The sequence below is a fragment of the Paenibacillus tundrae genome (genome assembly GCF_036884255.1).
In the GTDB taxonomy this organism is placed as follows: domain Bacteria; phylum Bacillota; class Bacilli; order Paenibacillales; family Paenibacillaceae; genus Paenibacillus.
Window position 1 is genome coordinate 5,327,412 of record NZ_CP145605.1, and the last position, 57,671, is coordinate 5,385,082.

54 protein-coding genes and 1 other annotated feature (1 of these 55 only partly in view) are annotated in these 57,671 nt (G+C 41.8%); of the genes, 15 read left to right on the top strand and 39 right to left on the bottom strand.

From position 1 onward, the window contains the following. Nucleotides 1–150 carry the end of a DUF2515 family protein gene (locus V6W81_RS23880; protein ID WP_338540593.1) on the top strand. The gene continues 1,122 nt to the left of window position 1, outside the view, so the window shows 150 of its 1,272 coding nt (coding positions 1,123–1,272); its start codon lies off the left edge, out of view; the stop codon is at nucleotides 148–150. A 199-nt stretch (nucleotides 151–349) separates the two neighbouring features. Here V6W81_RS23880 and V6W81_RS23885 read toward each other — a convergent pair whose 3' ends face one another. The 11 genes from V6W81_RS23885 to V6W81_RS23935 all read right to left on the bottom strand — a co-directional run bounded on the left by V6W81_RS23885 (nucleotide 350) and on the right by V6W81_RS23935 (nucleotide 13,490). Beyond that, a complete protein-coding gene (locus V6W81_RS23885) occupies nucleotides 350–1,978 on the bottom strand; it encodes a putative polysaccharide biosynthesis protein (RefSeq protein WP_338540594.1) in 1,629 nt (542 codons plus the stop codon). 63 nt (nucleotides 1,979–2,041) lie between these two features. Beyond that, complete coding sequence (locus V6W81_RS23890; RefSeq protein ID WP_056702865.1) at nucleotides 2,042–2,482, bottom strand: DUF456 domain-containing protein; 441 nt, start codon at nucleotides 2,480–2,482, stop codon at nucleotides 2,042–2,044. A gap of 54 nt (nucleotides 2,483–2,536) precedes the next feature. Next, nucleotides 2,537–3,286, bottom strand: coding sequence for a Cof-type HAD-IIB family hydrolase (locus V6W81_RS23895; protein WP_338540595.1), 750 nt, complete (start codon nucleotides 3,284–3,286; stop codon nucleotides 2,537–2,539). 320 nt (nucleotides 3,287–3,606) lie between these two features. After that, on the bottom strand, nucleotides 3,607–4,479 hold the full coding sequence (locus V6W81_RS23900) for a metal ABC transporter permease (protein ID WP_145049625.1): 873 nt from the start codon (nucleotides 4,477–4,479) through the stop codon (nucleotides 3,607–3,609). Then, nucleotides 4,479–5,441 carry a metal ABC transporter permease gene (locus V6W81_RS23905; protein WP_338540596.1) on the bottom strand — a complete coding sequence of 321 codons (963 nt, stop codon included), beginning with the start codon at nucleotides 5,439–5,441 and terminating at the stop codon, nucleotides 4,479–4,481. The genes V6W81_RS23900 and V6W81_RS23905 overlap by 1 nt, the downstream gene beginning before the upstream one ends. Before the next feature lie 3 nt (nucleotides 5,442–5,444). After that, nucleotides 5,445–6,230: a metal ABC transporter ATP-binding protein gene (locus V6W81_RS23910; protein WP_338544061.1), complete on the bottom strand. Its 786-nt coding sequence runs from the start codon at nucleotides 6,228–6,230 to the stop codon at nucleotides 5,445–5,447. A gap of 72 nt (nucleotides 6,231–6,302) precedes the next feature. Continuing rightward, nucleotides 6,303–7,238 (bottom strand): metal ABC transporter solute-binding protein, Zn/Mn family, encoded by a 936-nt coding sequence (locus V6W81_RS23915; protein ID WP_430701378.1) that lies wholly within the window; start codon nucleotides 7,236–7,238, stop codon nucleotides 6,303–6,305. A 243-nt stretch (nucleotides 7,239–7,481) separates the two neighbouring features. Continuing rightward, nucleotides 7,482–9,449 (bottom strand): peptidoglycan D,D-transpeptidase FtsI family protein, encoded by a 1,968-nt coding sequence (locus V6W81_RS23920; protein ID WP_430700918.1) that lies wholly within the window; start codon nucleotides 9,447–9,449, stop codon nucleotides 7,482–7,484. A gap of 290 nt (nucleotides 9,450–9,739) precedes the next feature. Further along, the gene (locus tag V6W81_RS23925) at nucleotides 9,740–11,764 is read right to left on the bottom strand and encodes a peptidoglycan D,D-transpeptidase FtsI family protein (RefSeq protein WP_338540597.1); all 2,025 of its coding nucleotides are present in this window, start codon (nucleotides 11,762–11,764) and stop codon (nucleotides 9,740–9,742) included. 106 nt (nucleotides 11,765–11,870) lie between these two features. After that, nucleotides 11,871–13,016 carry a transglutaminase domain-containing protein gene (locus V6W81_RS23930; protein WP_338540598.1) on the bottom strand — a complete coding sequence of 382 codons (1,146 nt, stop codon included), beginning with the start codon at nucleotides 13,014–13,016 and terminating at the stop codon, nucleotides 11,871–11,873. Between the two features lie 18 nt (nucleotides 13,017–13,034). Then, nucleotides 13,035–13,490, bottom strand: a complete 456-nt coding sequence (locus V6W81_RS23935; protein ID WP_239293590.1) for an ATPase — start codon at nucleotides 13,488–13,490, stop codon at nucleotides 13,035–13,037. Between the two features lie 214 nt (nucleotides 13,491–13,704). Between V6W81_RS23935 and V6W81_RS23940 the strand changes: the two genes are divergently transcribed. Continuing rightward, the gene (locus V6W81_RS23940; protein WP_145049613.1) at nucleotides 13,705–14,886 is read left to right on the top strand and encodes an MFS transporter; all 1,182 of its coding nucleotides are present in this window, start codon (nucleotides 13,705–13,707) and stop codon (nucleotides 14,884–14,886) included. Nucleotides 14,887–15,054: 168 nt separating this feature from the next. Next, nucleotides 15,055–15,402, top strand: coding sequence for a toprim domain-containing protein (locus tag V6W81_RS23945; RefSeq protein ID WP_056702325.1), 348 nt, complete (start codon nucleotides 15,055–15,057; stop codon nucleotides 15,400–15,402). Between the two features lie 107 nt (nucleotides 15,403–15,509). Here the strand turns inward: V6W81_RS23945 and V6W81_RS23950 are convergent, their stop codons facing one another. Next, the gene (locus V6W81_RS23950) at nucleotides 15,510–16,124 is read right to left on the bottom strand and encodes an SCO family protein (RefSeq protein ID WP_338540599.1); all 615 of its coding nucleotides are present in this window, start codon (nucleotides 16,122–16,124) and stop codon (nucleotides 15,510–15,512) included. A gap of 678 nt (nucleotides 16,125–16,802) precedes the next feature. On the opposite strand from V6W81_RS23950, the gene V6W81_RS23955 reads away from it, so the two are divergent. Beyond that, a complete protein-coding gene (locus tag V6W81_RS23955) occupies nucleotides 16,803–17,783 on the top strand; it encodes a metal-dependent hydrolase (RefSeq protein ID WP_145049609.1) in 981 nt (326 codons plus the stop codon). Between the two features lie 108 nt (nucleotides 17,784–17,891). Here the strand turns inward: V6W81_RS23955 and V6W81_RS23960 are convergent, their stop codons facing one another. Next, nucleotides 17,892–18,113, bottom strand: coding sequence for an alpha/beta-type small acid-soluble spore protein (locus tag V6W81_RS23960; RefSeq protein WP_056702318.1), 222 nt, complete (start codon nucleotides 18,111–18,113; stop codon nucleotides 17,892–17,894). A 118-nt stretch (nucleotides 18,114–18,231) separates the two neighbouring features. Here V6W81_RS23960 and V6W81_RS23965 point away from each other — a divergent pair, with 118 nt between their 5' ends. After that, complete coding sequence (locus V6W81_RS23965) at nucleotides 18,232–18,429, top strand: hypothetical protein (protein WP_056702317.1); 198 nt, start codon at nucleotides 18,232–18,234, stop codon at nucleotides 18,427–18,429. Between the two features lie 119 nt (nucleotides 18,430–18,548). On the opposite strand, the gene trpS is transcribed toward V6W81_RS23965, so the two are convergent. Then, nucleotides 18,549–19,541: a tryptophan--tRNA ligase gene (gene trpS, locus V6W81_RS23970; protein WP_145053657.1), complete on the bottom strand. Its 993-nt coding sequence runs from the start codon at nucleotides 19,539–19,541 to the stop codon at nucleotides 18,549–18,551. Nucleotides 19,542–19,631: 90 nt separating this feature from the next. Then, nucleotides 19,632–19,909 (bottom strand) — a binding site (T-box leader). 291 nt (nucleotides 19,910–20,200) lie between these two features. Between trpS and V6W81_RS23975 the strand changes: the two genes are divergently transcribed. Both V6W81_RS23975 and V6W81_RS23980 read left to right on the top strand, forming a co-directional pair. Continuing rightward, nucleotides 20,201–21,175 (top strand): aldose 1-epimerase, encoded by a 975-nt coding sequence (locus V6W81_RS23975; RefSeq protein WP_145053655.1) that lies wholly within the window; start codon nucleotides 20,201–20,203, stop codon nucleotides 21,173–21,175. Nucleotides 21,176–21,390: 215 nt separating this feature from the next. Continuing rightward, a complete protein-coding gene (locus V6W81_RS23980; RefSeq protein WP_024634588.1) occupies nucleotides 21,391–21,624 on the top strand; it encodes an alpha/beta-type small acid-soluble spore protein in 234 nt (77 codons plus the stop codon). A gap of 76 nt (nucleotides 21,625–21,700) precedes the next feature. Here V6W81_RS23980 and V6W81_RS23985 read toward each other — a convergent pair whose 3' ends face one another. Next, nucleotides 21,701–22,114, bottom strand: a complete 414-nt coding sequence (locus V6W81_RS23985; RefSeq protein ID WP_145053653.1) for an O-methyltransferase — start codon at nucleotides 22,112–22,114, stop codon at nucleotides 21,701–21,703. Nucleotides 22,115–22,479: 365 nt separating this feature from the next. Further along, entirely contained in the window at nucleotides 22,480–24,279 is a 1,800-nt protein-coding gene (locus V6W81_RS23990) for a M3 family oligoendopeptidase (RefSeq protein WP_338540600.1), read from the bottom strand. A 178-nt stretch (nucleotides 24,280–24,457) separates the two neighbouring features. Here V6W81_RS23990 and V6W81_RS23995 point away from each other — a divergent pair, with 178 nt between their 5' ends. Further along, a complete protein-coding gene (locus V6W81_RS23995; RefSeq protein WP_145053649.1) occupies nucleotides 24,458–24,640 on the top strand; it encodes a YycC family protein in 183 nt (60 codons plus the stop codon). Then, nucleotides 24,637–24,870: a hypothetical protein gene (locus V6W81_RS24000; protein ID WP_056702306.1), complete on the top strand. Its 234-nt coding sequence runs from the start codon at nucleotides 24,637–24,639 to the stop codon at nucleotides 24,868–24,870. The genes V6W81_RS23995 and V6W81_RS24000 overlap by 4 nt, the downstream gene beginning before the upstream one ends. A gap of 23 nt (nucleotides 24,871–24,893) precedes the next feature. Here V6W81_RS24000 and V6W81_RS24005 read toward each other — a convergent pair whose 3' ends face one another. The 3 genes from V6W81_RS24005 to V6W81_RS24015 form a co-directional block, all read right to left on the bottom strand. Next, on the bottom strand, nucleotides 24,894–25,625 hold the full coding sequence (locus V6W81_RS24005; RefSeq protein WP_307217740.1) for a DUF2225 domain-containing protein: 732 nt from the start codon (nucleotides 25,623–25,625) through the stop codon (nucleotides 24,894–24,896). A 36-nt stretch (nucleotides 25,626–25,661) separates the two neighbouring features. Then, on the bottom strand, nucleotides 25,662–26,039 hold the full coding sequence (locus V6W81_RS24010; RefSeq protein WP_128103471.1) for a globin: 378 nt from the start codon (nucleotides 26,037–26,039) through the stop codon (nucleotides 25,662–25,664). Nucleotides 26,040–26,303: 264 nt separating this feature from the next. Continuing rightward, the gene (locus V6W81_RS24015) at nucleotides 26,304–26,468 is read right to left on the bottom strand and encodes a hypothetical protein (protein ID WP_338540601.1); all 165 of its coding nucleotides are present in this window, start codon (nucleotides 26,466–26,468) and stop codon (nucleotides 26,304–26,306) included. Nucleotides 26,469–26,623: 155 nt separating this feature from the next. Here V6W81_RS24015 and ylbJ point away from each other — a divergent pair, with 155 nt between their 5' ends. Both ylbJ and V6W81_RS24025 read left to right on the top strand, forming a co-directional pair. After that, on the top strand, nucleotides 26,624–27,898 hold the full coding sequence (gene ylbJ / locus V6W81_RS24020; RefSeq protein WP_338540602.1) for a sporulation integral membrane protein YlbJ: 1,275 nt from the start codon (nucleotides 26,624–26,626) through the stop codon (nucleotides 27,896–27,898). A 104-nt stretch (nucleotides 27,899–28,002) separates the two neighbouring features. Beyond that, nucleotides 28,003–28,806, top strand: a complete 804-nt coding sequence (locus tag V6W81_RS24025) for an NAD kinase (protein WP_056702297.1) — start codon at nucleotides 28,003–28,005, stop codon at nucleotides 28,804–28,806. 64 nt (nucleotides 28,807–28,870) lie between these two features. Here V6W81_RS24025 and V6W81_RS24030 read toward each other — a convergent pair whose 3' ends face one another. Together V6W81_RS24030 and lipA are read right to left on the bottom strand one after the other, a co-directional pair. Further along, nucleotides 28,871–29,317 carry a YutD family protein gene (locus V6W81_RS24030; protein ID WP_338540603.1) on the bottom strand — a complete coding sequence of 149 codons (447 nt, stop codon included), beginning with the start codon at nucleotides 29,315–29,317 and terminating at the stop codon, nucleotides 28,871–28,873. 10 nt (nucleotides 29,318–29,327) lie between these two features. Beyond that, entirely contained in the window at nucleotides 29,328–30,227 is a 900-nt protein-coding gene (gene lipA, locus V6W81_RS24035) for a lipoyl synthase (protein WP_056702296.1), read from the bottom strand. 215 nt (nucleotides 30,228–30,442) lie between these two features. Between lipA and V6W81_RS24040 the strand changes: the two genes are divergently transcribed. Beyond that, complete coding sequence (locus tag V6W81_RS24040) at nucleotides 30,443–31,519, top strand: M23 family metallopeptidase (protein WP_338540604.1); 1,077 nt, start codon at nucleotides 30,443–30,445, stop codon at nucleotides 31,517–31,519. Nucleotides 31,520–31,689: 170 nt separating this feature from the next. Here the strand turns inward: V6W81_RS24040 and yunB are convergent, their stop codons facing one another. The 3 genes from yunB to zwf form a co-directional block, all read right to left on the bottom strand. Continuing rightward, nucleotides 31,690–32,583, bottom strand: coding sequence for a sporulation protein YunB (yunB, locus tag V6W81_RS24045; protein WP_338540605.1), 894 nt, complete (start codon nucleotides 32,581–32,583; stop codon nucleotides 31,690–31,692). A gap of 244 nt (nucleotides 32,584–32,827) precedes the next feature. Next, nucleotides 32,828–33,721: a phosphogluconate dehydrogenase (NAD(+)-dependent, decarboxylating) gene (gnd, locus tag V6W81_RS24050; RefSeq protein ID WP_056702290.1), complete on the bottom strand. Its 894-nt coding sequence runs from the start codon at nucleotides 33,719–33,721 to the stop codon at nucleotides 32,828–32,830. 389 nt (nucleotides 33,722–34,110) lie between these two features. Then, a complete protein-coding gene (zwf, locus tag V6W81_RS24055; protein ID WP_338540606.1) occupies nucleotides 34,111–35,565 on the bottom strand; it encodes a glucose-6-phosphate dehydrogenase in 1,455 nt (484 codons plus the stop codon). Between the two features lie 414 nt (nucleotides 35,566–35,979). On the opposite strand from zwf, the gene V6W81_RS24060 reads away from it, so the two are divergent. Beyond that, the gene (locus V6W81_RS24060) at nucleotides 35,980–36,300 is read left to right on the top strand and encodes a winged helix-turn-helix transcriptional regulator (protein ID WP_056702287.1); all 321 of its coding nucleotides are present in this window, start codon (nucleotides 35,980–35,982) and stop codon (nucleotides 36,298–36,300) included. A 216-nt stretch (nucleotides 36,301–36,516) separates the two neighbouring features. On the opposite strand, the gene V6W81_RS24065 is transcribed toward V6W81_RS24060, so the two are convergent. The 6 genes from V6W81_RS24065 to V6W81_RS24090 all read right to left on the bottom strand — a co-directional run bounded on the left by V6W81_RS24065 (nucleotide 36,517) and on the right by V6W81_RS24090 (nucleotide 40,290). Continuing rightward, on the bottom strand, nucleotides 36,517–37,332 hold the full coding sequence (locus V6W81_RS24065) for a hypothetical protein (protein ID WP_338540607.1): 816 nt from the start codon (nucleotides 37,330–37,332) through the stop codon (nucleotides 36,517–36,519). A gap of 1 nt (nucleotide 37,333) precedes the next feature. Beyond that, nucleotides 37,334–37,633 carry a hypothetical protein gene (locus V6W81_RS24070; RefSeq protein ID WP_338540608.1) on the bottom strand — a complete coding sequence of 100 codons (300 nt, stop codon included), beginning with the start codon at nucleotides 37,631–37,633 and terminating at the stop codon, nucleotides 37,334–37,336. A gap of 49 nt (nucleotides 37,634–37,682) precedes the next feature. Further along, entirely contained in the window at nucleotides 37,683–37,964 is a 282-nt protein-coding gene (locus V6W81_RS24075; RefSeq protein ID WP_338540609.1) for a DUF7660 family protein, read from the bottom strand. 348 nt (nucleotides 37,965–38,312) lie between these two features. Beyond that, nucleotides 38,313–39,056: a DUF3600 domain-containing protein gene (locus V6W81_RS24080; protein ID WP_338540610.1), complete on the bottom strand. Its 744-nt coding sequence runs from the start codon at nucleotides 39,054–39,056 to the stop codon at nucleotides 38,313–38,315. Next, nucleotides 39,053–39,634: a sigma-70 family RNA polymerase sigma factor gene (locus tag V6W81_RS24085; protein ID WP_307217716.1), complete on the bottom strand. Its 582-nt coding sequence runs from the start codon at nucleotides 39,632–39,634 to the stop codon at nucleotides 39,053–39,055. The genes V6W81_RS24080 and V6W81_RS24085 overlap by 4 nt, the downstream gene beginning before the upstream one ends. 242 nt (nucleotides 39,635–39,876) lie before the next feature. Beyond that, nucleotides 39,877–40,290 carry a hypothetical protein gene (locus V6W81_RS24090; protein ID WP_338540611.1) on the bottom strand — a complete coding sequence of 138 codons (414 nt, stop codon included), beginning with the start codon at nucleotides 40,288–40,290 and terminating at the stop codon, nucleotides 39,877–39,879. A 760-nt stretch (nucleotides 40,291–41,050) separates the two neighbouring features. Between V6W81_RS24090 and V6W81_RS24095 the strand changes: the two genes are divergently transcribed. Beyond that, nucleotides 41,051–42,529 (top strand): Lsa family ABC-F type ribosomal protection protein, encoded by a 1,479-nt coding sequence (locus tag V6W81_RS24095; protein WP_338540613.1) that lies wholly within the window; start codon nucleotides 41,051–41,053, stop codon nucleotides 42,527–42,529. 249 nt (nucleotides 42,530–42,778) lie between these two features. Here the strand turns inward: V6W81_RS24095 and V6W81_RS24100 are convergent, their stop codons facing one another. From V6W81_RS24100 to V6W81_RS24140, 9 genes are all read right to left on the bottom strand, one after another. After that, on the bottom strand, nucleotides 42,779–44,629 hold the full coding sequence (locus V6W81_RS24100) for a hypothetical protein (protein ID WP_338540614.1): 1,851 nt from the start codon (nucleotides 44,627–44,629) through the stop codon (nucleotides 42,779–42,781). Nucleotides 44,630–44,861: 232 nt separating this feature from the next. After that, a complete protein-coding gene (locus tag V6W81_RS24105) occupies nucleotides 44,862–46,151 on the bottom strand; it encodes a cyclic GMP-AMP synthase DncV-like nucleotidyltransferase (protein ID WP_338540615.1) in 1,290 nt (429 codons plus the stop codon). A gap of 14 nt (nucleotides 46,152–46,165) precedes the next feature. Continuing rightward, on the bottom strand, nucleotides 46,166–47,239 hold the full coding sequence (locus tag V6W81_RS24110) for an SAVED domain-containing protein (RefSeq protein WP_338540616.1): 1,074 nt from the start codon (nucleotides 47,237–47,239) through the stop codon (nucleotides 46,166–46,168). A 464-nt stretch (nucleotides 47,240–47,703) separates the two neighbouring features. Then, nucleotides 47,704–49,683 (bottom strand): TniQ family protein, encoded by a 1,980-nt coding sequence (locus tag V6W81_RS24115; RefSeq protein WP_338540617.1) that lies wholly within the window; start codon nucleotides 49,681–49,683, stop codon nucleotides 47,704–47,706. Between the two features lie 61 nt (nucleotides 49,684–49,744). Continuing rightward, on the bottom strand, nucleotides 49,745–51,172 hold the full coding sequence (locus tag V6W81_RS24120; protein WP_338540618.1) for a TniQ family protein: 1,428 nt from the start codon (nucleotides 51,170–51,172) through the stop codon (nucleotides 49,745–49,747). Nucleotides 51,173–51,223: 51 nt separating this feature from the next. Continuing rightward, nucleotides 51,224–52,162, bottom strand: a complete 939-nt coding sequence (locus V6W81_RS24125) for a TniB family NTP-binding protein (RefSeq protein WP_338540619.1) — start codon at nucleotides 52,160–52,162, stop codon at nucleotides 51,224–51,226. Next, entirely contained in the window at nucleotides 52,159–54,234 is a 2,076-nt protein-coding gene (locus V6W81_RS24130; RefSeq protein ID WP_338540621.1) for a Mu transposase C-terminal domain-containing protein, read from the bottom strand. The genes V6W81_RS24125 and V6W81_RS24130 overlap by 4 nt, the downstream gene beginning before the upstream one ends. Beyond that, nucleotides 54,231–54,995: a hypothetical protein gene (locus V6W81_RS24135; RefSeq protein WP_338540622.1), complete on the bottom strand. Its 765-nt coding sequence runs from the start codon at nucleotides 54,993–54,995 to the stop codon at nucleotides 54,231–54,233. The genes V6W81_RS24130 and V6W81_RS24135 overlap by 4 nt, the downstream gene beginning before the upstream one ends. Before the next feature lie 204 nt (nucleotides 54,996–55,199). Next, nucleotides 55,200–56,015, bottom strand: coding sequence for a hypothetical protein (locus tag V6W81_RS24140; RefSeq protein ID WP_338540624.1), 816 nt, complete (start codon nucleotides 56,013–56,015; stop codon nucleotides 55,200–55,202). Between the two features lie 204 nt (nucleotides 56,016–56,219). On the opposite strand from V6W81_RS24140, the gene V6W81_RS24145 reads away from it, so the two are divergent. Beyond that, nucleotides 56,220–56,561 (top strand): hypothetical protein, encoded by a 342-nt coding sequence (locus tag V6W81_RS24145; RefSeq protein ID WP_338540625.1) that lies wholly within the window; start codon nucleotides 56,220–56,222, stop codon nucleotides 56,559–56,561. The last annotated feature ends 1,110 nt before the right edge of the window (nucleotides 56,562–57,671 follow it).

Here is a 57,671-nt window from a genome sequence, read left to right on the forward strand (position 1 = left end):
ATTACAAGACAGGACTGGCTCCAGAGTAGGGATTGCCTTGGCCATCTAACCGCACCACGTCGACCATGGCTATTCGAGATGAGTCACGAACACCGATATGGGTTGCTCAAAACTGCGGCAGCTCATGATGCCAAAACTTTATTACATTAAGTCTCATCACATCTTATTAAGAAACGACATAGCAAAGCAATCCGGATCCAGGCTTGCTTTCTCTTCCTTCGAGCATATCTGATACACATACCAAAAAGCCTGTCCACTGAATAAATACAGCGAACAGGCTTATATGCAATGCTTAGATATGGGTTAAAGGCATGCCCTTAAGTTAGGGCATATGACCAGTTACCATCGGTTACCCTTGTTGCTCTACTCCACGTTGCAGACGCATTAGTGGACGTAAAACCTTTTGCAGAATACGTGGGTAACTCCCCAACTCATCCTTACGCAGCACACGCAGTACAATCAGGAGCACGAGATAGATAACAACGACCAGTGCACCAACAACGAGACAGGTCATCAGGAACGATACACGGGATGGCAGGAATGAGCCAAAGACCATATTTCCTAACCAGTTTGTGCCGAAGCCAGCACCTGCAGCGAGCAATACAGTCAACAGGAACCCTTTCCAACGATCACCCATGATCGAGAAGGATACTATTTTTCTCAATACTCGGAGATTCAGATACGTAATCACTAAGAAACATAGCGCTGTTGCAATAATGATGCCATAAATGCCAAAGATCTGTGCAAGGATCAGACTCGCCACCAATTTGACGACTACCCCTATAGCTACACTGATCATCGTAATTCGTGGTTTACCTACGCCCAGCAAGATGGAGTTTGTTGTCATCATCGTAATCTGGAAAATGGTACCGAAAGTAAGCAACGCAATAATCGGTGTCCCATCCAATGAACTAAATAATAATCCGTTCACAGAATACGCCGCAGTACAGAGCGCAATAACAATAGGCATACCTGTGAGAATCGAAATACGCAACGCTAGCGTAATCTGATTCTTCAGATGGGTCTCATCCTTACGAGCGAATGCTGCCGAGATAACCGGCACCAAGGATTGACTCAAAGCGATGGCAAGAATCGGCGGTATACCCGCAATACTTTGCGCCTTCGCACCCAAGATCGCAAGTACGGCTGTCGCTTCTTCTAATCCATTACGACCACTTAGCAATGGAACGACAAGGGATGAGTCAATGAAGTTAATTGCAGGAACCGCCAGCGATGATAGAACAATCGGAATAGACAGCTTAAAGATATCTGCGTAAATGCCGCGCATCGGCAATTGCTGAGCTCGCTCCATTTCAAACTGGGCTTCACGATCTTTGCGACGTAGCTTCAAGGTGAAGTACAGCATAACAGCAAACGCACCAATACTTCCGAATACACCACCGAAGGAAGCACCCGCAGCGATTGTCTGATCATCATAATTCCATTGCAGCATAATGTAGGCCACGATAATGGCAGTTCCTACACGGGCAAATTGTTCTACAATCTGTGAGATACCACCAGCCGTCATGTTGCCTCGACCTTGGAAATAACCACGCATCATGGCAATCGCCGGGAAGAGCAGCAAGGCAGGTGCTAGAGCCCGAATGGCACTAACGGATTCCGGTACCTTCGAGATATGGGTCGCGTAGAACGGTGCGGCAAACCACAGCAGTGTAGACATTACAACACCAGCCACAGCAGCGAAAATCAGGGCTGCTCGGTAGATCTGCTGTGCTTCGCCAGCTCGTCCTAGTGCGTAGCGTTCGGATACCATTTTACTCAGCGTACTTGGTATACCTGCCGTAGCAACGGTTAACAGCATTAAATATACCGTATTGGAAATGGTAAACGATGCGTTACCGATATCGCCGAGGATATGCTCAAGCGGCACACGTTGCACAAGACCAAGCACCCTTGCAATGAGCGCTGCTGCCGCTAGAATGAGCGTCCCCTTAATAAATGTTTCCTTCTTAGACAAACCAATTCCCCTTCTTTCCTCCACACGGACGTGCGCCCAGATGACGCTCGCACTCGCTAATGCCTATGCGAATCGAACCACCCAGATAATAAAGAGCACAATCATGACGATTTGCAAAATAATTTTCATCACCGTACTTGTGAACAGTCCCACCACGGAACCAAAACCAACTTTAGTCGCTTTGGAAGGTGATGATCCTCCGATAAGCTCCCCAATAAAGGCACCGAGGAATGGGCCTAGTACAAGCCCGAACGCCGGGATGACAAATGGACCAATGATTACACCAATCGTACTTAACGTGGTGGATAGCTTGGAACCGCCGAATTTCTTAACGCCCCAGGCACTAACGACATAGTCAGCCACGAACAGCACAACGACGATCAAAATCTGAGTAATCCAGAACCATACACCAAACGGGTCAAAACTAAAGAACCATCCATAGACCAGAAATGCGAAGAATATCGCTACAGCACCCGGTAAGATTGGATAGACGGTTCCCGCCATGCCTACTGCAAACAGAAGTACAATTAAAATCCAACCAACGGTTGCGAGCAAAGGTTACTCCCCCTTTAAAATATGTTCACGGATGACTTCAACGATGCCATCTTCATTATTGCTCGCCACAATGAGATCTGCCGCTTCTTTCACTTGCTCCTGGGCATTTCCCATAGCTACGCCTAGACCTACAGCTTCAATAACCGCTAGATCGTTCAAGCTGTCGCCGACCGCGACTACCTCAGACATCTCAATGCCAAGCAACTTACACACTTCAGCTACACCGCTCGCTTTGGATATGCCTGCCGGGTTGATCTCAATATTAACAGGTGAAGAATTCGTCATTTGCAGACCGCCAAGTTCCTGTAGTTCCAGCATGATCTGGTGACGTACTTCGTCAACCTCAGTGGTATATCCGAACTTCAGCCATTCCAAGCCTTCGATATTGTCTGTCCAGCGATCACGGTTGAACAGCTCTTCCACGGAGTATGCCCAGTACCAGCTGTTATATTTCTCCCCGATCTGTTGCAGCTTGCGGATTAATGACGGATCCATCAGATGGCGGAAATGTAGATCATTCGGAGCTTTCCACACTTCACTACCATTCACAGTAATCATCGGCGTCTCTAGACCAAGCTGTACCGCATAAGGCATAGCATGGAATACCGCTCTTCCTGTAGATAGACATACATGTATGCCGCGGCGCATTGCAATTTTGATCCATTTGGCCGTTTCCTGTGTAATCTCATGATTATCATCTAGCAATGTTCCATCCATATCGAGTGCTAGCAATTTGTATTTCAGTTCACTCATGTTGTATTCCTCCTCAGTTGTCTCTCTTTATTCCCATCCAACATACTTTCACACAAAGATCGCCCGGTATCCGCACAAGCGGACGCCCCGGACGTCACAGCTAACGACATTTTACCACAGATCATCCATATGCAACAAAATAACCAATATGAATCAATGTAAACATCATGAAGCTATGAAGCTGTCTTCCTATAGAAGAAATACGATGAATGACAGGTGTTAAACCAGGTGTTCAGAGTCAGATCTCGTTTTCTCCGCAACAAAAAACGCCTGCATTTAGCAGACGTTTGAACTCTTTTTATCTAAAGTTATCTTCATCATTAACGTGTAGCAAATTTACGGCGAGCATAGCGGAAGATAATCCCGTGTTTCGGGGACAACAGCAGCGCGAGTACAAATAAAATACCGGCAACCGCCACCATGCACCCTGCAATGGAAGCATCCAACATATAAGCCATGATGTAGCCTCCAACCGAAGAAGCAGCTCCAACCAGCACGCTGTACAGGATCATTTTGCCAAGTCGATCGGTTAACAGATACGCTGTTGCCGCAGGTACAATCAACATACCTACAACGAGAATAGAGCCTACACTTTCAAACGAAGCCACAGACGTCATGGAGACAAGTCCCATGAGCAAGTAATGGAACAACACTACCGGAATACCGCAGGCTGCAGCCAGTGCTGGATCGAAGGCACATAGCTTGAACTGTTTATAGAACAGCCCAATAACCACCAGGATGACCAACAACGTAATTCCCAGCATCCATACTGCTCTTGGCCCAACATCCGTACCACCAATCATCAGTGTATCCCACTGCACATAAGCAATCTCACCAAATAGGACGCAGTCCAGATCCAAGTCAATATGCTGTGCATTCAGACTAATTAAGATGACCCCTACCGCAAATAGAGCCGTAAATACAATACCAATAGAGGCATCGGAGGATAGCCCCCCAGCCTGCAAGCTCTGAATCAGAAACACCGTCAATAGACCAAAGATCGTTGCACCAAGCAGCATCCATAACGAATCTCGGGAACCACTCCATAAGAAAGCTATGGCAATCCCGGGTAGTACAGCATGACTAATGGCATCACCCACTAAGGCCATCCGGCGCAAAATTAGAAAACAACCCAGAATTGCACAAGCTGACGAGACAAGTATTGCCGTTAAAATAATCCAAAAGGTTGCCATTACATCTCACCCCGTTCTTGCTGCCCATTTCGCTGCGCAGAGAGTGTCTGAACGGCGGCATGCTCTTCTCTCAAGTAAGCCGACTTGGCTTGAATACTTCGTAAGCGCCGGGCCAGTAAGCCCCTGCGCGGAGCCAGTAGTGCCGAACCTGCAAACAGGACAGTTGCTGCTAGCACAGTCACAGGACCTGTTGGTAGATTAGGAACCATCGTGCTGAACAACGTACCTGTTGCACCGCTCATAGCACCAAATATACCTGAGAGCAGCACCATAAGTGCAAGTGAATCTGTCCAGCAACGTGCTGCAGCTGCCGGCGTGACCAACAGGGCGGCAACGAGGACTACACCTACCGCCTGAATGCCTGCAACGACCGCAATAACAGTTAATAATAGAATGAGCTGCTCCAGCACAGCAACAGGCAATCCCATGCCTCTTGCGAATCCTGGATCGAAGCTCACCAGCTTGAATTCCTTAAACCACACGAGGCAAGCGATGAGTAACAACAGACAGACGCCGCCCATAACATACACATCCGTCATCACCATCGAAGCTGCCTGACCAAACAAATACTTGTCGAGCCCGCTCTGGCTTCCACTCGCACTATGCTGAATGCGTGTCAACATCACTACGCCAATGCCGAAGAACACCGTTAATACAATTCCCATTGCAGCATCCTGCTTAATGCGAGAATGCCGTGTAATCCACGAAATGCCGAAGGTGGCTACAATACCAGCAACGAGAGCGCCAAACAAGAAAAGTCCCACGGATTTGGTCTCGGTTAGCATAAATGCAATACAGATTCCCGGCAACGCTGCATGTGCAAGTGTGTCACCCATAAGGCTCTGACGTCGTAAAAAGGTAAAGGAGCCGATGATTCCACTACTGAATCCAAGTAATAAACATCCGAGAAGAATCCAGCGAGTATTCGGGTCAGACAGAATGGAGAGTGCCCAGTTCCACATGCATTACACCTGGCCTTTCTCCGACCGGCTTCCAATCATCGCAATCCGGCCTCCGTACGTCTCTTGTAGTGTGTCAGGTACAAATACCTCGTGAGTGGGTCCACCTGCTACAAGCCGCCCGTTCAACAACAGCACATGGTCAAAATACTCCTCCACCGTTGCCAGATCATGATGCACAACAAGCACGGTCTTTCCTTGCTGCTTCAACTGCTCGAGCAAAGATATGATCGCCTTTTCTGTTGTTGCGTCAACCCCGGCAAACGGTTCATCCATGAAATATAGATCCGCATCCTGAACTAATGCACGTGCCAGAAATACCCGCTGCTGCTGACCGCCGGAGAGCTGGCTGATCTGACGGTACATGTAGTCGCCCATGCCGACCTGCTCTAAACAATGCGCTGCCAGATCACGTTCCTTCTTGCCTGGGCGACGGAACCAACCCAGATGACCATAACGTCCCATCGTCACCACATCCAGCGCATGGGTAGGGAAATCCCAATCCACGGACTCCCTTTGCGGAACATACCCGATCCGTCTCCGTTGCTCACGATAGGATTGCCCGAAAATACGTACATCGCCATGCATTTTGGGAACCAGCCCGAGCACTGCTTTGATTAGGGTTGATTTGCCTGCGCCATTCGGACCCAATATACCGATAAGCTGCCCTTCTGGAATATCGAAGGATACTCCGCTTAGAACAGGTTTCTTGTGGTAAGCCACTGCTAGATCTCTCACACTGAGAGGAGCTGTTGCAGACTGCTTTTCCTGTTGAGCATGATTGTTCGTCATGCCTTGAAGAGAATTTTTAGATGATGTTAACTTGTTCATTCACGTTCCACTCCTCTCTTGATCCTTGTTCCATCACTTCAATGCCTCGACAATGGTCTGGATGTTATGCCGGATCATACCGATATATGTGCCTTCCTCCGTACCTTCAGCACCCATGGCATCCGAGAACAATTCGCCGCCAATGGTGACCGTATGTCCTTTTTCCGCCGCTCCAGCAATAATGGCTTCCATCGCTTTTGCAGGCACACTCGACTCTACGAACACAGCTTTGATCTGATTCTCTACAAGATAATCACGCAGTTCACTAACATCTTTTGCACCATATTCCGCTGCTGTGCTAATCCCTTGCAGTCCCATGACGTTCATGCCGTAAGCCTGCCCGAAGTATCCAAACGCATCATGGGCGGTAACGAGCACTCGACTTGCCTCCGGAATTTCTTGAATCTGCTGACGAACCTCTTCGTCCAATGCTTGCAGTTTGCCTAGGTACTGTTCCGCTTGCGCTTTATATTGTTCCTCATGTGCTGGATCTGCCTTAATCAGCGTATCGCGAATCGATTCTGTCGCATGGATCCAGTGACCGACATCAAACCAGACGTGAGGATCGTATTCCGTACCACCCGTGTCTTTACCAGAACGCAACTGATCCACAGGAATATTTTCCGTTACCGCTGTAACGATTTTGCTCTTGGACATCTTCTCCAAAATATCAGTCATCTTGCCTTCCAGATGCAGCCCGTTATACAAAATCACGTTCGCTTGCTCCAGCTTGCGTATGTCTCCCTGAGATGCTTTGTACAGATGGGGGTCTACTCCAGGCCCCATTAAACCGGTAACGTCAACATATGCTCCGCCTACCTCACGTGCGACATCCGCAATCATTCCAGTCGTGGCCGTTACTTGCAATTTCCCATTACTGCCAGTCTCTGCTTCACTTGAGCAAGCGCTAAGCACCATCATAATCGCCAAAGCTGCAAGTGTAATAAACCCTCGATGAATACTCCTCATCTTCACCTTTAACAATCCAAACAACCCCTTTCCTTCTCCTAAAATATTTGTCCACATCTAATTTTGTTGTACAAGGTATTAAAATTTAATCTAAGCTAATAATGTTTCCCTGGTGCAAATTTTATCCGATGAAAAATAAAAAGGCAAGGGAAAATTTCCCCTGCCTGTCCTAAAAGAGTCGCGAGCCGTCTATTTAGGCTCATGACCTCGAATGTATTTTACATAATTAAATATTCCAAATTCTTATTGCTGCTCTGCATCCTTCTTACCTTTGGGAATGCCGTTTAGACCATACACTTCGTCGTAGGCATCAAAGATTTTGCGGGCAACTGGAGCGGCACTAACCGAACCGAATCCCCCTTCGGGTACAACGACTGCTACCGCAAGTATCGGATTATCCCGTGGTGCAAAAGCGATAAACACGCCATTTTCCTTTTTATTCGGCCCCGTGCCTTGCTCCGAGGTTCCTGTTTTCCGAGCAAAATCATAGGCAAATCCATCAAATGAGCTTACCTTTGTCACCATCCCGCGGTGTACCTCATTCCAATAGGCATCCGCAAACTCGACCTCGTTTAATACTTTGGGTTGGATCTTCTTGACCACATTACCATCGGCATCACGGATCTCCTTCACCAAATGTGGCTCCATCCGTTTACCTTTGTTGGCAAGCATCGTCGTATATTGGGCAAGCTGAAGTGTGGTGTACTTCGCTTGTTGGCCGAATGATGCAAAAGCCAAACGCGTCAGTCCAGATTCATGTTCCTCCTTGTATTCTAGTCGTCCCAAGAACTCACCAGGAAGATCTACACCCGTAGATACGCCAAGGCCAAAATCCTTCATGTACTCATCCCATTTATTAATACCTTCTACCGAACCATACTTATTCAGTAGTCGTTTACCTACCATATCAATCATGAAGGCATTCGATGATTTCTCAATGGCTCGCCTCGCCGTGATGTGTCCGTTGTATGCGGAATGCGAGTTTTTTACTTGTCTGCCGTCTTTCCCTAAGATCGCATAACCCTGATCATGATAGGTCTGCCCAGCTGTAAACAACCCTTCCTTCAAGCCGATTAGTACACTGAGCGGTTTAATAACCGATCCAAGGAGGACAACGGATTCTGCTTTCTTTCGCGAATCGTCCGGTGGGAAAGAAGCCATCGTTCCGTTACGATACACAAACTTAATTTTGTCATAATCCCAATCGTTTGGATCATAGTCTGGCATGCTTGCCATGGCTACGACATTGCCCGTGTCTACTTCCATCGCTACGGCATAACCGGTAACCGCTTTAGGCAGTCTACGAAGTTCATCAGTGATTGCCTCTTGTGCTGCCAGCTGAACTTCCTTATTAATCGTGGAGACCAGGCTATACCCCTTCTGCGGTGGTGTCTGCTCCATCGCACCCTCTGGCAAATTACGGGCATTGATGTCGATCGACTGGTAACCACTGCGTCCGCGAAGCACTTCCTGATATTGAAATTCCAGTCCGTCTACCCCAACATTCTCCTGCTGGGTATAGCGAAGCCCAGGGTCACGCTCCGTCGCTTCAGCCTCACCAATTTTTTTATACTTTTCTGAATTTTGCTGTTGTCCCTTGAACTCTCTCGTATATCCAATGGCCTGAACGGCAACTCCATCAGGATCATATCTTCGTACGTTCTCCTCCAGAACCATCGCCCCTGGATACTCTGCTTTTTTCTCCATGAAATAAGCAATTTCTTGCGTATTCAGATCCGATTTTACGAGCCTTGGCGTATATCCATGCGCCTTCTGGGATTCAAGATCCAAGCGTTTAATAATCTCTTCCGCGTCCGGTTGCTCCGGATCTCCTGGGTTAAACTGCTGGAACACGCCTGCCAGATCATCAGCTAACTCCCGCGCTTCTTCTTGCCTCGCTCCTCTACTGTAGTCCTCGTATAACATCACATACAGAGACTGTACAGGCACGGAATATGCCAATGCCACTTCTCCGGTCGCATCATAGATAGGTCCACGCACGGGTGCAAGTGGAATATCCTTCGTGTTGCGGCTCGTTTCCATGTAGGTGAGCTCAGGCCCCTCAACAAATTGCACAAAGGCTAACCTAAAAATCAGGATGCTAAATATGACAAAGGCTGCGAAAAAAAACATATTAAGCCTTGCGCTCGATAGCTTATTAACAGGTGGATCTTCCGTAACCATTTTGCTCTTTTTCCATCGGTTAAACATGTATTAAGCCTCTCCGTTCCTACGTTCATATTCGCTGTTCTTCTATGAGTTTATCAAAGGTAATCCACAATGTCCCCCAAATATTGGTTACATTTTCGTCATAGGTGAATAGATCACATAAATGGTAATACACCAAATAACTAACAACATGAACAATCTCAAAAACAGCCTTACTTGCGCTAAGTCTTTAAGTCCACTTCACCGTAACTGTTGTAGAATTAGACGATCGACGATATTAAAAATAAAAGAGGCTCCCTAGAGGGAACCTCTTAATACTAACTGATACGTAGTTACTGCGTATCCGTTTCATCATTTTGCTTTTTCTTCGGAACTCCGTCCAGTCCAAACTCCTCATCATACGCATCGAAGATTGCACGTGCAACAGGTGCTGCACTGCTTGAACCGAAGCCCCCTTCGGGGATAACAACAGCTACCGCAAGCTTAGGATTGTCGCGAGGAGCATAGGCAATAAATACCCCGTTATCCACATTTTTACCGCCGACGACCTGCGTGGAAGTACCTGTTTTTCTTGCAAAATCATACGGGAAGCTGCTAAAGGCCGAAACCTCTGTTGCCATACCGCGCTGCACTTCATTCCAATATGCATCATTGAAATCTACAGTACTCAGCACTTTCGGCTTAATCTTCTCTACAATATTACCTTCGGAATCCCGGATTTCACTTACTAAATGAGGCTCCATCCGTTTACCTTTATTAGCTAACATCGTTGTATATTGAGCAAGCTGCATAGCTGTATATTTACCCTGTTGTCCAAAGGAAGCATATACAAGTCGAGTAAGTGAACTTTCGACTTCATTGTTATAATCCTTAAAACCAGCATATTCGCTTGGTAGGTCAACGCCCGTTTTTACGCCTAGTCCGAATTGTTCCATGTACCCATTCCACACATCAATACCTTTGGCACCATAACGGCTATATAAGTTCTTACCGATTTCATCAATCATAAATGTGTTAGAGGAGTGACGAATGGCATCACGAGGACGTAGCAGACCATACACGTGACCACCTGAGTTCTGCACTCTACGATTATCTCCACCAAACGTCGTTGAACCTCTATCCGGGTAGACCGTGTTTGTTGTAATAAAGCCCTCTTTCAAACCGATCAGCACACTAAGTGGTTTAATCGTGGAACCGAGCAATACAACTGATTCCGCACGCTTTCTGGAGTCATCAGGCGCGAATCCCCGAATCGTACCATTTAGATAGATATACTTAATGCTATCGTACTGCTCGTTCGTAATACTTCCGGTTCTCCATACGTTGGTATCGTAATCCGGCATACTGGCGGCAGCAACAACTTTACCAGTGTCTACTTCCATCGCAACCGCATACCCCGTTTTGGCATTAGGGTGCAACTTACCCGACACCGGATTACGGTGAAGCCAACTGAGCTGATCCAATATCGCTTGCTCTGTCTTCACTTGAACATTTTTGTTAATGCTGGCAATTAGATCATAGCCTTTCTCGGGAGGGGTCGTCCCCGCTACACCTTCTGGCAAGTTCCGCAAGTCCACGTCCACAGAGTTATATCCGCTCTTACCACGCAGTGCATCCTGGTATTGAAACTCCAATCCATCGAAGCCGACAAACTCATTCTCTGTGTATACGAGACCTGGATCCTTCTGTGTTTTATTCGCCGCGTCAATCGCTTCATATTTGTCGAGTGATTTGGAACTTTTGAATTTCTTCAAATAACCAATTGTCTGAACAGCTACGGTATCTGGATCATAGTAACGTACACTTTCCTCCACAATCTGGATGCCCTTGAACTCATCCTTATGCTGGAGGAAATAAGCAACTTCCTCTTCGGACAGATCACTCTTAATCAGACGTGGCATGAAACCATTGGCTTTACGCGAATTCAAATCCATCTCTTCGATGATATTTTCCACGGTAAGTGATTCAGAGTCTTTGGTTTTGTATTGCTCAAACACATCATGAAGCCGAGTAGCGATATCTTCCGCTTCTGGCATATACGGACTCGGTTTTCCACCTACATCGCCATAATTCTTATACAGCGTTAGGTAAAGGGACTGAATGGGCTTCGAATAAGCCAACTTCACCTCACCTGTGGAATCGTAGATCGTACCTCTCACAGGAGCAAGCGGAACGTCCTTCGTAATGTTGCTGGCCTCTTCCTGACTGAGCTCTGGCCCTTCAACAAATTGCAAAAACGCCAAACGTACAATAATTACGCTAAAAATAACAAAGGAAACGAAGAAAAATACGTTAATACGGTAACTAAAACGCCGTTTATCTGTATGTTCATCCTTCTCTTTTGAATGATTGTTCATTCATCCTACCTCTTTCATGACTTGGTGCATACCGCGTAAAACGAATCTACTCACGGCATGATAACTTGGCAACGTCGTCATATCCGGATCCATGCCCGGTGTATTGTTATGTTGTCTGATCTTTCAGATGGGTATCAGCAAAATTCGGAGGATTGAACCAGTCGCCACTCACTGCCCATGTCGGGTCCAGTGGAATCCAGCTCTGGGAATCACTCAAATAAATCTCGTTCCATGCATGCGGGCCATAACCGCCCTGCCCATTGTACCCAAGACCTGTTACAACCTTAACCTCAAGCCCTTGTGATCGAGCCATCACGGCATATAGGCGGGCATAGTCGATACACACACCCTTACGCGTATCAAATGTATTTTGCGGCGTTTGCTCATGCCAAATGCCTTTTTGTTCATAATCAACTACTTTGCCATAATCATACTCGATTCGTGAACCTACCCAATCATAGAGCGCCCGCGCTTTTTCTTCCTCCGTAGACTTGCCCTGCACAATTTCGTGTGCCGCAGACTCGATGTCAGCCGGGATATTATGGTCGATCACATCATACTTCCGCTGTAGAATACCACCCAGTTCTTTCTGCACAGCCTGAGTAAATACTGGCAGCTTGTCCTTGATCAGGTTACCCGACAACGGCTCAATCACAGATTTGGCTCCTTGCATGTAGATTGGCGAAGCCTCCACGTAACGACTGAACATGCTGCCTGGATAGAGGCTCACGATCATGAATAAAATGGCAATCACAATCATTCCACGCGCAGAGCCAATAATCGCACCAATGATTGCACCAGTAAGACGGCTAAAGAAACCTTTTGGCCAGCTCTCCTGAACCGCCGAATCATTCCTTTTATAGAACAACGACGATAGAAATCCGAGAATCAATCGGATAAATCCATAGCTAATGACAAATAACACAGCGAACCGCATTAACGGAAAATCAGCAATGGCTGTAACTAATGTATAATACATCTGCTCCCAGCGATTCAAATCTCGGTTAGGGATCGTCCCGGCATACGTAGACAGCCATTGCTGAACATATGGCGCAAGCCATAGCGTAAGGCCCACAGACAGCAGAATACTGATGACCACCATAATACCATCCATGAGGAAACCAAATAGTCTGCCTGCGGAACGCGATGCTCCTCTAGACCACCCTTGCAGCAATGAAGCTGCCACAATTAACAACAGCACAATGGTGATACCGTTGAATTCCTTCAGGCTGTCCAGCCAACTTTGCAGCACGAATTCATTCCCCCTTTACTAAGAAGCTGGTGCTGTTACGTTTCCTTTGGCCTTATCGACAAAGGTACGTATCGTTTCATTGTCCAAATTCCATTCCCCCAGGGAGATCCCGCGAAGCACGACATTAACTTTGTCCGAGCCTGCAGTGCCTTTAATCTCGACATTGGGACTGGTAATAGTGAATTCTCCATTCTGTCCTTTGGCATAGGTCGCCTTAGACGCTTCATTCACCATAAGATTCGTTGCTTCTTTCTTCAATGTGTCCATCGTACTGCTTTGAACATCCGTTACCGTCTGTTTGATCTGGTCAATGGAGATACCACTGTATATCAGTAGAGCCGCAATAATGATGATGGCAATCGCCCATTTCAATACCGTTTTGACGACATTCAGAACGAAGAACAAAATGATCAATGCAACAACGATCACAAGCCAGTTCTGCATCACAAACTCTTTAATTACTTCTATGTCCATGACTACACCTTCCGAATTAGAGTTGAGTACACACTTCCCGAATATTATACATGATTTCCGAACCTGCTGTCAGCTAAGCCTATAGGTGTGAAAATAAAGGGTCTAAGTTCGTCCCTCCGGGCGTACAAGTAGTACCATGAGGTTCTGCGTGATATACGCGAATACCATGATACACCACCGATGAACATGCATCGCTTAACAAGGAGGGGCTTTTGTGAAAACGGCCATATGGCTCTATTTATTTTTGTTTCTTGCTGTTTTTGATCTACATGCCCAGTATCCAATCCTGACGCCATTCGCTATTTCGCTTGGGGCAGCTCCAACTTTCATTGGATGGATGATGGGCATCTACTCCTTGACTCATTTACCTGGTAATCTCATTGCTGGTACGCAAATCGACAAACACGGTAGCCGTCGCTACATTGTGTTTAGTCTGTTAGGTGCGGGCATCATCCTGCTCATTCAAGCCCAGATCCACACTCCCTGGCAGCTGCTCGCACTTCGCTCCATCAGCGGGTTTGTGCTCGCCTTTCTATCTCCTGCCTGTCTAGCTCTGCTAGCTCAGTTGTCTCGTGATCCCGTTACTCAAGGCAAGTATATGTCTGGTCATGGTGTAGTGCATACACTCGCATCTGTTGTATCTCCCGCAGCAGGAGCACTCATCGTAGGTAGCATGGGATTCTCGGCAACCTTTGCAAGCCTTGGTTATTTGCTCATTCTGACAGGTGTTATCGCCTTCTTCTCCATGCCCAAAGGGTTAATTGAGCCACAGCCTGAGAAGGTAACTGAGCCTGCCCAGCCAAGTCATTTACCTGAGAGCAAAAAGGTGTTCCTACCCGTATCCTGGCGTTATTTTGCGTTGCCACTTGTCATAGCTTGTGCCCAAGGTATCCTGTTCTTTGAACTGCCTCTTCGAGGAGGAGGCCATTCCTCCATCATGTCTACAGGACTTCTTTTTTCCATTATTAGCATAGGAGCCTTGTTTACATTGAGTATGTTATTCCTTAACCGATATTCACCTAAACTACGTGTAACCGCAGGTGTATTATTGATGTCCCTTTGCTTCTTCGCCTTAGCAGCTATTCCTCAGTTGCCTTTACCTACTGTCCTGTTTGTACTCGGGATGTCTAAGGGTATCACGTTTCCTGCAATGGCAACCCTGTTTATTAGATTAAGCGGTGGCAACAAGCTAGGTCGAATTTTCTCTTTGCAATCCATCGCAACATCCATCGGATCATTCATTGGGCCGATCGCAGCTGGACAGATTCGCGTGGGAGTCTCTCCTTATTTTATCGGATTTATCTTATTAATGGTTGGTATTCTTCTGCTTCCCTATTTCACTTCCAGACGAGAAGCTTCATTGTCAGCGTCTGACACCAAGAGTGTTTTGGGTTAATATCATAATAGACGTTCATTTAGCCTCAATCCCTGCAAGAGTTTGTTTTTTTGCTAGTCCTTTGCATCATTCCCCTATTTACAGCTACACTATATATGATCCGTCGATTTCCGCGACAACATTTCCCGGGGAATGTCGACACAAGCTCTCGAACAAGAGGTGAATATGATGCCTATTCATGTCATCGTGGAAGGTAAGAATGATCGTAGCAAACTCAAACGACTGGTTGGGCCTGAGATCAACATTTTATGTACGTTTGGAACACTGAATTCCTTAAAGCTTGAGACGCTTAAAAAGCAGGTTGGTTATGATGAAGTCTATCTGTTTATGGATAATGACAGCTCTGGCAAGAAAATCAGAGGCGTTCTGCGGGATGCCTTTCCGGATGCGGAGCAAATGTACACCAGACGTGGTTATGCGGGGGTAGAAGGAACACCGGATGAATACATCATTGCTCAGTTAGAAAAGGCAGGATTAGAGGCATATATTCAATATCCTGAACAGCCGTCATTTTAAATATGCCCAATACAAAGAGGCACCTGCTCAGATCTGTGTTTGATCTGGGCGGTGCCTTTGATTGTTATACATCACATGAGATCACTCCGTACCCACCATCTCATTGCTTACTCCTTAATTAGATTGCGAATGTCTTCTGCGATTACAGCTGGATCAACATTTTCTGGGATGTTTCCTGGACTGTAAATCTTACGCAGTTGGTTGTTTCGATCCACCAAACCAATCAGGTTCATATGGGCAAAATCATCTTTAGTCTCACCCTCAATCAGAATCTGGAAGGATTCTCTGGCGAATTTCTTCGTTTCCTCCATATCCCCGCGGAGGAAGTACCAACCGTTATAATCAGCATGGAAACGATCGGCAAATTCCTTGATCTTCTCCTTCGTATCCACCTCTGGATCAAACGAAATCGATACAAACGAAGCGTCATTGCCAAATGTATCGTCCTCTTTCAACAGATCCTGCACTTCAGAAAGCGTATATGTCGTTATCGGGCAAACATCTGGACAACTGGTGAAATAAAAGTAGAATAAACGGACTTTGCCTTGAGTATCCTCAAGCGATACGGTCTTCCCATCTACATTTTCCATAGAAAAGGATTGGATCTCTCGAATTTCGGGTAATTTCTCCTTGCCTGCAAACAGATTGCCCCACATCAGATATACAACCATAACGAGTGCTAATGCGAGTAATATCCATGTCCATATATACTTTTTGAACATAATCCTCTTCCTTTCTCCCATGTCGTTACGATGAAGACGCATACATACGCAGAAACCAGACGGTTTAAGCTCTTGCTTGCTTCCCCATTAGTAATCACGTTGATAAATGACGGCCTATTCCTTAATTATGTATGTCGAGAAAATCCACCTATTGTAGAGCACTCTACTATTGTACCTGTTCTTCAGCAACATGCCTACGAAACTTTTTGAACATGCTGCTCGAAATAGTTAAGCCGTTACCCTCTTTGTCCGATATAAAGTTTATCACAGAAAATCCCAAATGAGTTGGGCGATGCTTGTACAAAAATCGAACAAAAAGCATATTGATTGACCCTTTGTTTTGCAGATGACCTGTTTTGCTTCTTGGCAGACGGATAATATACACTATAGATGGGTATCACCTAGATAGAGAATGATTAGAGGTTGTTCAAAAAGTCCGCTTTTGATTACGAAGGATGCCTGTCGGCATCTCAGCATCGAATATGGGATTCAGCCGAAATAAGCGGGAGGCTTACGAAACTTGTTTCCTTCGGAAACATGTAGTTGCCCACGTAGGTTTGCCTACGCTCCGCTACTCCATTTCTAGCTTCCTCCCATCTTCTCGGTACTGAAAACCGACCTTTTTGAACACGTATGATGAGTATGACGAGAACGATCTACACAACAAAGGAGACGTTTATGGATACTTCTACACATTTTGTCATGGGCATTGGTTTGGCTGGGCTAGCTTATGTTGATCCTGTCGTAGCCTCAAGCCCCATGCTTGCAGCTGCGGTAATGGTCGGTACGATCGCTGGCTCACAAGCCCCTGATATTGATACTGCGCTGCGTCTCAAAAGTAATTCCCTGTATATTCGAAATCATCGTGGGATGTCCCATTCCCTGCCCTTTCTCCTGTTATGGACATTGCTCATTACAGGTGTAATCGCATTGATCTTCCCTGGCGTCGCTATTGCACATGTTGCCATATGGACGGCTGTGGCGGTCTGTGTACACGTATTTACGGATCTGTTCAATACGTATGGCACCCAGGCGGCAAGACCATTTACGGATAAGTGGATCGCGTGGAATATCATTCATATTTTTGATCCGTTTCTGTTCAGTTCACATGTCGTAGCCATCTTGCTCTGGGCTTTTGATGTTGTAGCACCTGCTCCATTGTTCGTCACGCTGTATATCATCATTGGCTTGTATTATATTTGGCGGATTATTGCGCACGCACAGGCTGTCTCTAAGGTAAAACGAATGGATTACAGTACAGATGCGATTCGTTATGTCGTCATCCCCACCATATCCTGGAATCGTTGGCATGTGGTGAAGCGTTATGCCGATGATCGCTATGAGATTGGAAAATTAGATGGTTCTGACCTAACTTGGAATCTGCAAGCTTCCTCGTCTACTCATGCAGCGGTAGCTGCTTCTCGTCAATCACCTGAAGTGCAAGCATTCCTATACTTCACATCGTATGCTGTAGCTGAGGTTGAGGAATTGCCTGCCGGATACAAAGTCCGCTGGGCAGATGTCCGTTATCGACACCGCAAACAATATCCATTTGTCGCTGTCGTTGTCATGGATCGGAATTTTGAAACCATCGACACGTATGTGGGCTGGTTAAGTGACGAAAAAATGGATAAAAAACTTTTGTCGGCACGCTCTTGACGAAAGTGTGCCAAGAAGGGCACAATCAACATAGGAACTAAACCGCGCGCGAAAGCCCGGAGCATTCCGCTCCGGGCTTTCTGGTTGTTGCTGTTTGGTTATGATGAATTATTTGCCAGACCCAGCCAGAGACTGCTCAGCGATTTGTACCAGACGTTTGGTAATATATCCACCCAGAGATCCTGTCTCACGGGAAGTGTAGTTACCATAGTAACCGTCTTGTGGAATAGTTACACCCAGTTCCTGTGCAGCTTCCATTTTCAATTGTTGCAATGCTGCAGTTGCTTGAGGTACCACCAAGTTGTTAGAAGAACGAGATCCTTGAGCCATATTTTAAATCTCCTTTCAATCTGTGTCTGTAATGTAATGCAAGCTTGCAAGATTATTATGTCTCGCACGCTTCAGGTTATACGGAGATTCATTAAATTTATGATGGAGGTTTTTTCCAATGAGCAAAGGTCTATCCTTATGGTTTGCATTCTCTTCCATTGTTTTGTTAACGGTTACAGCAATTTCGATGTCTTACTCTGGCTGGTTGGCTGCATTAGGATTTATTTTGTCCATGGGTAACATCGGTTGGGGCTTTGTCATCCGTGCCAAAAAGGAGCGTCGCGAACTCCACGCGTCAACAGGTTCAGCTTCTTAATTCGTGTTATGGAAGCAACGCTTATACTCTATCCAAACAATAAAAGAGGAGCCTATGGCTCCTCTTTTTGCTCTATCTAAAACTCATTGCTCTATATAGCGGAACTCAAATATAACTTACTACCGTGCACGTCTTGGTACAAAGCCCATACGTTCTTTAACATCATTAAGTGTTTTGGAAGCCACTTCTTCTGCACGACGAGCGGAAGCATCGAGAATATCAGCCAATTCGCCTGATTCACGGATCTCATGATACCGTTGTTGCAACGGCTCAATGACGGAAACGACAGCCTCTGCCAATCCCTTTTTGAATGGACCATACATCTGGCCCTCATACTGATCAGCAACCTGTTGAAGAGTCATGCCTGCACATTCCGCGTAGATACTCATGAGATTGCTCACTTCCGGTTTGTTAGCCGGATCGTACACGACTTCACGTCCTGAATCTGTTGTGGCACGACTGATTTTCTTGCGAATTTCTGCCGGCGTGTCGAGCAACGCAATATAGCTGCCTGCATTCGGATTACTTTTACTCATTTTGGAGGAAGCATCATCCAATGACATCACACGCGCACCCACTTGCGGAATGTACGGATCTGGAATTGTGAAATACTCCCCATAACGGTGATTGAAGCGACCCGCGAGATCACGCGTGAGCTCCAAATGCTGCTTCTGATCCTCACCTACGGGAACGAGATCAGCATTGTATAATAGAATGTCAGCCGCCATCAGAGATGGATATACAAACAGCCCTGCCCCAACGGAATCCTTTCCTGAAGACTTGTCTTTGAACTGAGTCATACGCTCAAGCTCACCCATAGAAGTGAGTGTTGTCATTAACCATCCCAACTCAGCGTGCTGAGGCACATGGGACTGCAAAAATACGTTGGACTTGGTCGGATCGATGCCAGCTGCAATAAACAGGGCAGCTACCGCCTCGGATTGCTCACGAAGTGCAGCAGGTTCCTGAGCTACAGTGACGGCATGAAGATCCACCACCATGAAGTGACATTGATAATCATGCTGCAGCTTCACAAAATTTTTGATCGCACCAATGTAGTTACCAAGCGTAAGTTTACCACTCGGCTGAATTCCAGATAATACAGTTTTCATAAAAAGTAACGCCTCCTCGAATTTAGCTTTGATCCAGTTAACTCTGGGTCAATCATGTATTCTCCGCGGACGCAAAAAGATCCCACGCCCGCAAGGGACGTGAGACCGTGGTGCCACCCTTATTCGTGTCCCTTGATAAGTAGATTCTCTGTACTTACGCACATCGATTCAACGACAAGAAACACCTTCATTGTTCCGTAACGTGGAATATACGTCAGAACCTACTGCGGGATAGAGCCAACATCAGCTACCCGGTTCAACTCCGCACTCAAGGGGCCATTCGGCAAAGAGTTCACACCGGTTCACATCACCCACCGGCTTTCTGAAGAGAGTGCCCTCCACTTACTTATCCCTATCATCGCTTTAAGCGTTTGTTTAAAAATCACTTCTTAAACAAGCATTTTCAAGTTATTCAACTCGTAAATAAAGCTATATCTGAATACCATCTTAATGCCATCCACACGGATTGTCAAAAATTAAGAATGAGCTTTTTTTACCCACCCCACTGAAATCTGTTATGATGGAATAGCTTAACCCTATTCCAAGCATTCACGTGGATTGCTTAAGGGATTGCTGGCATGTACACAATGACACGCCTGCAGCGGAAGATTAAAAAAGCCGTTTGCAGTCAGATTTCAAGTGGGAAAAGGAGCATCGATATGAAACAAGTGACCAAAGGCCAATGGAATGGTTACGACACGTATATCCTACATAGCCGTGAATTGGAGATTACCCTGCTACCGCGTCTTGGAAACAATATCATTTCTATTCGTGATCTCGTGCAGGGACGCGATGTCGTTCGCAGTCCAGAAGAAGATGATCTTGCATTTTATCTGCAGAAACCGTATCACTTCGGTGTTCCGCTTCTCATTCCACCTGGTCGAATTCATCGTGGACAATTCGAATATGAGGGCGTCCATTACCAGTTCGATCAGAACACAGCCAACGACAACCACATCCATGGTCTCCATCGCACACAATCCTGGTGTGTTAGTGACATTGAAGAGGATGAAGATGGTTGTGCCATCACTACGGAATTACTTACCGAGAACGAAGAGCACTGGATGGAGCAATTCCCCATTCCTCTTAAGCTAGAGATGACGTTTAGGCTGCAAAATGCTGTCCTGAGCCAACAGTTGCGCGTAACGAATTTGAGTTCAACTCCTGCTCCATTTGGAATGGGATATCATACATGGTTCCTCCTTGACGGCACACCTGCCGAATGGACACTTCAGCTGCCTGTTTCAGGTTTATATTCACAGAATGAAGAACAGTTGCCTACAGGTGAAATTGCTGAGCTAGGTGAATGGGCTGCCCTGAACGAAGGCATGAATATGCAAGGCCGAAATTGGGATACACTTCTCAAGGCTGACGAGCATAAACCGGCTATTGCTCAACTACGACGTCAGGATGGCTACCTGCTGAATTATTCAGCAGATGAACGATATTTCAAGCATTGGGTTCTCTATACAAAAGGCGAATCCGATCAATTCCTGTGCATTGAACCTTACACGTGGCTCTCCGATGCCCCGAATCTGTCTTTATCCGACCAGCAAACGGGATTGATTCGATTGGAACCACAGCAACCAGTAGAGCTGGTTACGCGGATTGAAGTTGTTCCTCCAGTAGAGTAACGTTATAAAGAACAACTCTATCATGCACCTCATGATGCTCACAGACGTACGTTCTTCATTTTACCTATACGCCAAAAAGCCGATCCTTATAGGATCGGCTCTTTGCTTATACCTTCCACATCATTAATCCCTAAAATTTCCCTTACGTCATATGATGTATATTTCTTCATTCTCTAACCATACTAACATCACCAACCCATAAGGAGGTGACACACATGTACGGAGGCCAAAACCAAGGTAATAGAAACAGCTCTAACAATCTGGTTGTTCCCCAAGCAACAGCAGCTTTGCAACAATTGAAAATTGAAGCGGCGCAAGAGCTGGGTGTAACCATTCCACAAGATGGATACTACGGTAACTACACTTCCCGTGAGACAGGATCTCTGGGAGGATACATTACTAAACGTCTGGTACAAATCGCTGAGCAGCAATTATCGGGTCGTTCTTAAGAACTCGAAAGCATGCTTACGTGGTAAAGCTAAAAGCGGCCTTCTTCGGAAGTGCCGCTTTTGGTTATGCTGGCGCTTAGGAAGTTGATTCCATTCCTGAATCCTTGTATGTATTTGTCCTAGGATAACGAATCATTAAGTTAGCCATATTGTAATTGGATTCCATCGTTGCATCTACCAATATCATGCCTTGTCTTACTGTAAAGTCATATGAAATTTCTCCATGCGTCCAATTCTTCTTGAATTTCAACGTCTCTAATGCCATAACCCGGAAAGAAGACCGCTGAGCTTCATTTAATCCCTCATTCTCCACTTCTAATTGTCCATTCCGCCCAGATATCGGATTATGTCGAATTCCGAATTTCCCAATTACGTTATTGCGTATTTGCACAAAAACAACACCTGAATCCAACCCTGCCAACTCATTATCAAGCTCTTTGAACACCAGATCTAACTGTCGTGCTAATGAAAGCTGGTCAATTTTTACCATACTGCTCCTCCTTTATGCACTTCATCCCTTCATAACAAGGACTTACGACTCATTATATGACAATATATATGGTCATTCAACAATAACAAACAAACTTGGGTATTTATTACTATGGTTTGCACAATTAATTGCCATTTGCGCGATTAAAACTGAGTTTTTTCTCTGTATTGCGACAAAATAATCGCATCTGTTGTAGTCAACAAAAAAGACTGCCACCCAAATAACGTGCATCGGGCTGGCAGTCTTGTATGATATACAAATGACATTTGTAACTCGGTGAAAATTAAAACGTCACCTAAAGTAGGTGTAGAGACATTGCTTGATTAAAGCCTACTTTTGGGACAACCTCTATATATGCTATATGCTTATTCGTGATCCTTTGTCATTTCAAGGAACTTTTCAATGTCAGCAATAACTAGATCGGCGGCATTTTGCCAGAACTCAGGCTTAGTTAGGTCAGTCCCCAGATGTTTATCTGCCAATTGCTCTACGGTCATTCGCCCCGTATCTCTCAGCAAGTCGTCATATTTATCTGCAAAGGCTGTTCCCTCTTGCTGTGCTCTAGCATAGATTCCTGCACTGAACATATAACCGAATGTGTACGGGAAGTTATAGAATGGTACACCTGTCAGATAGAAATGCAGCTTCGATGCCCAGAAATGCGGATGATCCGATGCTAACACACCACAGAATGCTTCTTGTTGAGCATCCACCATTAATTTGGATAGTTCATCAGCACTAACGAGTCCCTTTTTACGTTGCTCATAGAAACGATTCTCAAATAAGAAGCGAGCGTGGATATTCATAAAGAATGCTACACTTCGTTGAATTTTATCTTCCAACAAAGCCAACTTCTCTTGTTCATCCGTCGCCGCTTGAACAAGTGCATCCGCAACGATCAATTCTGCAAAAGTAGATGCCGTCTCCGCTACATTCATTGCATAGCGCTGATTCAGCGCAGGCAACTCTTCCATAATGTGTTGATGATACCCATGTCCTAACTCATGAGCAAGTGTCGAAACATTGGATGGAGTCCCAGAGAATGTCATGAAGATTCGAGTTGCTTTGCTCAGTGGCAGAGATGTACAGAATCCACCTGGACGCTTACCAGGACGGTCTTCCGCTTCGATCCAACGCTTTTCAAACGCCATCTCAGCAAATTTGGAAAGCTTGGGACTGAACTTCGCGAACTGTTCAACAATATTAATCGCAGCTTCATCATAAGTCACTTTGCCACCCGATTTTCCAACAGGAGCATCGACGTCACTCCAACTCAGCTTGTCTACGCCAAGAAGCTTCGCTTTGCGCTCTAGGTAACGAACTAATGAAGGTTTGGCTCCGTTAATAACATCCCACATCGTATCCAGTGTCTGACGCGACATCCGGTTAATCGCCAAAGGCTCCTTGAGGATATCATCCCAGCCACGCTTCTCATATAACTTAAGACGGAAGCCAGCAAGATGATTCAGCGTATCCGCACAAAAATCCTCGACGTCAGTCCAAGCCTCTTCCCACTGTGCGAAAACCTTTTCGCGTACAGTGCGATCACTATCACTAAGCTTGTTGGAAGCCTGCCCTGCTGATAGCATGACTGTTTCTCCATTTTGCTCAAATGGAATGTTAATTTTTCCTACGATTGTATTATAGAATTTGCCCCAGCCATGGTAACCATCAACCCCTAAATCAAGAGCAAGACCCTCTAGTTCAGGTGACAGCTTCTCACGAGCTTGTGTACGACTTTCGTTCAGTACAAAAGATAGTGGCTGAATGTCATCCCGAGCCATCCATGCTTCCCATACGTGGTCTTCCGTTTCACTAAGTTTATTATCAAACTGGGATTTACTGCTGCTCAGCATAGCTCCAAGGGAACTAATTGCACCTTGAAGCTGTGTAGCCTTCTTGTCCTTCTGATTCTGTGAAGAGAGACAAGATACAAAGGCCGATCCTTCGGAAGTCCGAATATAGCAGCTCTGCAACAATTCCAGAATCGGATCAAATGTTTTGGTTTCCTCCAGATTGCTTGGTACTGGTGTTTCTTTCAGTAGTTGCTGAAGGTTGCGAACATCCTGCTCAAGCTCAACTAGATATGCAGCAAATGACTCGGAGGAAGAACCTCCACTAAAGATGGACTCCAGATCCCATACGGGATGTAATGGTGTTTTCATTTAATTAGGCACCTCTCTCTACAGATTGAATAACCAATGATGCGATGAACCCTTTGCATGCTTTGATTCCATTTTCCATTCAACACAAATGTAATTACCTGAATAAAGACTGGTTTTATGAAGACTGTATCTCTATACTAGAGGAATAGTTTAAGCTATTCTTTAGGAGGTAAATGTGATGAAACCTTTACAAGTATCGGCTGATACAGCCGTTAAATTAGCGGAATCCCTTGGTGTGCCACTGGAACACCTGATGCATATGCCCCAGCATATCCTGATGCAGAAAATTGCCGAATTAGCCAAAGCTGAAGCGTCCAAGCCAACTGCATCGGAAGAACCCTCGGAAGGCGAGCAGGAATGATTCCTTTTGAGAACAGTTGGCCTTACGACATTGTGATGGGAGACATCTATGTACAGCAATGCCCGTTCTGCCATGCAAGCAATGTGCTGCTGCCCCTGAAACCGAAAGAGCTTGTACGCATCCGTGAAGGCAAGAAGAAATTGCTGGTCTTTCCTTGTTGTAACGGTAGTATGACGGTGATTGATAACGATAGTGACTACCTGCTGTCCAGCCGTCCAATTCGTAATTAATTGGATTCCAAGACGAATGGTGCTTAGATGGGGCTACGCTTGGTAGCCCCTTTTTCGGCTTCAACCATCTCTTCAGGTAGCTCCATTTTGCCAGATATCATCTGTTCCCGCAGTAATGCCCATTGCTCTCGCGAAGCACGAATCATGGCCGCATCTGTAATACGTTTGTCCTGAATGACTCTTCCAAACCATTTGACCGCCTCATGGAAGCGACCTATCCTACGATTCAATTCCCCCAGCAAATAGAGCAAGCGGGCTTCATTTCCACCTGTGCCTTCCCGCTCAAAGACCCTCACATACGAGTCTAGACTAAACTCCAGGAAACGACGTTCCTGCTCATGATCCTCACGGTAGCGGTATAACCAGGCAATATGATGAAGTAAACCTGCAACGACACGATCCTTTTCTTGGATCACTTGCGCGCACAACAGTCCAAGCTTGTACGTTGCAAGTGCCTGATCGATCGTCCGTGCCCCGCTATAATCACGTTTCTCCCAACGGTTGCCGATCTGATTCTTGAAATTTTGCCGCTGTGTATCACTTAAACGTTCCGTTGAATTCTCTGTAGAAGCAAATCCACATTCAGGACAGATACGTACAACGTAAAAGTCAGGGTTCTCTAGTTTGTAATAAGCGCAGAAGTCGGAATCGGTTCGGTAAGGTCTCTTCAAACTTGGTCTTACCCGTGAAGTTTCAAACTCATTTTCACAATAGTGACACGTTATTTTCACCTTATACAGCGGTTCTAGTTCCACTCATTCCATCCCTCTCCCGTAAGCTTGTAATCGGAACTAAGGCGTGTTCACAAAGTGATGAGCCGGTCCCGATAATCGCTGCAGGATAAACGAATGCAACGGTTCTTCAACACCGATCTGTGTCAACGCTTGATTCATACATGAGAGCCATGCTTCAGCTCGTTCAACCGTCACTTCGAAATGCATATGGCGGGCACGCATCATCGGATGACCATATGCCTCAGAGAACAAGGCAGGACCACCGAAAAATTGAGATAAAAACATGTACTGTTTATCCATCACTGGCTGAATATCTTCAGGAAACAAAGGTGCTAACTGTTCATTTTGCATAACAATCGGGTAAAAGGCTTCTACCAGAGCTCGTACACCTTGTTCCCCGCCGAGATTTTCATAAATACTTAGCGTAGGTTTCATTGATTTGCCCCCACATTAGTTGTGTCGAATTTTGGCATATATTACACTCCTATGCTTAATTGTGAACTAAAATTAAAGACCAGGTTACATACACCCTAATCCTCATTCTATCAAAAAAAAACCAAAAGTCCTATCTAACATCACACAAGATATGGATTATTATATAACAATTTTGCGTATGACAGCATGATATGGACGTACTTACGACTAGATAAAAACAACAAAAAAAGCGCCAAACCTAAGGTTCAGCGCATCATTTATTCATTAATAGCTTCGCCAGTCCTCTTCTTCAGAGCGTATAAGCGACGCACGTATAACGTAGACAAAAGCACAGACTAGGACTCCGGTGACAAGACTCATAATCATCACTCCATCCGAATTGAATTCACCCGTTAGCAGATTGAGGTGACGTTCAGGCGTTTTTTTCATTTTAGCATACATCGTTTAAAAATACAGCCATTTTTGCAAGCGCTTTCTATCGCGAATAGGTACTCTGTTGTACTGTTTGTCCGCTTAAGCTCATATATTGATCGCACAAGCCCTTATTCTGCCGGAAAGCCATTTTGCTGAAAAGGAGAGGTATCATGTCTGCTCTTGGTAAGCTGCAAAAACTAACCCAGGTCATGTTTATACTTGCTCTCCTCGTCCTATGCCTGCTCATGATTCTATTTCCGGCGGAAACGTGGCAAGCGGGTGTGCGTGGTCTTGCCATCTGGTGGGACGTGTTGTTCCCCTCCCTTTTCCCTTTTTTAGTTTTATCTGAGCTGCTCATTGGGTTTGGGATTGTTCATTTTCTCGGTACGTTACTTAATCCACTTATGCGTCCACTTTTTCGTGTACCTGGGAGCGGTGGGTTCGTATTCGCTGTCAGTTGCGCATCCGGTTATCCTACAGGAGCTAAGTTAACTGCGCAGTTGTGGGAACAGAAGTTGGTTACCCGTGAGGAAGGAGAACGCCTCGTAGCTTTCACCACCTCATCTGATCCCATTTTCATGATTGGTGCCGTATCTGTCGGCTTCTTCCATAATGTTGCCATTGCGCCAGTGCTAGTTGCTTCACATTATGCTGCCGCATTTATCGTGGGACTACTGATGCGTTTCCATGGCAGAGGAACAGATCACTCCAATAAACATTCAATTAGCGAATCTAAAGTTTACCCTTCATCTCCAAATCACATACCTAAAAATAAATTGAAGCTAGCGATCGAGTCGATGCATCAGGCTCGTATGGCAGATGGGCGGGCATTTGGCGAATTGTTGCGCCAGGCCATTTCCTCGTCCCTTCGACTTATTATTATCGTTGGGGGCTTAGTTGTATTCTTCTCCGTCATCATGGAACTATTGGTACAAACAGGCTGGCTGGGTGTGTTATACCAATGGACGGAATTAGGTCTAGTTCATGCTGGGCTACCCCCTGCTCTGTCCCAGAGTCTTGTAGGCGGGTTATTTGAAGTGACTTTGGGAGCCAAAGAAGCCGGAGCCGCTGGAGCAAGTATCCCCCTGATATACAAGGCGGCAGCCGCAGCATTTGTATTGTCTTGGGGTGGGCTTTCTGTTCACGCACAGATTATGAGCATACTGAGCAACACCCCTATGAGGTATGGGACTTTCCTGTTGGCTAGAGTCATCCATGCACTCATCGCACCAATACTGGTGTTGTTACTGTGGGCACCCATGATGGGAACGATGGATTTGCCTGTGTTTGCTCCGAATATCCCTAATTTCAACCCTTTTATATATACCCAGTATTGGGGAACGATTGTTGTTACGGGTCTCGTTACTCTTGGGATTGTGACCCTTCTGCTGCTGGTATTCTCATTAATCATCTCTCTATTTTCAAACAGACATGTAAAAAGATAATCCGTTATGTCCATCTTTATGGGCAGGAATATGAATCCAACGTTGTGTTCTTCTCCGGAATTGATTATCATCGGTAGTATAATGACCACAAAGGAGCTTTCATCTTGAGATACTATGTTCAAGACCGCGGAGACCAGTTATCGATTGATCTCAGTCAGCAATTTCACGCGCTGGCCAAAGAGGAAGGATTCAAGCTGGATGCAGAATCACCCGAGATTGTTGTCTCTATCGGAGGCGATGGTACGATGCTGCAGGCATTTCATAACTTCATCGACCGGATCCCGGACATTGCTTTTGTTGGGGTTCACACAGGGCATCTCGGATTTTATGCCGACTGGAAGAAGGAAGAATTAAGAGAATTGGTAAGACTAATGAGCGGAAAAGGGGATTCGGAGCATCTTAAACCCCGCATTGTGCAGTATCCGTTACTGGAGCTGGAGATTCGTAAGAAGTCAGGCAATTCCTCTTATATTGCGTTAAATGAATTTACGTTAAAAGGGGTAGATGGTACCGTTGTTGCTCAGGTTGACATCAATGACGTTACTTTCGAAATGTTTCGTGGGGACGGCATCTGTGTCTCGACGCCATCTGGCAGTACAGCCTACAACAAGGCACTTGGTGGAGCTATGGTGCATCCTACAATTGATGCGATTCAGATCGCTGAGATTGCTTCCATCAACAATCGCGTGTATCGGACGCTGGGTTCACCGGTTATTTTGCCGAAGCACCATCACTGCGATATCTTCTCGCGGAAGGATCAACGTCTGTTGATGACGATTGATCACGTTAACGTTATGGTTGAGGATCTTATCTCTGTACGCTGCCAAGTATCTAGTCATAAAGTGAGCTTTGCGCGGTATCGTCCGTATCCGTTCTGGAATCGAGTGCGCACTGCCTTTCTGGACTAGCTGCACGACTTGCTATGCCAATGAGAGTTATCTTCTGATAACAAGCTACAAAAAAAGCGGCTCTCTAGGAGCCGCTTTTTGCTTTGGCTGGTGGCTGATCTTTGCTCTTTTGTAGAACAAAGTACGCACAACCAAAGTTGCAATATTCATTAATGTAGTCCACCATACTGGAGATCGTTGAGTCCTTCGTTGCTTTGGGATGATTGTCCCGGTAGAAGCCCTTCAAACGTAACTGACTGTAACCCCAGTCTCCGATAATATAATCGTATCGTTCTAGCACTTCGCTGTACCGATCACGGAAAACTTCCGCGTTCCATCCTTCTTTGTGGTTCTGTACGATTTCGTAATTTTTCCCACCGACTTGAACGATGATTTTTTCTTGGGGTTTGTCCTCAGGTTTGTCTTGAGATTGATCCTCAGGTTTGTCTTGAGATTGATCCTCAGGTTTATCCTGAAGCGACTCTTGAACCTCTTCTGTACTTCCTTCTTGCACTTCTATATCGTCCATCATGTATCCTCCATCATGCGTGTGTTGCCGCCTGTTCCGCATGTTTGGTAGCTGACTTCACCTGTTCATGCGCATGGTAGGAACTACGCACCATCGGTCCGGATTCCACGTGGCTGAATCCACGTTTCAAACCTTCCTGTTTCAGTGCTGCAAATTCCTCTGGCGGATAATACTTTTCAACAAACAGATGTTTCTCGGAAGGCTGCAAGTACTGACCAATCGTCATAATATCGCAATCTACCGCTCGAAGATCATCCATCGTTGACAGAATTTCATTATACTCCTCACCGACACCCAGCATAATACTTGATTTTGTCGGGATGTTCGGCTGCATTTCTTTGGCTCGAGCAAGCAGTTCCAGCGATCGTTTATACTTCGCCTTCGCACGCACTTTGTCTGACAACCGCTCAACCGTCTCGATGTTGTGGTTCAAAATATCCGGTTTGGCATCCATAACAATCTGCAACGACTCACGATCGCCCAAAAAGTCCGGAATAAGTACTTCAACACTGCAGAGTGGTAACCGTCTACGTACAGCCTTCACCGTCTCCGCAAAAATCGTTGCCCCGCCATCCTTCAAATCATCACGAGCTACGCTGGTAATGACACAGTGCTGCAGATTCATCTGTTCTGCCGCCTCTGCTACCCGTTCTGGTTCTTGCAAATCTAGTTCCGTTGGCAAGCCGGTATTGACCGCACAAAAACGGCATGCCCGTGTGCAAATATCGCCCAAAATCATAAAAGTTGCCGTTCGATTGGCCCAGCATTCATAAATGTTGGGACAGCGTGCTTCCTCACATACTGTATGCAGCGTTTTGGAACGCATCATCTCTTTCATTTCCTGATAATTATCGCCGGTAGTCAACTTGATCCGAATCCAATCTGGTTTCGGTTCTTTAACACGTTTAGCCAATGCGTAAACCTTCTTTCTACTGAAGTTAGGCTGTTGCTCGGAACATATTATACCATGAAAGCGTTGGAAAAACTCCCATTTGTCTCATCTTGTGCATCACAGCTCTTATATGCAAAATGCTTACATGGATAAAATCACGACTTTTGAAGAACCTAGGATATAGCTTATTCACTCGGCACTCGTGTTTATCATCTACGGAAAGGGGCTGCTTCCCTGTGCAAGATCGCTTCACAATGCGTTTCACCTATACTTTCTGGATCAAAACGATTCTCGCAGGCACCTTGCTTCTCCCACTCTTGCCTGTAGATGTCCATGGTAAACCCTCTGTAACCACATCACAAGTCCAGAACCAGGGTGCAGAACAAAAACCTGCTGAAATTTTCGCTGCACGCCGTCATCTATATGAAAGTATCGGGCAAATAACCGGGATACCCTGGTATAGATTAGCAGCGATTGATCAATATGAACGAACCATTACACGTGCACACCCGAAGGATCGCAAGCATCCCGAACGGCTGACAGGCATCTACATGACGTCTCCAGCATGGAGAGGCTGGTTAAACCCGGATGTGACGGATCAGCATCCGGCCTCCATCCTATTTTTCAACGGGTATGGACGAGATGGTTCAGGTGATGGCCTTGCAGATCCCAACAATGATCTGGATCTACTCTACAGTTTCGCTAGTGTCATTCAGAAGTATGGAAACCGTCAGGAGGACTTCAACATTGCTCTATGGGAGTACTATCACAACTCCAGATCGGTACAACGAATTCAACAATTTGCTAAGTTATATGAGCACTTCGACAATCTGGATCTATTTGGACATGCTTTCCCCGTCCCGTTAGGTAGCAATTATTCCTATCGAAGTACATGGGGAACCAAGCGAAGCTGGGGTGGTTATCGAATTCATGAAGGTACGGATATCTTCGCACCACATGGTCTTCCTGTCCGCAGCACTTGTTATGGCGTTGTAGAAATCAAAGGCTGGAATCCATTTGGTGGTTGGCGGATTGGTATTCGGGACTTGAATAATCACTATCACTATTACGCACATCTATCTGGCTTTGACAAAAACGCCCATATCGGTGAAGTTGTAACGCCAGGTCAAGTCGTTGGTTGGGTAGGCAGCTCCGGTTATGGGAAACCAGGAACTCAAGGCAAATTCCCTCCACATCTTCATTATGGTATTTATCGAGATAGTGGTCTGACGGAATGGTCGTTCGATCCCTATCCATCGTTATCTCATTGGGAGCGGGAAGAACGTAAACAGAAGAAAAACAAAAGCAAATAAACGTATGTTGAAGACACTGGATTGAATATTGTAATGTGTTCTTTCTTATTCCTCACCCACGTACCACGTTAGACATCAAATGTCTAAGGTCTAACGTCTAAGCATCAAACATCAAACCCAAAAGAGCCTTATGTTAAGGCTCCTTTGGGTTTTGTCTTTTATTTTAAAACTTAATGATTTCCATTTGTGTTGGGCTGCGTTCCATTGATCTCTGGCATCTCATGCTCTAGGTCAAACACGCCTCCTTGTGAGCCTTCAGATGGGGCCTGCTGTTGTGAAGGAGCTGAAGGGTTCGTGGATGGAAGACTACCCGGATTGGATGTCACCCCTCCTTCACTTGATACCCCTGAATGACCTGATGGGAGTGCGATAGCTGGAGCCTGGCTACCATTGCTGCCTACAGGTTTGCCTTGATTATCGTAGTAGTACATCGGTACATCGCCCACAACGAGCAGGTACGAGATCGGGATCTCCGTATCCACCGTCTCAGGCTCCATATCAAATGGCACCACCACAGCAACCTCTGCAATGATGTGAATGTAAACTTCGACCAAGATCATATTGATTCCGGCATTTTGCTGACGAGTGTTCAGGTCTACTTTTACCGCTCCCTGAGGTTCGATACGAACCGGGATATTGGGGCCAAAAGATGCCATCACAGGGCTGCCTAACGCTTGCCCAAGTGGTATTTTCTCTTTTAACATGTGCACATTCTGTAGAGTAGACTGCACGATGTTCATCGTGCTTGCGGTGATTCGCATATGCTCGTTGTAGTTCAGCATAAAACCAGACACTTTCCCGGCAGTATCCGTCTTCCAATCGATTAAGCCTTCCGTTGTCTTACCTTCTGCGACCTGTGCCGTAATCGCTTTGTTGATCGCCTCGGTGGCAATCTGCTTCACCCTAATTTTGGCTAGGTGCATTATAGGGGGCTTCATTTTCTTATCCACGTAGGCAAACCCCTGCATCAAACAAAAAGCAGTTACTAATAAAATGATCAACCACATTTTACGCTTGCCACTTGGCGGTTTACGGCGTCTCCGGCTTCGCCATCTTCTTCTCATCAATTTAGTGTCCCTCCCCTGCGGGATGAGCTATACGAGGTTGTTCTGACCCGACTAGGTATATGTTATCCTTATGCACTGTTGTCCCGAAAAAGAAGGACAGCACCTCTTATATGATAAGTTGGCAAACACACTCGTTTATAAACGACAAAAAAAGTGTACCCTCCCACTACATCTGTGGAAGAGTACACTTATTACTTATTACTTATTACTTATTAATTGTTACTGTGGCTAAATATATGAATTAGTTCTTCTCGACAGCGTGACCGCCAAACTCATTACGCAGTGCAGCTACCACTTTACCTGTGAACGTATCTGTCTCCAGGGAGCGATAACGCATCAACAAGGACAACGCAATAACAGGTGTAGCTGTTTGAAGGTCAAATGCTGTTTCAACTGTCCAACGTCCTTCACCAGAAGAGTGCATAACACCTTTGATTTCATCCAAGTTTGCATCTTTGGAGAATGCACGCTCTGTCAATTCCATCAACCAAGAACGAATAACGGAACCGTTGTTCCATACACGTGCAACTTGCTCGAAGTCGAAGTCAAAACCGCTTTTCTCCAATACGTCGAAGCCTTCACCGATAGAAGCCATCATACCGTACTCGATACCGTTGTGAACCATTTTGAGGAAGTGACCGCTGCCCGCTTTACCTGCATACAGGTAGCCGTTCTCAACAGAAGTATCTTTGAATGCTGGTTCAACCACTGCCCATGCTTCTGGGTCGCCACCGATCATGTAACATGCACCGTTACGCGCACCTTCCATACCACCGGAAGTACCTGCGTCCATGTAATGGATGCCTTGTGGTTTCAACTCTTCATAACGACGGATCGATTCTTTGTAGTGGGAGTTACCCGCTTCAATGATGATGTCGCCTTTAGAGAGAAGTGGGCTAATTTCAGCCAATACTGCATCTACTACGTTGTGGGGAACCATAATCCACAATACGCGTGGGGATTCAAGAGATGCAACCATTTCTGCATAAGAAGATACGCCTTGTGCGCCGTATTCTGACATTTCTTTCACAGCTTCAGTGTTCAAGTCGAAAGCTACGACTTCATGTTTGTGATCAATCAAGTTTCTTCCAAGGTTCAATCCCATTTTACCTAATCCAACGAGTCCGAGTTTCATAATAAATCCTCCTGTAATGTGAACTATGTTTAAATTTTATTTTTGCTCAGATAAGAAAATAAGTACCAACACGGACCAAGTAGCCGTTCCGGTGTCGAATCGTTCTTACGATCGCTCTTATCCCCAGATTTTTTTAATCTCCTTTTACAAGAAGAAAATCCGGGGATAAAGGCGCACGCTTTCGCTTCTCCAGAATCGATCTCGACTCCTCCACTACTTTTCCCCGTCTCATCCAACCCATTTTCAAACCGAACGCCATCTATATTCAAAAATTTCCACAGCCTTCGAGGTAAAGATAAGCGGAAGGTCTTACGCAAAATTGGAATGGTACAGTTGGAACTTTGAAGCCGTTGCCTCTTATCAAAATTGAAATCGTAATGTTAAATTGCTTACCACCAACGGAATCCATTCTCTGTTGTCAGGCGGTCTGCTGATTCAGGACCATGTGAACCTGCTGCATACGTATCCAGTGGCACACTACCTTCTTGGAAGGCTTCTTGAATTGGTTGAACCCATTTCCATGCCAACTCAACTTCATTCCAGTGTGCGAAGAAAGTGGAGTCTCCACGCATTGCGTCGAAGATCAGATTCTCATAAGCTTCAGGCACATTGCGTTTGCCTGAGCTGAACGTCATACTCATGGGTTCCACTTCACCATGGTTCAATGGATTCTTCGCATTTAGTTGAAGCGAGATGCTTTCTCCTGGTCCAATTTCAATGGTTAACAGGTTCGGCTCCATCGTATTCTCGGATTCATGCCCTGTTTTCAGTGGAGCTTTGAATTCAACGACAATTCGGGTGGATTTCTCAGCCATACGCTTACCTGTACGGATATAGAAAGGAACCTCACTCCAGAATGGATCATCAACCCATAACCTTGCGGCTACATAAGTTTCATTCTGAGAACCAGCTGGAATACCAGGCTCGTCCAGATAACCAACAACAGAAGAACCTTGCAGGTCGCCTGCTGCATATTGAGCACGAACAACTTCAGTAACGATATTCTCTTTCGTTAGTGGACGAAGAGACTCAGCAATTTTACGTTTCTTGAATTGAATTTCTTCCGGTGTACAACGCTTTGGCAAATGTAAGCCGATCATCATCAGCAACTGAAGCATGTGGTTTTGGAACATGTCACGAAGTGCACCACTTTGGTCATAATAGGCAGCACGCTCTTCAACACCAACAGTCTCACTTGCTGTAATTTGTACATTGGCAATATAGCGGTTAGACCACAAAGCCTGAATTACTGGATTCGCATAAGTTAACGTCTCCATATTCTGAACCATCGGTTTACCAAGGAAGTGGTCAATGCGATAGATTTCTTCTTCTGCAAAGGTATTGCTAAGCTTCTCATTTAATTCACGTGCGGATTGCAGATCATGTCCAAAAGGTTTTTCGATGATCAGTTTCTTCCAGCCTTTCGTGTTACCGAGTCCACTTTCTTGGATATTCAGTGCGATCGGCTCGAAGAATTCTGGTGCTACCGACATGTAGAACATGCGATTCTCAGGAATACTAAGTTCTTGCTCACGCTGTTGAACCAACTCAAGCAGTTTGGTGTAATCTTCAAGCTTCGTATTGTTTAGAGAACAATAGCGGAAAGCCCCAATGAAATCACGTACCTGGGATGCTTCCTCCGGAGTTTGACGTGAAAATTCATGCAATGACTTTTCGACATTCGCCTGAAAGTCTGCATCTGACAATTCACGCCGACCCAGACCGATAACGGAAAAGGATTTCGGCATTTTTTGATCCATGTACAAATTATATAATGCAGGGTAAATCTTGCGTTTTGCTAAATCGCCTGTTGCCCCAAACAGGACAAATGTCATTGCATCCATTGGAGTGCCTCCTGTGCTCTGTGCAGTATAGTATATGATGTTGCAAAATGTTCAAATCCAAGCATGACAAAAGACGGAATAAGTGGGCATGCTACCCGCCTTGCCTCCGTTTACATATCCGGCCTGAATTTAACATGGAACATTCCTTCTCTCCACAACTCGTTTGTAGGTTATAAATTGTAACCATTTGAATTAACGTTACCCATATTACACCTGTCGTCACAATTCGTCAATAATCATGTCGAACCTGTGAACACCAGTGTTTACAGGGTTTTTCTTTGATGATAACGCTTTATGTGGTAACATTAATAACAATTGGCATGTGACCTTTTATACATAAAGCAACTAGACACCCAGGTTACAATAAGTATACTAATGCTATAATAAGCATAACCAAACTAAAGGAGTACAATTATGAGCGAGGATAAGAATGCCAAGCAAATGTGCGAAAAAGTGGAACAGTCTTATCAGATCATTGGCCGCAAATGGGTAGCCCTCATTATTCATGCGTTGATGGAAGAACCCAAACGTTTCAGTGAAATTCACGCTTATATCCCTGACTTGAGCAAACGTGTGTTGAATGAACGAATGAAGGAACTTGAGGAAGAAGGACTAGTGGTTCGTCATGTGGTTACAGAACGTCCGGTTCGGACAGAATATATGTTGTCCCGCAAAGGGACAGAGCTCGGGAGGGCATTAAGTGCCGTGGAACGATGGGCTGATAAGTGGCTTTAAGATGGAGCTAAGCTAGTAGCTGTATTAATATTAGGTTGAAATTCAATTTATATTTTGTGGAAATTTCATTGTTATATTATGTGGATTATAGTGAAATTCTAATGTTGGTGCTTAACACTATATGACCAGGAGCGAGCTCGAATCGGCAAGGTTCATTCGTCGTCGTTTGGCATTTTGCTCCTGACTCTTGTTGCAAAAATAATACAATTACACCATTCACTTTGGTAATGTAAAAATAACCTCCAATGGATCTTTGCCTGCAAAAAATGCATCGTACAATTGCTTCACTTCAGGTGAATCCAAATCCTTCTCTTGCGAGTTAATCAACTCTTCCAATGTTTCCAGAACGCTTATTTCTCTTGCTGACAGCACCTTTGATTTCAGCAAGAGGTCTTTTTGATTAGGAAGCAATCCTCTAGGCCAGCAATCCGCATAAACGCCATGGTAAGTATCATACAAGAACGTAATTTGGCTTATGCCAGCATATTTTCGAACCTGCGGATGCACCAATAACAGAAATTGTGCAATGATCCCAGAACGCCATCTTATACTTGAAATTTCTTTGGCCTCTGTGAGTATTTTTGATTCCTTACCTAGCGACCCGGTCACATCATCCAGTTCAAATCGGGAAAGAATTGTGATGGTCTTTTCTTTATCCACATGTTTTATTAATTGAATCACGATCTCTTGTTTACGCACCCCAGCATGAACAAATCCATTTAAACAAGATATAATATCGTCTAAATTAGTAGCATGATCACGTATACATCGGATGTATTCATTGAAAAGTTCATCAGAATATCTAACACTGTTCTCATCCCAATAATACGATTGAACTATCGTCTCAATTAATGAAGCTCGGTCATATTTATCATCAATTCGTGGTAGAAGTTCTGTCATATATTCCACAAAATCATCACCACAATATTCTAGAATCGGCGGGATGTATTTTATTTTCTCCAGTAAAACAAAGAATGTCAGATACTCTATCGTATCTTTATTTTTGGTTAGATATTTAAGTGCTTCATTCATGTCAATACAGCTCCAATTGTTCTAGCTGTTTCAATGCAATGTGCTGATAAGGCTCGCACAGTCTAGTTATTTTTTGAATCAATGCAGGATTCTCTAACTGTTTTTCGTCTGCATAAACTTCTTTCCATATGTCATAGAAACTCACACCATAATGTATAGAGGATGTGTTCGCTGGGTCATCTTCATGACTTAATTTGTCGATGAGATCACGTAGACTTAATCTATTTTCAATAAATTGAAAGTAATGATAACCAGGAAGCAGTTCGATTTCTTCCTCAACAATCAGTTTAGAACTGTCCATCCCATGTTCCTCCCTCTTTCTCTCTAACCTTGGTTCTCCACCATAATATCTACTCGTATCGACTTCCTGTATATAGGACCATTGCAACAAGCTTCCAATCTAAATGTTCTAAATTGGCTCTCTCTGATTCTGGGTACAGCCCATCCATATCCTCAATCCATGATGCCATTCCGTTTAAATAATCCTCCAATGAAATGTTCGCCCAATCATCCGCATTGTTCTTCAGATCATCTACTAAAGAGGAAATAAATCGAACCATATCTTCTCGATTTTCAATCTTCTCCAGATTCTCATAGATATTAGACATATCATTTGCTTCTGGACTACTCATACTGATCACCACCACTTTCTGATCGCTATGTATTGTGTCTAGACGCTTTGTTAGGTTTAAGCTTCTAACGTGATTTACAGTTAATTATATGTATATCTCGTTTACTTTACAGTGTAATAAGTCTATAGGGTTTATTGGGAAAAGCAAAGTAAAATAGAAACTTCACCCCAACAGAAAAACTGGAGCAGTAGGCGTAACCAGCCCCCAGCTCCAGTCGGTGTGTATATAACTGCTTACTTCTTCGTTCATCTCACTTAATAACAACCCAACGCCAGCAAGTGGTAAGCATAAACAAATTGATTTCAAACCCATCTCTTATTCTATTTCTCACGCTGCCCTCTTCTCTTCCTATCGCACACTATAACCGATCTGATCTAAATACGAATAAAATTGCTTACGCACTTGATCCAAATCCTGCTTCTGTTCTGCTGATAATCGTTCCTCATGAATGCTACCATTCTCGTCCACAACAATGGCTTCATACTTCTCCATGTTCTCGAACAAGACTTGAAATTCAATAAACTCTTCCTTCGAAAGCATCTCCTCGGCAGCCTTGTATGTTTCCGTACGGAATTGTTGACGGTCCATCAATTCCTTCTCTTCACTCGCACCTTCTAACCGTTCGAAGAATGGCTCCAAACTTGCCGCCAGTTGATTGTACTTCTCCTGATCCACTGTGCTCCATTGCTCCGGATGCAAGTCTCCTTGTGGATCAGCGTGTGTTAGAGCCATCTGGCCCAACTGTTTCAGTAGACTCATATACTGCGTGAACTCATCATCACTAAAATACGCCTTGGCTTTCTGGAGCTTCGCTTCCAAACGATTATAATCGGCCGCTGTACCTCCCAACACGGTTATGTTTTGTTCAGAACCATAGATATCATCTGCAAGATAGGTGTAGCCTGCATAAGCACCTGTAGGGATAATTAGAACCGCTGCGATTACGGCTGCGACTATCCATTTATGTGGACGCCTGTTTCCCATGGACATACTTCGGATAGTTTTGAGCATATTCTCTTTCCCTTCTTGTGGGTTAGACCAATGTCTTGTCTCCTGGCGATAGGCCGAACGTAATTCATCCTCCAGTTTCATGCCAATCCTCCACCCTTCCTATTTTCAAATGAATAGATCATACTTTTCTTCTGGCGTAACTTAGTCAGTGCAGCATGAATTCGAGATTTAACCGTACCGAGCGGAATATCTAGAATCCAGGCAATTTCTTCTTGGGTGTATTCGTTTAAATAGTGCAGGGTAACCACTTGCTGCAATTTGTATGGCAACCGACGTACTTGTTCTAGCAGAGGCTGATGTGCCAATTTACTGATTAGATCAACAGAGAAATCAATCTCCATGCCAGTGTCTGATTTCTCTATCCGTTGATTAAACCGAAATTGGGTCAGCCTCCGTCGCCGATAATTTTTCACCTGACGCATCGTTATACCCATAAGCCACGGACGAAAAGCACGCTCCGCATCATATCGGTCCAATGACCGATACGCCTGAATATAAATATCCTGCACCAAATCTTCCGTATCAGAGACATGATTAATCAGAAACCGGACAGTCCGGTACACATCTGTTACCGTTCTTTCATACAACTCTCCATAGGCTTCATCATCACCAGCTCGTGTTAACGCTACAAGTTCTATGTATTCGTGTTCCTCTCTCATCAGCCAGCCCCTCTCCTCTATTCACTATATATTGGCATAACGAGCCCATATCGTTCGATTTATTTTAGAATTCATATTCATGTTGCTTCGTTAGCAATGGCAATGAGACATAGGAAAAAGCCTACCCTGTAACAGCAAAGATGGATTACCCCACCATTTGTGTTGGATAAGCTTGCATTTTTTTGTTATACATTAGAATGAAATATACGGATTGTTTTGTAGCTTACTTAACTTAATCCCTTCTAGTTTCCTTTTGATTTTTCCTCAAGATAATCTTCGTACTCATAAAATGCTTCTTCACTATTTGCCAGTAAACATATGACAGTATAAGATATTATGCCTGTCCATTTTTTTATTAACTGTTTTTGTTCCTCCGTCATTACGGTTTCTAACATGCCACCTTTTTCAACCCACATGTTAGAATAGTGCTGCATTCCCCATACATCAGAAATTAAATCATGATTAAGCTCTTTATTTTTAAAATCTGAAGTTAAGACTTTTAAACATTCCATTATTTCTATAAAATTTTCATCTGACAACCTTCCAATAAATGGTCTTAGCATTCCTAAAAATCCACTTTTCCATTTTTCGTTATAAATATCCGAATTACGCCCAGAATGATAACTCAATAACTCTAGAGCTTCTTTTTTAGTCATAATTATTCAATCTCCTATCCATCCTATTATTAAATTTATTTTTTCAATAAGCTATAATGGCTTTTAGCGGAATATTTCATTTAATTAAGGCTTCTTGATCAGCCAATAAATAAGAATGTTCTACCTAAATCAACTTTTCACCTCCCATCAGCTTAAAACAGGATACATAAAATTGTAGAGTGACGAACCTCTTTCGGACGCTGAGAGATGGGTAATCAACATAATCCGTCTAATGAAACGGCTACTCACTATATACAATATCACCACGTACATATCCCTGAAGGACACCCGTACCTTGACCCTAGTTATATTCCATGTTACGTTTTCTATATTAAATTATTGAGCTTTTAAAGGGGGATCCGGTGATGACTGAATTAGAAATCGTGGATGTTTATGTGAACCTGTCAACAAACATCAACACTGGCATGGTTCACAACATAACTAATCAGAATCCGGCACTTTATCCTCCTACTATATAGAGTTACTTGGCACTAAATCCTAGTCGCTAGGTTACTTCACCGTATAATTAGGTTGATGTTACGCAAAAAGGCACCGGAGAATGGGGCTTTTTTGTGTTTTTCATCTAAGGATATCCGGAAGTTTTGACTAACCTAAACTTCTCAAACATTAGATAAAGTCATTCATTTCAGAGACAATCTGAAATTCTGATTATGTTCAAATGTAAAAGTGAAGCAATCCATGTCATGGTAGCTACTCTGCCGGACTAACTTTTATATTTCACATAAAAAGGATGATCTTTATGTCGTTAATTAATGTTACTAACCTTACCTTCGCCTATGATGGCAGTTACGATAATATATTTGAACATGTAAGCTTTCAGCTAGACACCGATTGGAAATTAGGATTTACCGGCAGGAACGGGAGAGGCAAAACAACTTTTCTGCAATTGCTGCTTGGTAAATATGAGTACAGTGGACAGATCTCAGCGCAGGTTGACTTTGAATACTTCCCTTTCCAAGTAAAGGATAAGAGCATGATGACCCTTGATGTCGTCGAGGACATTTATCCTGAGTATCTACATTGGCAGCTCGCGCGTGAGCTTAACCTGTTGAAAGTATCGGAAGATATTCTATATCGGCCTTTCGATTCCTTATCTCAGGGGGAACAGACCAAAGTCATGCTTGCAGCCTTGTTCCTGAAGGATAATCAATTTCTGCTTATCGATGAGCCCACTAATCATCTGGATCTGCATGCGCGGAAAATCGTGAGTGAGTATCTTCGCAATAAAAGTGGGTTTATCTTGGTATCTCACGATCGATCTTTTCTGGATCACTGTGTAGATCATATCCTGTCCATCAACAAGACGAACATCGAGATTCAAAAGGGGAATTTCTCCGCCTGGTGGGAGAACAAAAGAAGACAAGATCAGTTCGAACTCGCCAGTAATGAGAAACTAATGAAGGATATCAAGCGTTTATCCGACTCAGCCAAACGGACGGGTGGATGGTCGCATGAAGTGGAAAAGAGCAAGAATGGTACCAGAAATTCCGGTTCCAAAGTAGATAAAGGATATATCGGACACAAGGCTGCCAAAATGATGAAACGTTCCAAAAACATCGAACAGAGACAGCAATCTGCCATCCAAGAAAAGTCTAAACTACTCAAGAATCTGGAAAGCGCAGAACGATTACAGATTCATCAGCTCGATTTTCACAAGAATGAACTGGTCGAATTAGAGAATGTAACGATCACATATGACTCTAACCCCGTGTGTACCGATGTAAGCTTTACGATTGAAAGAGGAGATCGCATTGCCCTTTACGGAAAAAATGGATCGGGTAAATCAAGCCTGCTTAAATTGATCTATGGTGAAGATATTCCGTATACAGGTCTTTGTCGCAAAGATCCTCAGCTCAAAATTTCCTATGTGTCGCAGGATACATCCGATCTCAGTGGCAATTTATCTGAGTATGCGTTTAATCAAGGAATTGATGAGAGCCTGTTTAAATCCATTCTGAGAAAACTCGATTTTTCCAGACTACAATTGGAGAAGGATATTTCTAGCTTTAGCGCCGGGCAGAAAAAGAAAGTACTCATTGCCAAAAGTCTAAGTGAGCAAGCGCACCTGCATATCTGGGATGAACCACTCAACTTCGTGGATGTTATATCGCGTATGCAAATTGAAGATTTGCTGTTGGAGTTTGAGCCAACGCTTCTCTTTGTCGAGCACGACAGTGAGTTCTGCGCCAATATTGCAACGAAAATCATTAATCTATGAGCTATAGTTAGCAAACGGAATGGAAAAATAAGCACAAGAAAAGCCGCCACTAGGCGGCTTTTTGATCTTTAATATCGAAAACACATTAAGTACATATAAAATGTCTGTGGGTTATATCATGAAATGAGACTAATATTACGTGAAAATGACGTGCTTTTATATCATCATTTGGAATTTTTTATATCGTAGTACAAGATAAACATATCTCTTCTATACTATAGAATGAGATATTCCCTGACTAAACAATATTCATAACATATCCTTGATTTTATCACGTGCACGGCTAACTAAGATTACATCTGGAGAAGTGCGAGACAGTTTGGCCTCAATTCTCCTTAGTACTGTCTCCACCTCACCATTCTTTGATCCAATATATTCTGCCATCCTTCCTAGTTGCTTTGTAATAAAACCAGCAAAGGGTACAGTAGCATTAGTTAGTTCAATTATAGAATCAAGAGTAACGCCCCTCACATCCCATACGTCTAATCTTTTTTGTTTTTTTTCGAAGTGTTTCACACTCGCATTAAACCTTGCTATTGTCTCGGTTATTTGATCTTTGGTCTGGTTATGAGACAATCTCATAATTAAATTTCGCAATTTTTCTATCTCATTTCCTTCAAATGCCTCTGCTATTTCAAGTACTGGAACATGTTTAGATATAGTAAGTATTCCATCAGTAATTATATTAGGAGATGTAGCTATTTCAAAATTCCAACCTCTGTTTACACCAGAATATAGATATGCTAAATTCTCTTCATTTCTTGCTAATGGCCCTACTGGGCAAAGAACCGCGTTATTCGCTGCAGCCCACTCAATTGAATACGCTGATTCCATTATTTCAAATTCGTAATCATTACCTGTCAGAGATTTAATTGTATTATGAATAAGAGGCCCTAGACCTGTTACATATGTTCCCAATGCTCCATTCATAGCAAGTAATTCATACATATGACTCCATGAATTCGACAAACCTAGTGCTAAGCTTTCAACCCATTTATATCCAGTACCATTTTCGTATATATTCCGACTGCTCGCTAATTCTAAAAGGGAAGATAGGAATTCTCTCTTTTCCTCAGTATTGAGAGGAAGAAACGTAAAGGGATTTCTTATCCTTTGATTTCTCAATGTATTACATGCTAATTCTCTACTGAGCATTATACTTTTTGGATTTACAGCAATAGCCTTCTCTAAAAAAACCTTTTTGTAATAATTAATAGAATCAGGCAGAATCAACTTTACTCTATTCATTTCAATTAGCCTGAGTAGATCAGCTTCATTAACACCCAACTCACTGAAAAACTTCTCATGAATCCATTCTTGAGGAATTATCAGATTTATTTCTTTAAACAGTGTTAAGTAATTTCTTATATCATTCGCTTCTCCCGAACTTCCATTTACAAGACAAGCGGATTGATTGTAATTCTGTTTAATAAGTTCATCTGAATCACTCCAAAATAATTTTTCTTTACTTTGTAACCATTTCTCCTCATCTTCTTCCCACTTACTAAATAATTCTTTAGAAAAATTTAATGTTGAATGTTTTCTGACAGCAAGTGTTATACCTTCAATACTTGTATTAGCTAACTGAAGTTCATTTTGAAGGTGTTCTCGCTGAGTGAAATAAACCTCTGTTTCATAACCACATAATTTCGATATATGTTGTTTAACTACTTCACACTCATTAGCCGAGAGAGCCTCAATACTCATAACTTTCCACTTTTCAGTTCTATGATCATAATCTACCCACATTGAAGAAAGATCTTTCGGTAAATTTAATGCTAGTTGGATATTGAAATCATTCATAGTTAAAGGATTACCAACTAAATTAATTATATCTTTTTGAGATCGCTCATTAATTTTTTGAGCTAGATTAGGTAACTTAGTAACTAATTTAATAGGACAACCCATAACTCTAATTTCTCGGTCAAAAGTTTTAATGATATCAGTATACTCACTTTTCATTGGAACAGTATTAAGATTATCACATAGAATATAATACCAGCTTTGCTGTTTATATAACCCTTTCACTACTAATTGAGGTTGCTGCAATTGGAGACGTTCATAACTATACAATGCATATTTTTCTATGAATTCTTTCATAATCCTCATCCTCCTTTGATTTAAGACAAATTAAGATCGAAGGAAATATTTAAACAAATATTTCATTTAACAATAATTATAAGACAACATGATTGTAATTCTCCTCTTCATTTATACAAAAAAAGCTGCTAGTAGCAGCTCTCAGTTTGTTAGATTTACGGAATATTCATTTTTTCTCCAGCAGTTTATAAAAAAATCTAAGCGTAGATATACTGTGATATATGTGCACCATTTATTTAATTTGAATCCTTACTTCGTTTTCACAAACAACACTACCATTACGGTACACACGACAAATCATCCTATGACCACCTCTGTATGCGGTGTTCTCTGTTACGCTGACTCCTTCAGATACATGCCCTAGATCATCCAGTTCAACACATTCATCACCGTTATTTCTTACTTCCCACTCAATTCTTGAAAAATCAAATATATTGGGCTTGGCAGTAAAGCGTATACTCTTCCCTTTCGGAATAGGACCTAACACTTCATTAAGAGGTATATATTGACCTGGATGCCATTCTACCATCGCTACAATGGTTACAGAGTAGTTTCCATACATTCTTTTTGATAGTATAGTCCGATTTTCAGCAGACTCTGTAATAAGTTCACCCCAATAATTATGATTGAAAAATTCTTTCCATGCATTTAAAGCTTCCTTTTCAGTACATACAGTTTTAAACAACACATCAAGCTTACTTATGTAACTTTTTAAACGAGTATACAGATTTTTGACTTTCTGATGGTCTTTTGCATTAAACAACAGGCTTGTTTCATTGTTAGTTGGATTATATACTTCTTTGTTTTCTTCAAGTCGATCTCGTATTTTTGTGATTGTGTAGTAGAAGGTCTCATCAATTCTATCTTTAGACTCTATACACTCTTCAACAAGTACAGATTGAATCAATCCACCTGGCATTGACCAACCACTTTTTGATTTACAAAACATTTTTAGTAATCGAACAACAATACGAACATTCCCGTTATTATCTTTGTTACTCTTATTGAACCAGTTTGTAATTACTTCTGGATCACGGTTCCGCCATTCACTTCCACAGTGTTCATACACATTATTTCCATCTTCATCCTCTGATTTACGGTACATTGCAAAGTCAATGTGGTATCCACTCGCGTATTCAATACGAACGCAATTAGTCTTCGCCTCTGGTTCAGTTTTAAACCTTTTACATTTTCTTTTTAGTGCATCAACTATAATATTTTTTGCTGCTGTCGTTCCGCCAGGAAGATCATCTTTGTTAAAAATAATAGCTACATCAATATCATATTCATTTTCCTCATTTTGTACGATTGTACTCATAGCCATACTACCCTGAACTTTATGATTAGTTAGCTTATAATCTGAATTGTTATCTGTATTATATTCAGTTAAACCAGATTCCAACCTCTCTATATTTAGGTTTTTCTTTTCCCTTAAATTCGTTTGTTCAGCGGCAGAGAGCACGACATGATCATCATAGAATTCTTTAAATTTTGAGCTAGCATTATACATACTTGTGGACATAGAAGTTCCCCTTTCTAAGATTGTACGTATTTGCCTTGCTGATCTCCATTAATAATTATCCCCCATGGATATTTCGGCTCAGATTGTGTGTTGTATTGATAGCTAATAACCATAGGAATACGTGTGTCCTCAATCAATTGACCAAGCTCAAATGCAAAGCAGCTTTGAGATGAAATAATAAGATGAATTTTATTTAGATGCGAAATTTTCTCATTTGCATCTATCAATAAATCATATGTAGTCTTCACATATGATTTCAACTGTTCTTTGTATTTAATTATATTATCATCTGGATTAGTTACAGATAGAAAAACGTGGGGACAAGTAAACTGAGCTAATTGATCGTTGTTGATTGAAGCTGTTATGCTAATTGCAATAGCAATTTCATTACAGTTTGCTGATCGTAGACGAGAAATGGCATCATTTTGAACTAGTGTTAATCTTGGAAATCTCTTCTTTGAGGTAAGTCTGTAGTAAACTTGTTGAAACTTATTGTACTCGAAATACTCATTCATGACTGAACGATTGAAGAACTTTCCCGCCAACAAAACAAACGGAATTGCTGCAATCCCAGTATATCCCCGTTTTTTATCTTTGCTTTCTTGTTTAAACACTTCGACTTTGTACTTTATTTCTTGAATGATTTCACTGGCTACCTTACTACTCATCTTTCTATTATACAAACGGACAAAATCAACCTCCTTTTCTTTGAACTGAAAAGGATTCAACCCTACCTCTTTATGATGATTGTCAATTCTACGATCATGGGACATACCATTTAGATTTAAAATATACATCTTGTTTTTACTATGTAACATGAGAAATAATCCTAACGCCAATAAAATAAATCCGGATATTAATTGGGCATAATTCGTACCTACATCTTTGTGGCTCAGAAAAGCAAATATTTTATCATCTAATGTACCGAATGAAGTTGCAATAACCTCAGCTGCAAACATGATGATAACATATGCGATACCTTCCTCATGTTGATGATTCTTAAAGTGTCTTACCACGAAAATGATGCCTATAATGAGTAAAACTGCCATTACACCTACAGTGATCATAGTCCTCGTACTTATAGTCAAATAATCCCTCCTTTCTAACTCTCTCGATTATATCACTAACCCGTTAACATAGCTCTTTGAGGAGCCAAATTAAATGAAGGGGTTTACGCAATACTCTGTTAAAAAGTATCCTCAAGAGGAATTTAAATCTTTATAAATTTACACTCCTTAAACTTGATATAAATGAATTGTGTCCTTGTCGGTGAACGAACATTAGCAGTAGCTAATTGAAACGTGTGAACTACACCATCACATGAAACTAAATTTAGTTAGTTAGCGCTATCTATAACATATTATATGATAGTAATGTGTAATCTTATTTTCGTTTGTGATTATACTTAAATTTGATTAAGTATAATCACAAACAAATCATTATTTTTTAAAGCAATACACAAGCACCCTTCTAAAATTAACACGGATTATCCTATGTTTATTTTTAAAGGGTGCTTCTCCTATCAGATGTATTGTGTGGACATTGATATTAATCATAGCACTTTCATATCTAGTAACAGTTCATTATAGTAATTACACAATTCAGTACCTCTATCTAAAGCATTAATTTTCAACCCCAACATTTCCCTCAATTGAACTTTTGTAATCGCCATTTGTTTTCCCTTCATATATTCAATTGTTTCTTTGAGTCTTTCTTTATTGCTCTCTGATACTAATTGCCTTATCTCTTCACGCGACTTTTCCACTTCCTTTAAAACCCAATAATATAAATCAGGACAGTTCTTTCTTGACCACTTAACACTTACTCCAAGCTTCTCTAACACATCGATTGTGTGAAGAGGTTTTTTCTCTATTGCTTTTAGTGTGACAAATTGCTGAGCCAATTCCTTTAATTTTGCTGTCTTTTCCTTTCTAGTTCTCTCCTTAAATAATTCTATTTCCTTTTCAATTGAATTATTTATACCAGATAAGAGCATTGTATGCTTAGAAATATCATATTGAGCCATAAATTCTTTTTTTGAGCACATTTTATTTTGTTCGTGACAATCTTTTAAATATCTAGACAATAATAAATGCAAATCACTCCATTTGTTAGCTCCTCTTAATATTTTGGGTGCATTGAATAAAAGTTGCTGAACTACTTTTTGATTAAGATAACAAACAAATTCTTGCATACTCCAACCAAACAATTTTGTGGCTTCTTTATACAAATCAGATGTGGATCTTAATCCCAATGCCAATAAAACTTTGAATTTCTGCAATAGATCTTCAGTCTCTGGTACACAAATCTCCTGAAAATTAATTGTAGACGAAGGTAAAAGATTATAAGCATGAATATATCCAATAATCTCATTCTCTTTTAGAGTTTCGATATTTTTTTGTTCGTATATATCAGAGATTATTTTCTTTACGAGTGCTGTTTTCTTACCTATTTCTTTCCATTTTTCAGTTTTTTTATGATATCCATACTTTATAAAACACCCTGAACAATAATGAGCACCATTGTATTGTTTTCGATTTGCAATTATACGACACATCTTCTTACTGCAATTTCTAAATTCACACCAGGGCGTTTCACAATTTCCAGGATATTTTTTTTCATGAAATGAGACGAATGATTCAAAATATTCTCTACTAATTTTTGTGTCCCTAAACTGTTTTATTGATATTCCACTATTAGTAAAAAATCGAATTACACTCCCTAAGTAAGATTTCTCTCTCATACCTTCATTTCCGATAAACTCTTTTAAAAAGTGTATAATACGTGGATGAAAAATTTTATTATTAGAAACATTATATTTCTCTCGATTACTTTGAGACAAAAATAACATTTTCAAACATACTGTCTGCTCAATTGTCAGGTTAAACTGGGCTGAAGTAATGGGAGTAATTATTGATAATAAAGATTCCCAAATATGATATAGCTCGCTCATTTTATGCAAATATATTTCGTCTAATACACCAACATCATCATTTATTGTGAGAGGATACTTACATGAAAAACATTTGAAATCTTGCAAATGCTTACCGAGATAAGGCTGTTTTGCTCCACACTCACTACAACTGCAATTGAGTTTACATCTATGAATAGGACATATTTCTATACTTTTGATCTGCCATATTAATTTATAAATATTATTTAACTCCAAACAATGGGAGCAATACTTTCTTTTTTGGTTATCGTAATAATACACTGCAAATCTGTCTACAATTTTCTTCAACTCTTTTGGATCTGAATGACTTGTAGTTCCCAAAACTATTGGATGTAGCGTGTGACTGAACAGTTCGTTACTGCTCATTTGAGTCAGTTTACTTAGTAAGTGAATATCAATTAACCCGTATGGGTCATTGTCTAAATATTTATAGTTAGTAGACATTACAAAATTTTGAGTTTTAACTTTTTGAATAATCGCCCTGTATGTTGTTTCATTACACTTTGCTAAGCGATATAAATAGCTTGTAAGCGACTCATGCTCCGCAATTTTGGGTCTAATTCTAAAGTAGCCCTCCAAATTTCTCCCTCCCATTAGTCCCCCACTTTAGAAATCTATAAACTAAACTTTCAGATATGTATCACTCTTGTGGAGATACATATCTTTGGTAGAATAACTCCCTCATCACAATTGGATGATATCGATGTAAAAGATATTGATTATAGCTTTCCCATATTGTCCAAAAGCGGATATCAGAAAGCTGGCTCCCTTCTCTTAATGCAGACACAAATTTTTGTAGCAACAAAAAATGAATTTCGTCTTGTTTTTGAATGACTGTATTCCTTTTTATTATTTGACGCACATTAAAATAAGCACATACTCTTCTAATTCGCTCCCTACTCATTAAGAAGCACTCTTTTTTTTCTGGCCAAGTCATACTTGATATATCATATCTATTTATAACATCGTATGCAGCGATAAAGCTGGTTCGTTCAACTAAAGCTCGATCTTCATTGAATGCATACTCACAGAAGCATTCTCTACAGACCAGGTAATGTGATAACCTCTCACCTGCTTTTCTAGTATGTTTCGAGCTTGTTGGGGTGAGGCTATTAGATTTTCCCTTTTCTTTACACCATGGAGCTTCACACGTAAACTCCCGAGTCCATTGAATCGAGTTTGCCTTTAACAACGATTCTACAAATGTCAGCGGTAACTTCATATTGTGCAGACTGATTATATCCATGTTTTTGTCATGTAATATCTTCATAATGAATAGAAGTCTAATATTATTATGGGCGACTATGGTGTTTCTTGCGTATTGCAGCAAATGAGTTACGCTATATCCAAAAATAGAACTTTTAACTACTTTTGCATCATAGAATGGCTGGAACTCATTCATGATGAACAATAGCTTTTGGGCGAGGCTTTGCACTTCAAAACAAAGTTTTTTTTCTGTAAGTTGAATCCAATTAGTCTGTAAAGAATACTGATATACTTTATAATCTTTCTCCTCTTCCGTGCAGCTACTGTAGGAATCACTTAATAAGTGATTACAATGTGGACAAAAGTGCATAGAACTGACTAGGTGGTAGCCTATCTTTTGCCTACAATGACCACATACGTTATTGAGCTTCTGATTGTGTTTCAGACAATGATGAACCCCTTCTATTTTCCAGACGAGATTATAGCAATTATTTTCTTGCAAACAACGCGAACAAAAATGGAGGTTTTCTCGGATCATATTATTCATGAATCGAGCCTTCTCTCCATTTTGAGAGTATCCAAATGCTGTTAAGACGTTTGTAAACGTACTTTTGTAAATCTCTTCTCGACTAATCCCAGTAAGTTGAATTAATTTCTTCAAATCGAATACACTTTCAGGATAAAAATCAACTCTTCGGATATCTCCTTTGTGGAGTAAATACTTTTCATTCTTCCTAAACATGTTCATCAGCAACATCACAGAAATCCCATTGTTCAATGCAGTTCTTAAAAGATAACTAAATAAAGACTCTCCCTCACAGAAAAAAGTTCTGGAGGGAAGTGCTTGGTAACCTTTATTCATCACGATTTCTCCTTCTAGGGAATAATAATATTATTCCCTAGAAGGCACATATTAATACCCTTTTTCTAACATTGATGTAAATTCGTCTCTAGGTAGGTCACCATTTATATTCTGGTATGCTTGTTTTAGCACATCTAATGTTTCTGAAGTGAAAGTCACTTCCTTATCAACTCCGTCAAATACGCCGAGTAGACTATACATTTCTTGAAGTATTGGAGTTAGAATTCCCAATAATCCGAAACTCATTGAATGTAAAAGCTGTGGTAGCTTAGTCATGGGATCACCTAAACCTATAGAATAATTGAGGGCTAAACTTTCTTCCATTCTTTCGAGTAGTCGACACCACTCCTCATCACACTGTTCAAATCGATTAATGTACATTTTCGGATATCTTCGATAATTCTGAAAGTTAATTTTAAGTAAATCTTCAGCTTCAGGTGTCCCTGCGAGAACCAAAGTGATATTAGCTTTGTTAGCTATTTTTTTTATTGCATTCATAGCTGCTTTATACGTAACATTTGAGCTCAGGATGTAGTCCAATTCATCTAAAATAAGCACCTCAACTTTTTGTTCTCTTAGCAAATGAAAAGCTTGACGCTGGGCATCACCAATAGATATCCTTTGCGGCAATTCTGGAAAGCCCAAAGCATGAGATATATGTTGGTAGAGTTCCTTAATTGTAAACGGATCTGGTAATTCCACATATACCACTGGCATAGTATCCACTTCGGTAGATTTGTCTGCACTTAATTCGGTAATTCCCTTGTTGAGTTCCTCATACCTAAGTAATCCTTGAGATTTACCAACCCCCGAGGGACCGATAACTGATATATGGCGCTTACCATAATTCGTTGCGCCTTCTTTATACTTATTTTGTGTTCTTATGGAATCGAGTACATGCCACACTTGTTCAATTTTAGGATAAGATACATTGAGGTTTGCTACTCTATAAGCTAGTGAGTGTTCTACCCGTTCTTTTTCATCTATCATTTTGTTACCTCCCTTTCAGATAGTATTGCTTTAGCACCCAGTAGTAGATCATCCAAATCAAATTCGTCAGACAACTTTTTACTTGGTAGAGATATCTCTACTTTCCCACTCATTCTTTCGTTCATTTTCCGTGCAGTCATTTTAGTCTTAAATGAATTTGCAATTACTTCTTGTAATTCTTCTTTACATTTTTGAATCAGTTGATCATTCAATCGTTCACTTCGTTTTATTTTTCCTTTTTCACGAAGAATATCCTTGATTTTTTTCCAAGTGTAGCGGTTTAAGCCATCTAATACTTCTGGTGATGGAGAAGAAGCAAAAACCTCTATAAACTCCTTAGACTCTGGCAATTGGATATAAATGTGTGACAAATCATCATCATCATATTTCACTTTATACTTTACTTCTCTTGAATTAATTAAGTGGCTTAATTTTTCATCTCTATAGTGAATATGATCCTTGGTTACGCCATCCTTCCGAGTGTATGGTTTTAATTCTGAAGGCAATAATTCAATGTGATAATATTCTTTCAGTTGAGGGTCGATGAAGTATGGATTCCCAAAACTCTCAACACCTTCTTGAAATTTTAGAAAGGGAACATTGCAGTCTTCAGATAATCCACGATGAGTTTCAAAATGATAGATATCTACAATATATTTGACAATAATACTTTCCAATTCTTTTAGAGTGAGCTTTGCTTCTTTAACAGGATCTCGTTCACCTCTATCAACTATGTTAGATCCCGTCGATCCTGGGAGATTATGAATTAGTTTCGTATTCATTGACCCCATAAGTCTTTCAATAACCCCACCATAGTGAGGGGTTCTTCTTGGCCGATATCGAACCTCAGATTCTAATGTTTCATTAATCATTCGCTTGACACTAACACTTGTAAAATCAGAACCGTTATCCAAGTAAATAACCGAAGGAATTCCGAAGATCCCCCATTCATTAGACGTTCCAAAGTTCGCTATCGATTCCTTTGGGAATAAACCATGTTCAATTGCCTTACGAACCTTGTTAGCTGATGGTGCATCAAAGGATAAATGCATACACCATATCATTCTTGTATGAACATCGATTCCAAGCGTAATTACAGGTCTGCCGATAGCTAAACCCGTTTGTTCATCAATTACAACAATATCCAATTCTGTGTGATCAATTTGAACGATGTGGAGCGGGTAAAGTGCAGCCGTTTCTGAGTAACCACGTTGGGTTGTAGTGTATGATTCCATCCCTTTCCTGCCATCCCTAAAAATCGCCAAAGTTTTCGGACTTAACTGCTTTAATAGAGAACGGACAGAAATTTCTGGAATAACCTTTAGACCCTTTTTAGTGCATTCTGACTCTATAGTACGAAATATGGAGCTTGGCTTTAGTCGTTTTGTATTAAGAAATTTTTTCTCTATGGCTTCCTTAATGATTGCCTGATGCTCTACTCCATATTTTGTGTAGATCATATCTACCACAACATCAGGATGCTTTGGGCTGTAAATCTCAATAGCTGATGTGTCTTTTCTCTGTATATAATCTACATCAGTAGCTTTAACAAAACATTCTAATGCCATTGGTGTACCTTGTTTCATTCCATCTCGATATGCCTTTAGATACCTCATCAATGTTGCTCTAGCTACTTTTTTCCCTTGGTTTTTACTGTTTTCTATTATCCTTGATATAAGTTCTTCTTGGGGTAATTTTGAAATATCTTCATTTTTATTTAAATAAACTTTGTCGTATTTATTTGAAAATTCATATATAGCTCTCACATCATTCTGTTTTATCTTAGAAAGAAGCAATATTGGACGAATTATTTCGTATTTCCAAGACACTTCTTCCCTTTTATCTTTAGGTAATTTTTCAAGAATCGATTCATATTTTTTCTTTTCAGCCTGAGCAAGTAATTTTCCACCCCTAAAAGTCGGATCTGAAATGAGTTTTTCAAGACTATAATTAAAAGTTTCATGGTCTCCTTCAGAACGCTGTAGCACAACATAACTTCCCTTAATAGAAATGAGCTTATGTTTTCTTCCCATGAAACTGATTTCTTCATCTACATTCAGGGTAATTTTCATTGTTCTATACCAAATGCTGATTGGCATATTTTATTTAAAGAGTAATCCGTTGCATTTCCTTTCAGATCTATTTCGGAATGTCGTGATATGGGTATAGTTATGTTAGTGTTAACCTCTCCTGTGGCAATTAAATGAAACAAAAAAGGTTTAATATCTACAGAAGTATATGGAGGAAAACAATGGGATAAATCCTCTATTGAAAGTGGACCATTCAACGTTAGGTTAAACATTACATCCTTCCTGATTATTGAATATAGTTTCCTTTCTCGAAGATACCCTTGAAGTTTTTGAATGTTACTTAACACTATTTTAGGTAATTGCTTCGGATAAATAATGTGATACTTCCAGTTCTTTAAATTTGCCATTTTTTCGCAATGGCTGTTGCAAGTATTGAATATTTCCCCAGAATAATCTGGTGATTCTTTAATCTGATATAATATCGGTTGGTATCCAGCTCGAAATACAAGTACATCAGGAACATGTGGCCAATACTTTCTTTCCCCTCCTTTGGTGGTATATGCAATAGGAACCTCGATAGGTTGGACATAGTAACGAACTATGAATACATCAACTTCTAAATAATAGTAAAAAAGACATTCGTTCAGTGAATGATACTCCACGGTACGTTTCATCTTTCTGCTATAAAAGCTTCCTATGATATGAGGCCTTTGCCAACTAATTTTGTTATCGACTCGGCGCTTGGGTAAAAATTCCTGATCTTCGTTGATCCAATTATAGTTTTCCCATAGTAAAGAACCCACAATGAAATCCTCCTTCTACAAATCAGGTATTGTGCTGTATCACTTTCGTTATTGCGCACCCCAAATCAAGGAAAAAAACGACACTGCTCTTCCTCTGCAGTGTCGTCTTGTTGTTAATGTTATATGTTGTTTCAGTTTACTTTCTAGGCTTAAAATTTGTAATATATTGAAAAATAAAACTTACTTTAATCATATCTAAATAACTTACAAATGTCGACTTATTCGAGAAAAATAATCCATTTTTCTTTTATTATATTCATGTTTCTTATCTTCATTCTGGATCTCAATCAAGATGTATCTGATGGAGATTTCTTTAATTTTTCGAAATTTATCAATATCGGTTTTATTAAAATAACCTTTCGCAGCGAATTCAAGAATCCTATCGTAATTTATAGTCCCAGAGCGGATTAAAGTAGATATATCTAAATGTTTTAGAAGAGTGACAGCATGTATTTGCGGTTGTAACCGAACAACACTTAAACTCCCAGAAGGTAGCTGAATTTTTCGCTCCCGTTCTCCCCACTCTTTTAAAGCACCTCCCCTAAGGAGTGCCCATTGTTTTTCCAATTGGTCGTATTTCCTCTTTAATGCTCTCCATCTACTTACCAAATCTACTATACCCTCTTCTAAAGGAATGGCCATATCATTATTTAATTCTTTAAGTATGAGAGACTGTGTTTTCTTTGGCCAATAACGAACATAGCCTTCTCGTTTAGTAGCTACTACCTCCAGCTTCTGTTGCTCTTCGGTGGATAACTTCGCCCAAGAGATATTTACTACATAGGGGAGTAAGCCTAAACAGTACAAAAAATCAAATAATGCAACTCTATCTTCTTCATAGAAATGGACTCTAGAAAAATATCCAACAACCCCTTGTTTTCTCCATACAATACGCTCTAGCCCTACTGTCTCCTGATACTCCATTATTTTATTTCGTAGATGAGACAACTCATTCTCTAGCTGTTTCATCTCAAAATACTGCTGATTTTTTATGAACAACTGGAGCCTTTCCACATACATTTATTTATCCCCCTCTGACGATAATCTCTTCCTACTAACTACATTTATTTACAATTCGATATTTATTATTCAATATATATTTATTTATTCTTTTATCGATATCCGGGGAATATATCTTAAGTTATCGGGTAAAACTTTCAATGCATATTAAACATATATATAAGAGAATTAGTGTACTAGTGTTTTTAAAGGAGGAAGAGAATAATGTATTTTTCAATTATTGACAACAAAGAATACTGGGTTGTATTGAGGGATGGGGTTGTTGAAAAAATGATCCTGGAGCTTCCTTCTGAAAAATTAGCAGATGAAGTTGCATTTCAACTTCAGATGGCATGGAATGATGGGGAATCATGGGGAAAAACTAAAATGAGAAAATGGTTTGATCCTGAGGAATATCAACTAGAAATAAGTAAATCTATTAAAAACCTTATGAATAGAGGTGAATATGAAAATAATAAATACAACGAGGAATTGGAACAGAAGTTGAAGTACGATGAGATGAAAGTACGCCAACAAGTTTTACGTCTAAAAACTCCTAACAGCTAAGTAGATTAAATTACCATAGAGAAATTGAATCAGTATAAATCCATGATTTAACTAAACGTAAGTATTAATTACGGTGAAGACAAAGTACCAACAATTAAAGTTCATTGGTTGGCACTTTGTTTTTAAGTCGCATAGTTTATCGCTTAATAAAATCATCTATCTACATAGGTTTGAGTCCCCATCACCTCCAAAAGAAAGGTATTGGCGAAGATATCGTTCCTTCCGCTATGACTCTTAGTTGAGAAAATTTGGATCTCATTTATTCTATGTAATCACCCGTGCCTTAACTACACAGATTTAATTAGAGTTCTTATCTTGCAAACGATATAAAATATCTTCAAGTGTTTCTATTAAACCACTACGTTTCGGGGCATGATTATCAACAACTTGGCGTTTTATGAAGCCAGACATTTTATTAAATATTGTAATAACCCCAACAATTAACAAAGAAACAAGGAGGATAACAAGAAATATAAATATATTCAACATAACTTTCGGGTAGATCATACTCGAAATAAAGTAAGGTGAGTGACCATTTAGGTTAAAATATGTATACATCTGAAAACACAATTGAGTTAGGTTCGGGATTGATATTGCAAGTATAATACTTGGTGCTATGAAGGGAGGTATCTTCCTTCGTTCATTATCATTATGAAAATCTAATATTAACTTCTCAATTTTCCATCTCTGATGCATACCATGTTCCAATAAATATTCCGTAATCATAGTGATTCGTATATCAGAGAGATGTTCACTCCAGTTGTGTGGACTTGAATTAATTGAATGCTGACTCTTAAGTATTTTCATTGCTTTTATGTCGAACAATCTATTTAATTTCGAAAACACAAAAAAACTAATAATTGTGAAGAACCACATTAAAATACTATTTATAAAATGTGTTCTAAAAGAGCTAATAGTTACTACACAAACTAATATCGCATTAAAAAATACAGCTATCAAAAAAAATATGCGATACCATCGCATATGTCTAAATATGAGCGCTTGTGTTGATGCATTTTCTTTATAATACTCAAATAGTTTTTCTCTCATTTAAAAATCCCCTCAACCGAAAAAGTTCATTTTTGTGTGTAAACCTAACAACACAAAAAG

What these genes read in the sequence shown, in the direction of transcription:
- V6W81_RS24100 (WP_338540614.1), bottom strand. Translation starts at nt 44,629, where the DNA reads ATGAAAGAATTCATAGAAAAATATGCATTGTATAGTTATGAACGTCTC.
- V6W81_RS23980 (WP_024634588.1), top strand. Translation starts at nt 21,391, where the DNA reads ATGTACGGAGGCCAAAACCAAGGTAATAGAAACAGCTCTAACAATCTG.
- V6W81_RS24105 (WP_338540615.1), bottom strand. Translation starts at nt 46,151, where the DNA reads ATGTCCACAAGTATGTATAATGCTAGCTCAAAATTTAAAGAATTCTAT.
- V6W81_RS24010 (WP_128103471.1), bottom strand. Translation starts at nt 26,039, where the DNA reads ATGAAACCTACGCTAAGTATTTATGAAAATCTCGGCGGGGAACAAGGT.
- V6W81_RS23985 (WP_145053653.1), bottom strand. Translation starts at nt 22,114, where the DNA reads ATGGTAAAAATTGACCAGCTTTCATTAGCACGACAGTTAGATCTGGTG.
- V6W81_RS23990 (WP_338540600.1), bottom strand. Translation starts at nt 24,279, where the DNA reads ATGAAAACACCATTACATCCCGTATGGGATCTGGAGTCCATCTTTAGT.
- V6W81_RS23925 (WP_338540597.1), bottom strand. Translation starts at nt 11,764, where the DNA reads ATGAACAATCATTCAAAAGAGAAGGATGAACATACAGATAAACGGCGT.
- V6W81_RS23965 (WP_056702317.1), top strand. Translation starts at nt 18,232, where the DNA reads ATGAGCAAAGGTCTATCCTTATGGTTTGCATTCTCTTCCATTGTTTTG.
- V6W81_RS24000 (WP_056702306.1), top strand. Translation starts at nt 24,637, where the DNA reads ATGATTCCTTTTGAGAACAGTTGGCCTTACGACATTGTGATGGGAGAC.
- V6W81_RS24085 (WP_307217716.1), bottom strand. Translation starts at nt 39,634, where the DNA reads ATGAGAGAGGAACACGAATACATAGAACTTGTAGCGTTAACACGAGCT.
- V6W81_RS23905 (WP_338540596.1), bottom strand. Translation starts at nt 5,441, where the DNA reads ATGTGGAACTGGGCACTCTCCATTCTGTCTGACCCGAATACTCGCTGG.
- V6W81_RS23915 (WP_430701378.1), bottom strand. Translation starts at nt 7,238, where the DNA reads ATGAGGAGTATTCATCGAGGGTTTATTACACTTGCAGCTTTGGCGATT.
- V6W81_RS24060 (WP_056702287.1), top strand. Translation starts at nt 35,980, where the DNA reads ATGAGCGAGGATAAGAATGCCAAGCAAATGTGCGAAAAAGTGGAACAG.
- V6W81_RS24070 (WP_338540608.1), bottom strand. Translation starts at nt 37,633, where the DNA reads ATGGACAGTTCTAAACTGATTGTTGAGGAAGAAATCGAACTGCTTCCT.
- V6W81_RS24090 (WP_338540611.1), bottom strand. Translation starts at nt 40,290, where the DNA reads ATGACTAAAAAAGAAGCTCTAGAGTTATTGAGTTATCATTCTGGGCGT.
- V6W81_RS23975 (WP_145053655.1), top strand. Translation starts at nt 20,201, where the DNA reads ATGAAACAAGTGACCAAAGGCCAATGGAATGGTTACGACACGTATATC.
- V6W81_RS23920 (WP_430700918.1), bottom strand. Translation starts at nt 9,449, where the DNA reads ATGTTTAACCGATGGAAAAAGAGCAAAATGGTTACGGAAGATCCACCT.
- V6W81_RS23960 (WP_056702318.1), bottom strand. Translation starts at nt 18,113, where the DNA reads ATGGCTCAAGGATCTCGTTCTTCTAACAACTTGGTGGTACCTCAAGCA.
- gnd (WP_056702290.1), bottom strand. Translation starts at nt 33,721, where the DNA reads ATGAAACTCGGACTCGTTGGATTAGGTAAAATGGGATTGAACCTTGGA.
- V6W81_RS23935 (WP_239293590.1), bottom strand. Translation starts at nt 13,490, where the DNA reads ATGGACATAGAAGTAATTAAAGAGTTTGTGATGCAGAACTGGCTTGTG.
- V6W81_RS23955 (WP_145049609.1), top strand. Translation starts at nt 16,803, where the DNA reads ATGGATACTTCTACACATTTTGTCATGGGCATTGGTTTGGCTGGGCTA.
- V6W81_RS24125 (WP_338540619.1), bottom strand. Translation starts at nt 52,162, where the DNA reads ATGATAGATGAAAAAGAACGGGTAGAACACTCACTAGCTTATAGAGTA.
- V6W81_RS24075 (WP_338540609.1), bottom strand. Translation starts at nt 37,964, where the DNA reads ATGAGTAGTCCAGAAGCAAATGATATGTCTAATATCTATGAGAATCTG.
- V6W81_RS24145 (WP_338540625.1), top strand. Translation starts at nt 56,220, where the DNA reads ATGTATTTTTCAATTATTGACAACAAAGAATACTGGGTTGTATTGAGG.
- V6W81_RS23950 (WP_338540599.1), bottom strand. Translation starts at nt 16,124, where the DNA reads ATGTTCAAAAAGTATATATGGACATGGATATTACTCGCATTAGCACTC.
- V6W81_RS23900 (WP_145049625.1), bottom strand. Translation starts at nt 4,479, where the DNA reads ATGGCAACCTTTTGGATTATTTTAACGGCAATACTTGTCTCGTCAGCT.
- trpS (WP_145053657.1), bottom strand. Translation starts at nt 19,541, where the DNA reads ATGAAAACTGTATTATCTGGAATTCAGCCGAGTGGTAAACTTACGCTT.
- V6W81_RS24140 (WP_338540624.1), bottom strand. Translation starts at nt 56,015, where the DNA reads ATGTATGTGGAAAGGCTCCAGTTGTTCATAAAAAATCAGCAGTATTTT.
- ylbJ (WP_338540602.1), top strand. Translation starts at nt 26,624, where the DNA reads ATGTCTGCTCTTGGTAAGCTGCAAAAACTAACCCAGGTCATGTTTATA.
- V6W81_RS23995 (WP_145053649.1), top strand. Translation starts at nt 24,458, where the DNA reads ATGAAACCTTTACAAGTATCGGCTGATACAGCCGTTAAATTAGCGGAA.
- V6W81_RS23945 (WP_056702325.1), top strand. Translation starts at nt 15,055, where the DNA reads ATGCCTATTCATGTCATCGTGGAAGGTAAGAATGATCGTAGCAAACTC.
- V6W81_RS23895 (WP_338540595.1), bottom strand. Translation starts at nt 3,286, where the DNA reads ATGAGTGAACTGAAATACAAATTGCTAGCACTCGATATGGATGGAACA.
- yunB (WP_338540605.1), bottom strand. Translation starts at nt 32,583, where the DNA reads ATGAGAAGAAGATGGCGAAGCCGGAGACGCCGTAAACCGCCAAGTGGC.
- V6W81_RS23890 (WP_056702865.1), bottom strand. Translation starts at nt 2,482, where the DNA reads ATGGCGGGAACCGTCTATCCAATCTTACCGGGTGCTGTAGCGATATTC.
- V6W81_RS24130 (WP_338540621.1), bottom strand. Translation starts at nt 54,234, where the DNA reads ATGAAAATTACCCTGAATGTAGATGAAGAAATCAGTTTCATGGGAAGA.
- V6W81_RS24030 (WP_338540603.1), bottom strand. Translation starts at nt 29,317, where the DNA reads ATGATGGACGATATAGAAGTGCAAGAAGGAAGTACAGAAGAGGTTCAA.
- V6W81_RS24080 (WP_338540610.1), bottom strand. Translation starts at nt 39,056, where the DNA reads ATGAAACTGGAGGATGAATTACGTTCGGCCTATCGCCAGGAGACAAGA.
- zwf (WP_338540606.1), bottom strand. Translation starts at nt 35,565, where the DNA reads ATGGATGCAATGACATTTGTCCTGTTTGGGGCAACAGGCGATTTAGCA.
- V6W81_RS24095 (WP_338540613.1), top strand. Translation starts at nt 41,051, where the DNA reads ATGTCGTTAATTAATGTTACTAACCTTACCTTCGCCTATGATGGCAGT.
- V6W81_RS24120 (WP_338540618.1), bottom strand. Translation starts at nt 51,172, where the DNA reads ATGAATAAAGGTTACCAAGCACTTCCCTCCAGAACTTTTTTCTGTGAG.
- V6W81_RS24065 (WP_338540607.1), bottom strand. Translation starts at nt 37,332, where the DNA reads ATGAATGAAGCACTTAAATATCTAACCAAAAATAAAGATACGATAGAG.
- V6W81_RS23910 (WP_338544061.1), bottom strand. Translation starts at nt 6,230, where the DNA reads ATGACGAACAATCATGCTCAACAGGAAAAGCAGTCTGCAACAGCTCCT.
- V6W81_RS24015 (WP_338540601.1), bottom strand. Translation starts at nt 26,468, where the DNA reads ATGAAAAAAACGCCTGAACGTCACCTCAATCTGCTAACGGGTGAATTC.